The 56415-nt window shown below is 58.0% G+C and carries 58 protein-coding genes, 7 tRNA genes and 2 pseudogenes (1 of these 67 only partly in view); 28 read left to right on the top strand and 39 right to left on the bottom strand.

Going from position 1 to position 56415, the window contains the following annotated elements:
- The first annotated feature begins 333 nt into the window (after nt 1–333).
- From NH395_RS09950 to NH395_RS09990, 9 genes are all read left to right on the top strand, one after another.
- Nucleotides 334–576, top strand: coding sequence for a hypothetical protein (locus NH395_RS09950; protein ID WP_092825663.1), 243 nt, complete (start codon nt 334–336; stop codon nt 574–576).
- A 101-nt stretch (nt 577–677) separates the two neighbouring features.
- The gene (locus NH395_RS09955; protein ID WP_092825665.1) at nt 678–1118 is read left to right on the top strand and encodes a DUF411 domain-containing protein; all 441 of its coding nucleotides are present in this window, start codon (nt 678–680) and stop codon (nt 1116–1118) included.
- 14 nt (nt 1119–1132) lie between these two features.
- Nucleotides 1133–1681 carry a TlpA disulfide reductase family protein gene (locus tag NH395_RS09960; RefSeq protein WP_092825667.1) on the top strand — a complete coding sequence of 183 codons (549 nt, stop codon included), beginning with the start codon at nt 1133–1135 and terminating at the stop codon, nt 1679–1681.
- 12 nt (nt 1682–1693) lie between these two features.
- Nucleotides 1694–2077 carry a hypothetical protein gene (locus tag NH395_RS09965; protein WP_092825669.1) on the top strand — a complete coding sequence of 128 codons (384 nt, stop codon included), beginning with the start codon at nt 1694–1696 and terminating at the stop codon, nt 2075–2077.
- A 16-nt stretch (nt 2078–2093) separates the two neighbouring features.
- On the top strand, nt 2094–2837 hold the full coding sequence (locus NH395_RS09970; RefSeq protein ID WP_092825671.1) for a cytochrome c biogenesis protein CcdA: 744 nt from the start codon (nt 2094–2096) through the stop codon (nt 2835–2837).
- Nucleotides 2838–2860: 23 nt separating this feature from the next.
- Entirely contained in the window at nt 2861–3727 is an 867-nt protein-coding gene (locus NH395_RS09975) for a YCF48-related protein (protein WP_253024456.1), read from the top strand.
- Nucleotides 3693–4190, top strand: a complete 498-nt coding sequence (locus NH395_RS09980; protein WP_245748358.1) for a cytochrome c — start codon at nt 3693–3695, stop codon at nt 4188–4190. Before NH395_RS09975 ends, NH395_RS09980 begins: the two co-directional genes overlap by 35 nt.
- Before the next feature lie 190 nt (nt 4191–4380).
- Nucleotides 4381–4554, top strand: coding sequence for a hypothetical protein (locus NH395_RS09985; protein WP_139197144.1), 174 nt, complete (start codon nt 4381–4383; stop codon nt 4552–4554).
- A complete protein-coding gene (locus NH395_RS09990; protein WP_092825677.1) occupies nt 4499–4741 on the top strand; it encodes a GGDEF domain-containing protein in 243 nt (80 codons plus the stop codon). The genes NH395_RS09985 and NH395_RS09990 overlap by 56 nt, the downstream gene beginning before the upstream one ends.
- A 251-nt stretch (nt 4742–4992) precedes the next feature.
- On the opposite strand, the gene NH395_RS09995 is transcribed toward NH395_RS09990, so the two are convergent.
- Nucleotides 4993–5283: a hypothetical protein gene (locus tag NH395_RS09995; protein WP_139197145.1), complete on the bottom strand. Its 291-nt coding sequence runs from the start codon at nt 5281–5283 to the stop codon at nt 4993–4995.
- A gap of 195 nt (nt 5284–5478) precedes the next feature.
- Between NH395_RS09995 and NH395_RS10000 the strand changes: the two genes are divergently transcribed.
- The 3 genes and pseudogenes from NH395_RS10000 to NH395_RS10010 all read left to right on the top strand — a co-directional run bounded on the left by NH395_RS10000 (nt 5479) and on the right by NH395_RS10010 (nt 7857).
- Nucleotides 5479–5775, top strand: a complete 297-nt coding sequence (locus NH395_RS10000; RefSeq protein ID WP_092825681.1) for a metal-sensing transcriptional repressor — start codon at nt 5479–5481, stop codon at nt 5773–5775.
- Nucleotides 5776–5808: 33 nt separating this feature from the next.
- Entirely contained in the window at nt 5809–7194 is a 1386-nt protein-coding gene (locus NH395_RS10005; protein WP_199283599.1) for an MFS transporter, read from the top strand.
- Between the two features lie 27 nt (nt 7195–7221).
- A pseudogene (locus tag NH395_RS10010) lies at nt 7222–7857 on the top strand (tyrosine-type recombinase/integrase).
- 479 nt (nt 7858–8336) lie between these two features.
- Here the strand turns inward: NH395_RS10010 and NH395_RS10015 are convergent.
- From NH395_RS10015 to NH395_RS10055, 9 genes are all read right to left on the bottom strand, one after another.
- The gene (locus tag NH395_RS10015; protein WP_092825683.1) at nt 8337–9701 is read right to left on the bottom strand and encodes an NADH-quinone oxidoreductase subunit N; all 1365 of its coding nucleotides are present in this window, start codon (nt 9699–9701) and stop codon (nt 8337–8339) included.
- Nucleotides 9701–11170 carry an NADH-quinone oxidoreductase subunit M gene (locus NH395_RS10020; protein ID WP_092825685.1) on the bottom strand — a complete coding sequence of 490 codons (1470 nt, stop codon included), beginning with the start codon at nt 11168–11170 and terminating at the stop codon, nt 9701–9703. Before NH395_RS10020 ends, NH395_RS10015 begins: the two co-directional genes overlap by 1 nt.
- Before the next feature lie 15 nt (nt 11171–11185).
- Nucleotides 11186–13087 (bottom strand): proton-conducting transporter membrane subunit, encoded by a 1902-nt coding sequence (locus tag NH395_RS10025; protein WP_199283600.1) that lies wholly within the window; start codon nt 13085–13087, stop codon nt 11186–11188.
- Complete coding sequence (gene nuoK, locus NH395_RS10030; protein WP_092825689.1) at nt 13084–13395, bottom strand: NADH-quinone oxidoreductase subunit NuoK; 312 nt, start codon at nt 13393–13395, stop codon at nt 13084–13086. The genes NH395_RS10025 and nuoK overlap by 4 nt, the downstream gene beginning before the upstream one ends.
- Nucleotides 13392–13928: an NADH-quinone oxidoreductase subunit J gene (locus NH395_RS10035; RefSeq protein ID WP_092825691.1), complete on the bottom strand. Its 537-nt coding sequence runs from the start codon at nt 13926–13928 to the stop codon at nt 13392–13394. Before NH395_RS10035 ends, nuoK begins: the two co-directional genes overlap by 4 nt.
- Nucleotides 13928–14824 (bottom strand): complex I subunit 1 family protein, encoded by an 897-nt coding sequence (locus tag NH395_RS10040; protein ID WP_253024458.1) that lies wholly within the window; start codon nt 14822–14824, stop codon nt 13928–13930. The genes NH395_RS10035 and NH395_RS10040 overlap by 1 nt, the downstream gene beginning before the upstream one ends.
- Nucleotides 14821–16725, bottom strand: coding sequence for a heavy metal-binding domain-containing protein (locus NH395_RS10045; protein ID WP_253024460.1), 1905 nt, complete (start codon nt 16723–16725; stop codon nt 14821–14823). Before NH395_RS10045 ends, NH395_RS10040 begins: the two co-directional genes overlap by 4 nt.
- A gap of 50 nt (nt 16726–16775) precedes the next feature.
- A complete protein-coding gene (locus NH395_RS10050) occupies nt 16776–17141 on the bottom strand; it encodes an NADH-quinone oxidoreductase subunit A (RefSeq protein ID WP_253024462.1) in 366 nt (121 codons plus the stop codon).
- 330 nt (nt 17142–17471) lie between these two features.
- The gene (locus NH395_RS10055; RefSeq protein ID WP_253024464.1) at nt 17472–17987 is read right to left on the bottom strand and encodes a hypothetical protein; all 516 of its coding nucleotides are present in this window, start codon (nt 17985–17987) and stop codon (nt 17472–17474) included.
- A gap of 347 nt (nt 17988–18334) precedes the next feature.
- Here NH395_RS10055 and NH395_RS10060 point away from each other — a divergent pair, with 347 nt between their 5' ends.
- From NH395_RS10060 to NH395_RS10075, 4 genes and pseudogenes are all read left to right on the top strand, one after another.
- Nucleotides 18335–18538, top strand: a complete 204-nt coding sequence (locus NH395_RS10060) for a DUF2933 domain-containing protein (RefSeq protein ID WP_253024466.1) — start codon at nt 18335–18337, stop codon at nt 18536–18538.
- Nucleotides 18539–18569: 31 nt separating this feature from the next.
- A complete protein-coding gene (locus NH395_RS10065; RefSeq protein WP_253024468.1) occupies nt 18570–18914 on the top strand; it encodes a cation transporter in 345 nt (114 codons plus the stop codon).
- 137 nt (nt 18915–19051) lie between these two features.
- Complete coding sequence (locus tag NH395_RS10070; RefSeq protein WP_253024470.1) at nt 19052–19273, top strand: hypothetical protein; 222 nt, start codon at nt 19052–19054, stop codon at nt 19271–19273.
- Nucleotides 19267–19858 (top strand): annotated as a pseudogene (locus NH395_RS10075) (IS3 family transposase); the annotation flags it as partial. The gene NH395_RS10070 and the pseudogene NH395_RS10075, both read left to right, overlap by 7 nt.
- Before the next feature lie 146 nt (nt 19859–20004).
- Here NH395_RS10075 and NH395_RS10080 read toward each other — a convergent pair.
- The 12 genes from NH395_RS10080 to NH395_RS10135 all read right to left on the bottom strand — a co-directional run bounded on the left by NH395_RS10080 (nt 20005) and on the right by NH395_RS10135 (nt 24756).
- A tRNA-Ser gene (locus NH395_RS10080) sits at nt 20005–20092 on the bottom strand.
- Nucleotides 20093–20186: 94 nt separating this feature from the next.
- Nucleotides 20187–20693 carry a YiiD C-terminal domain-containing protein gene (locus tag NH395_RS10085; RefSeq protein ID WP_253024472.1) on the bottom strand — a complete coding sequence of 169 codons (507 nt, stop codon included), beginning with the start codon at nt 20691–20693 and terminating at the stop codon, nt 20187–20189.
- 2 nt (nt 20694–20695) lie between these two features.
- The gene (locus NH395_RS10090) at nt 20696–21256 is read right to left on the bottom strand and encodes a nitroreductase family protein (protein WP_253024473.1); all 561 of its coding nucleotides are present in this window, start codon (nt 21254–21256) and stop codon (nt 20696–20698) included.
- Nucleotides 21257–21304: 48 nt separating this feature from the next.
- Nucleotides 21305–22138: an NADPH-dependent 7-cyano-7-deazaguanine reductase QueF gene (gene queF, locus NH395_RS10095; RefSeq protein ID WP_253024474.1), complete on the bottom strand. Its 834-nt coding sequence runs from the start codon at nt 22136–22138 to the stop codon at nt 21305–21307.
- Nucleotides 22139–22141: 3 nt separating this feature from the next.
- The gene (locus NH395_RS10100; protein WP_066317928.1) at nt 22142–22915 is read right to left on the bottom strand and encodes an ABC transporter permease; all 774 of its coding nucleotides are present in this window, start codon (nt 22913–22915) and stop codon (nt 22142–22144) included.
- Complete coding sequence (locus tag NH395_RS10105; protein ID WP_253024475.1) at nt 22912–23886, bottom strand: ABC transporter ATP-binding protein; 975 nt, start codon at nt 23884–23886, stop codon at nt 22912–22914. Before NH395_RS10105 ends, NH395_RS10100 begins: the two co-directional genes overlap by 4 nt.
- Before the next feature lie 226 nt (nt 23887–24112).
- Nucleotides 24113–24187, bottom strand: a tRNA-Gly gene (locus tag NH395_RS10110).
- 22 nt (nt 24188–24209) lie between these two features.
- Nucleotides 24210–24285, bottom strand: a tRNA-Glu gene (locus NH395_RS10115).
- 104 nt (nt 24286–24389) lie between these two features.
- Nucleotides 24390–24464 (bottom strand) — tRNA-Gly (locus NH395_RS10120).
- Nucleotides 24465–24501: 37 nt separating this feature from the next.
- A tRNA-Glu gene (locus NH395_RS10125) sits at nt 24502–24577 on the bottom strand.
- Between the two features lie 4 nt (nt 24578–24581).
- Nucleotides 24582–24656: transfer RNA gene (locus NH395_RS10130), tRNA-Gly, on the bottom strand.
- Nucleotides 24657–24680: 24 nt separating this feature from the next.
- Nucleotides 24681–24756, bottom strand: a tRNA-Glu gene (locus tag NH395_RS10135).
- 311 nt (nt 24757–25067) lie between these two features.
- Here NH395_RS10135 and dctP point away from each other — a divergent pair.
- The 5 genes from dctP (at nt 25068) to msrB (ending at nt 30142) form a co-directional block, all read left to right on the top strand.
- Nucleotides 25068–26171 carry a TRAP transporter substrate-binding protein DctP gene (dctP, locus tag NH395_RS10140; protein WP_253024476.1) on the top strand — a complete coding sequence of 368 codons (1104 nt, stop codon included), beginning with the start codon at nt 25068–25070 and terminating at the stop codon, nt 26169–26171.
- A gap of 1 nt (nt 26172) precedes the next feature.
- Nucleotides 26173–26682: a TRAP transporter small permease subunit gene (locus tag NH395_RS10145; RefSeq protein ID WP_253024477.1), complete on the top strand. Its 510-nt coding sequence runs from the start codon at nt 26173–26175 to the stop codon at nt 26680–26682.
- 3 nt (nt 26683–26685) lie between these two features.
- Nucleotides 26686–28011, top strand: a complete 1326-nt coding sequence (locus NH395_RS10150; RefSeq protein ID WP_253024478.1) for a TRAP transporter large permease subunit — start codon at nt 26686–26688, stop codon at nt 28009–28011.
- A 30-nt stretch (nt 28012–28041) separates the two neighbouring features.
- Complete coding sequence (locus NH395_RS10155; protein WP_253024479.1) at nt 28042–29628, top strand: gamma-glutamyltransferase family protein; 1587 nt, start codon at nt 28042–28044, stop codon at nt 29626–29628.
- Between the two features lie 115 nt (nt 29629–29743).
- The gene (gene msrB, locus NH395_RS10160) at nt 29744–30142 is read left to right on the top strand and encodes a peptide-methionine (R)-S-oxide reductase MsrB (RefSeq protein WP_066317941.1); all 399 of its coding nucleotides are present in this window, start codon (nt 29744–29746) and stop codon (nt 30140–30142) included.
- A 57-nt stretch (nt 30143–30199) separates the two neighbouring features.
- Here the strand turns inward: msrB and NH395_RS10165 are convergent, their stop codons facing one another.
- From NH395_RS10165 to nrdR, 10 genes are all read right to left on the bottom strand, one after another.
- Nucleotides 30200–32365, bottom strand: coding sequence for a PAS domain-containing methyl-accepting chemotaxis protein (locus NH395_RS10165; RefSeq protein WP_253024480.1), 2166 nt, complete (start codon nt 32363–32365; stop codon nt 30200–30202).
- 225 nt (nt 32366–32590) lie between these two features.
- Complete coding sequence (lon, locus tag NH395_RS10170) at nt 32591–35035, bottom strand: endopeptidase La (RefSeq protein WP_253024481.1); 2445 nt, start codon at nt 35033–35035, stop codon at nt 32591–32593.
- A 91-nt stretch (nt 35036–35126) separates the two neighbouring features.
- On the bottom strand, nt 35127–36383 hold the full coding sequence (locus tag NH395_RS10175) for a DUF945 family protein (RefSeq protein WP_253024482.1): 1257 nt from the start codon (nt 36381–36383) through the stop codon (nt 35127–35129).
- Between the two features lie 48 nt (nt 36384–36431).
- Complete coding sequence (locus tag NH395_RS10180) at nt 36432–36905, bottom strand: phosphatidylglycerophosphatase A (RefSeq protein WP_066317950.1); 474 nt, start codon at nt 36903–36905, stop codon at nt 36432–36434.
- Nucleotides 36902–37879 carry a thiamine-phosphate kinase gene (thiL, locus tag NH395_RS10185; protein WP_253024483.1) on the bottom strand — a complete coding sequence of 326 codons (978 nt, stop codon included), beginning with the start codon at nt 37877–37879 and terminating at the stop codon, nt 36902–36904. Before thiL ends, NH395_RS10180 begins: the two co-directional genes overlap by 4 nt.
- A gap of 59 nt (nt 37880–37938) precedes the next feature.
- Complete coding sequence (nusB, locus tag NH395_RS10190) at nt 37939–38442, bottom strand: transcription antitermination factor NusB (protein WP_066317961.1); 504 nt, start codon at nt 38440–38442, stop codon at nt 37939–37941.
- Complete coding sequence (gene ribE, locus NH395_RS10195; protein WP_253024485.1) at nt 38435–38926, bottom strand: 6,7-dimethyl-8-ribityllumazine synthase; 492 nt, start codon at nt 38924–38926, stop codon at nt 38435–38437. The genes nusB and ribE overlap by 8 nt, the downstream gene beginning before the upstream one ends.
- Nucleotides 38927–38955: 29 nt before the next feature.
- Nucleotides 38956–40113, bottom strand: a complete 1158-nt coding sequence (gene ribBA, locus NH395_RS10200) for a bifunctional 3,4-dihydroxy-2-butanone-4-phosphate synthase/GTP cyclohydrolase II (protein WP_253024487.1) — start codon at nt 40111–40113, stop codon at nt 38956–38958.
- Nucleotides 40114–40157: 44 nt separating this feature from the next.
- Nucleotides 40158–41342, bottom strand: coding sequence for a bifunctional diaminohydroxyphosphoribosylaminopyrimidine deaminase/5-amino-6-(5-phosphoribosylamino)uracil reductase RibD (gene ribD / locus NH395_RS10205; protein ID WP_366065626.1), 1185 nt, complete (start codon nt 41340–41342; stop codon nt 40158–40160).
- Complete coding sequence (gene nrdR, locus NH395_RS10210; RefSeq protein ID WP_066317975.1) at nt 41339–41815, bottom strand: transcriptional regulator NrdR; 477 nt, start codon at nt 41813–41815, stop codon at nt 41339–41341. The genes ribD and nrdR overlap by 4 nt, the downstream gene beginning before the upstream one ends.
- Nucleotides 41816–41959: 144 nt before the next feature.
- Between nrdR and NH395_RS10215 the strand changes: the two genes are divergently transcribed.
- Together NH395_RS10215 and dsbG are read left to right on the top strand one after the other, a co-directional pair.
- Nucleotides 41960–43723, top strand: coding sequence for a sugar phosphorylase (locus NH395_RS10215; protein ID WP_253024489.1), 1764 nt, complete (start codon nt 41960–41962; stop codon nt 43721–43723).
- A 159-nt stretch (nt 43724–43882) separates the two neighbouring features.
- Nucleotides 43883–44626 (top strand): thiol:disulfide interchange protein DsbG, encoded by a 744-nt coding sequence (gene dsbG / locus NH395_RS10220; RefSeq protein WP_253024810.1) that lies wholly within the window; start codon nt 43883–43885, stop codon nt 44624–44626.
- Nucleotides 44627–44638: 12 nt separating this feature from the next.
- Here the strand turns inward: dsbG and NH395_RS10225 are convergent, their stop codons facing one another.
- On the bottom strand, nt 44639–45058 hold the full coding sequence (locus NH395_RS10225) for a DUF6691 family protein (RefSeq protein WP_253024491.1): 420 nt from the start codon (nt 45056–45058) through the stop codon (nt 44639–44641).
- Entirely contained in the window at nt 45055–45516 is a 462-nt protein-coding gene (locus tag NH395_RS10230) for a YeeE/YedE family protein (RefSeq protein ID WP_253024493.1), read from the bottom strand. The genes NH395_RS10225 and NH395_RS10230 overlap by 4 nt, the downstream gene beginning before the upstream one ends.
- A gap of 178 nt (nt 45517–45694) precedes the next feature.
- On the opposite strand from NH395_RS10230, the gene ylqF reads away from it, so the two are divergent.
- The 3 genes from ylqF to htpX all read left to right on the top strand — a co-directional run bounded on the left by ylqF (nt 45695) and on the right by htpX (nt 48998).
- Nucleotides 45695–46648 (top strand): ribosome biogenesis GTPase YlqF, encoded by a 954-nt coding sequence (ylqF, locus tag NH395_RS10235; protein ID WP_253024495.1) that lies wholly within the window; start codon nt 45695–45697, stop codon nt 46646–46648.
- Nucleotides 46649–46706: 58 nt separating this feature from the next.
- Nucleotides 46707–47954 (top strand): pyridoxal phosphate-dependent aminotransferase, encoded by a 1248-nt coding sequence (locus NH395_RS10240; protein ID WP_066317978.1) that lies wholly within the window; start codon nt 46707–46709, stop codon nt 47952–47954.
- A 138-nt stretch (nt 47955–48092) separates the two neighbouring features.
- Complete coding sequence (gene htpX / locus NH395_RS10245) at nt 48093–48998, top strand: protease HtpX (RefSeq protein WP_253024497.1); 906 nt, start codon at nt 48093–48095, stop codon at nt 48996–48998.
- Between the two features lie 78 nt (nt 48999–49076).
- Here the strand turns inward: htpX and pdxB are convergent, their stop codons facing one another.
- Complete coding sequence (gene pdxB, locus NH395_RS10250) at nt 49077–50222, bottom strand: 4-phosphoerythronate dehydrogenase PdxB (protein ID WP_253024499.1); 1146 nt, start codon at nt 50220–50222, stop codon at nt 49077–49079.
- 95 nt (nt 50223–50317) lie between these two features.
- Here pdxB and NH395_RS10255 point away from each other — a divergent pair, with 95 nt between their 5' ends.
- Entirely contained in the window at nt 50318–50599 is a 282-nt protein-coding gene (locus NH395_RS10255) for a hypothetical protein (RefSeq protein WP_066317989.1), read from the top strand.
- Between the two features lie 21 nt (nt 50600–50620).
- Here NH395_RS10255 and NH395_RS10260 read toward each other — a convergent pair whose 3' ends face one another.
- Together NH395_RS10260 and rlmKL are read right to left on the bottom strand one after the other, a co-directional pair.
- Nucleotides 50621–50956, bottom strand: coding sequence for a glutaredoxin family protein (locus NH395_RS10260; RefSeq protein ID WP_092825751.1), 336 nt, complete (start codon nt 50954–50956; stop codon nt 50621–50623).
- Nucleotides 50957–50975: 19 nt separating this feature from the next.
- On the bottom strand, nt 50976–53168 hold the full coding sequence (gene rlmKL, locus NH395_RS10265) for a bifunctional 23S rRNA (guanine(2069)-N(7))-methyltransferase RlmK/23S rRNA (guanine(2445)-N(2))-methyltransferase RlmL (protein ID WP_253024501.1): 2193 nt from the start codon (nt 53166–53168) through the stop codon (nt 50976–50978).
- Nucleotides 53169–53518: 350 nt separating this feature from the next.
- Here rlmKL and rmf point away from each other — a divergent pair, with 350 nt between their 5' ends.
- Nucleotides 53519–53728, top strand: coding sequence for a ribosome modulation factor (gene rmf / locus NH395_RS10270; protein ID WP_066317995.1), 210 nt, complete (start codon nt 53519–53521; stop codon nt 53726–53728).
- A gap of 71 nt (nt 53729–53799) precedes the next feature.
- Here rmf and NH395_RS10275 read toward each other — a convergent pair whose 3' ends face one another.
- On the bottom strand, nt 53800–54813 hold the full coding sequence (locus NH395_RS10275; protein ID WP_253024503.1) for a quinone-dependent dihydroorotate dehydrogenase: 1014 nt from the start codon (nt 54811–54813) through the stop codon (nt 53800–53802).
- A gap of 100 nt (nt 54814–54913) precedes the next feature.
- Nucleotides 54914–56415: the 3' end of an NAD-glutamate dehydrogenase gene (locus NH395_RS10280; RefSeq protein WP_253024505.1), read on the bottom strand. It continues 3322 nt past the right edge of the window; the window shows 1502 of its 4824 coding nt (coding positions 3323–4824); its start codon lies beyond the right edge, outside the window; its stop codon occupies nt 54914–54916.

The following is a 56415-nucleotide window of genomic DNA, read 5'->3' on the forward strand; positions in this document are numbered from 1 at the left end:
AGAGCGTGCAGGTTAGACTTGGACATGGCGTATCATTCCTCTGTTGGTTGTGATCTTGGCGGTGATCAACCAACAGGATACGCCACCCTTTCAGCCGGCTTCCATACACCAGAAATCACCATAGCTCGTAAGGTTGCCCATAGGTCAAGAAAGCAATTTCGCCGCTGAATGGGGCATATCAGCTTCAGATGCGCTGAAATTTAAAATAAGGGCTTGACCTTAAAGCCAACTTTAAAGCTATCGTCAAAGAGCAATTTTTCATTTGTTAAAAATTGCGTCCAACCTTGTCACTTACCGACGTGGCAGAGTGATTCACATTGATAGGAGAGTGTCATGCGTAAACGTAATACTGCGATCCTGTTTACCGCCGTTATCGTTGCCAGTAGCTTCGGAGCTGGCTCGCTTCTTGCCCAAGAAGATAATCAGCAGGAGGTGATGGAAGGCAATGACATGCATAGCAAAATGATGCAAGAAGGCGGCATGCACGACATGATGGGCGATATGAGCGCCATGATGGAAAAATGTAACGCCATGATGGAAAACATGCAGCAAGGACATGAGAAAGACGACGCTTAAAGCGACTCGCAAGGGTTGCTTGTTCGCAAGCAATCTTTTTTTCTTGTGCAGGTAGCGTCAACCAGACCTCCTACCCTGTTAACTAACCGGATACTCAAAATATGAAACTTTGGAAAGCGCTAGCCATTACGTCTTTACTGGCTTTTCCCGTATCGGGATTGGCGGCTGATATATCAGCGACCCTCTACAAAAATCCTAATTGCGGGTGTTGTGCCGAATATGCCAAGTATTTGGAACAAAATGGCTTCAACGTGGAGACGGTCGACACCCATGACCTTGTTGAAATGAAAGCCGAGTATAATGTCCCTGAAGAACTGCATGGTTGCCATACCACTGTCGTAGGAGACTATCTCTTCGAAGGACATGTACCTGTTGAGAGCGTGACCCAAGTGCTTGATGACCAGCCCTCTATCATTGGGTTGAGCGTGCCGGGGATGCCGCTTGGCTCACCGGGCATGTCGGGAGAAAAACGCGGCCCGCTGGAGGTCTATGCCATAGCCTCGCAACCGACCGATAGCCCCGACATTTACGCGACTCACTAAGGGATAGTGTGGCGATGAAACTACCCATCCTGGCAGGACATCTCGTAGCCGTATTTCTGACGACTGCCACACCCCTTGCCATGGCCGCCCCGTCAGAAAGCTCAGGGCCACAAGGGTTTCTTATTTGGGCCCAGCCCAAAGAGGTTTCAGAAATACATTTCGAGGATAGCGACGGCGCCCCTTTAACGTTGGCTGAGTTTGAAGGAAAACTGATTCTACTCAACATCTGGGCAACGTGGTGTGGGCCTTGTCGAGAGGAAATGCCTACGTTAGATGCCCTCCAGGCTGAGCTTGTCAGCGATAATTTTGAAGTGGTCGCCTTATCGATCGACCGTAAGGGGATCGAGATTGTTAATGAATTTTATCAAGAGATCGGCATTGAGCATCTGGCTCCCTATATAGATAAAACCGGGATGGCTAGTGCAGATCTTGGGGCTATCGGTATTCCTACAACGCTTCTACTTGACCGCCAAGGCAAAGAAATTGGGCGCCTCGTGGGGGAAGCCGAGTGGAACACTCAAGACATGATCAACTTTCTTACTGAAATGATTGCAACCAGATAATGAGGTAGCACCATGAGTTGTTGTGACGACAAAACCCAACAGAGCAAACAAAAATCGGGGTTACAAGGCCTGTTGACAGGTCCACGTGGCCTGATGTTGTTGGGTGGTGTGGCAGTGGCTGGCGGCCTTGCTTTTGGCTGGGATAACCTGGTCATGCTCGGCATCGCGCCTATTCTATTGAGCCTATTGCCATGTCTTATTATGTGCGGATTAGGCCTATGCATGATGAAGTGTAAAGACAAAAAAGGTGAAGCTACCGAACAAAGCGACGCTACCAATGTTCAGGCCCGGTTAGAAGACGCTTCTGAAGTGAATGCCGGCACAGCGCCCAACACTCGCCAGATAGTAGATCAAAGCGAGTCAATCAAGCAGTCCTCATCAAAACTCCAAGCCTAGCCATGGGTAAAGGATAATGCTTGAAGTAGCCAATATAGGACTGGTCACTGCCTTTCTGGCAGGCCTGATCTCGTTCATTTCGCCCTGTGTTTTGCCACTTGTGCCCGGCTATCTTTCTTTCATGACCGGCCGCTCGCTCGGGCAGTTACAGGAGGCGGATAGACGAGAGCGTCTCCGGGTGCTAACTCAGTCGATATGGTTCGTGCTCGGTTTTTCAACCGTTTTTTTGATGCTGGGAGCCAGTGCCACCGCCATTGGTCGTCTACTGTTGGTGTATCGCCAAGAGGCAAACCTGATCGGTGGCGTTATCGTTATCCTGTTTGGCGCCTTCATGACCGGGCTCATGCCATGGCGCTGGTTTCAGCAAGAATGTCGGTTTATGGGCCGACTGAAAGACGTCGGCGGGAGCCGCAGTGCGGCTTACCTACTTGGTTTAGCGTTTGCATTTGGCTGGACTCCCTGCATTGGCCCGATCCTGGGTGCCATTCTTACTGTCAGCGCGTCCACGGCCAACGTCTGGAGCGGCATGGTGTTGCTCGGTGTTTATTCTCTGGGTTTAGGCGTGCCCTTCATGCTGAGTGCTATTTCGCTTGATCGCTTCATAAAGCACCAGAAATTCCTGCGCCGCTGGGGGCGTTTTATACATATAGCGGCTGGGTTGATCATGATCCTAATGGGAAGCTTAATGATCACAGGCAAACTATCCGAGCTGTCATATTGGTTATTGCGCACCTTCCCTGCCCTAGGCGTTATCGGCTAATTATTCTTTAAGGAAATATTGAAATGCGCAACTTCGTAAGGCGTTTCTTGCATGTCTGTTTACGGGCAGGCTTGGCTGCAGTCAGCTTTGGCTTCGCCAGTACGGCCTTGGCAACCGAAGAAGGGTTACTTTCACTGCATTATGACGTAGCTGGCAAACGACTGCTTAAGATTGAGGCCAACCAGCTATTCCAGCGTACCGATGAAGGTATGGCTTGGAATGCGATTCCCCTGCCCGAAGACATGGACGAAGGCCAGTTGCTAGCGGTATCGGTACCCTCCACTGACCCGCAAACGCTCTATATTGCAGGCACCTCAATTGGGGTGCAGCGTAGCACCGATGATGGTGACACCTGGCAAGAGCTCAGCGCTAACCTACCTAACCGTGAGGTAACTGCGCTAACTGCGCATCGCCGCCAGGGCGAAACACTTTATGCGGTAGTCGCAAACGAAGGCATCTACCAAAGCGAAGATGCCGGCAGCGCCTGGAAGAAAATGGACAGCGGCCCTTCACAAAAGGTTAACCGACTCGTCCACTCCGACATGGACGGCAGCATGCAGACCGGCTGGCTCTACGCGGTATCGAGCGATGCGGTGCGTCTATCGATGGACTGCTTTTGCGGCTGGAGACCGACCGGAGAACTTGATGCGGGCAGCATCTATGATGTGGCTTATAAACTTGACGGCCCAGAGCGAGTCTATGTGTCTACGCAGCAGGGCCTATGGCGTAGCGAAAATGGGGGTCAAGAGTGGCAACAAGTAGATAGTGACGGCACCGTGTTGGTGACGCTTACTCTTTCACCCCAAGGCATTCTCTACGGCTTAAATCAGAAAGGGGAGCTTTTGCACAGTGAAGATGAAGGCCAATCCTGGACTGATCCTGGTGCATAAACACTGTTTTTTCATTGCCTCATTGCTGGCGTTAAATGTTCTAGGGCACGCCATGGCTGAGGACAGTCCTTCTTCAGGCGATACGCCTAAGTTGGAAGAAGGTAAAAGAGTTTACCGGCAATACTGTGCCAGTTGTCATGGTATACAAGGCGAAGGCATGTCCAATTGGGAAGAGCAAAATGCACTAGGGGAATTGCCAGCTCCACCACATGGTCCAGAGGGGCATACTTGGAAACATTCTGATGGCATGCTCTACCGAATTATTGCCGAGGGTTGGCGCGACCCCTGGAATAAGACCGATAGGCTAACGATGCCTGCATACCAAGATGTTTTGGCTCCCAGCGAGATACGCGATGTTGTGAATTATCTCAAGACATTATGGACGCAAGAGCAACGGCACCACCAAGCAGACGAAAGTGTTGATAACCCCTTTCCAATACAATCTGAGATAACCCTAGAATGATAGGCACTAGGCACTATAACGAGACTGAGTGGTTAAAAGTTGGTAAATTAGTTTGGTACATAAATATCCCAGATTCCAAAAGGGCCTCCTACGTCAACCCATTCCTGAATTCAACCAATAAGTGCAGCATCAGCAATGAAGTTCAAGGAAAACATTTTCGACGTTGCTGCAGCCCCAGGATGTCGAACGCATGCAGGCCATCTATGACGCGACTCTGGACGGCCAGTCAAACTGTGTGGAGCTACAGATAAAGCATCGAGAAGGGCATCTGAAGTCTCTGGAGTTGACGACCATGCCGATCATTGTTTATGGCGAAACGCTGGGTGTTTTTGGCATTGCAAAAGATATCACTCACCAACATTAGCAAGTTGACCTACCAGGCTTCACACGACCTTCTGACCGGGCTGCCTAACCATACCGCTTTTGATGACTGCCTGAATGAAGCCTTCTCGGATGCACAACAGAACGGTAAATTGCTGGTTGTCATGCATCTTGACCTGGATGGATTTAAAACGGTCAATGACGGGTTAGGATCGGACTCTAAAGTGTAGCGCTACTCAATCTGGGGGTGACGTCGTCTCCTGAATATATCCCTTGTCGCCTTCGGCGACCGCATGGGCCAGGACATCCCCACTGGTGCTCAACAGCACCAACAATAACGTTATGACAGGCAGGTAACATCGCCGTGCCTTTCCAGACACATCGAACGTCCCACCTTGTATAGATGGCAACATATAGCCTCCAAGTATTTTTTAATCCATCAGGGCTACCCGGCGGGCAACCGACGCTATACCGCGATGGATCAACGTGGAGGGCGTTCCAGGCGGAACATGCGGCGCAACGGGGAGCCACCCCGCTCGCCCAATCGAAGGGAGCTTGCCAGTATCGGCTCGGGCAAGGGGCTCATCGCCAGTCGATCAGCCGATTCGTGAAAGTGACTGCCGCCATCTACATGCAGCGGGCTGTATTCTGCTGCCTGCTCGCGCCCCTCTGCATGGTGGCTGCTGGGTTGGTGACTAACAGCACCATGCGAATGGCCTGTGTCAGCAGCGGTTTCCGGCCCGTGGACCAGGGCTTCTCCCACGCCAGACACAACCAGCCCCTGCATGACCAACAGCAGTAATATTAGGCAACCAAGGCGGTGTCGTACGTAAAGGAGCATAAAAACTACCCACATTTAATCGGTAACCGGCGTGCATTCTCAGCCATTGAACCGCTACTGCTGGCAATCACACGGCGAATAGCCTAACATCCCCTCCAGGGGGATGGGAACAAATAAGAGGAAAATATGACAACGTCTAACCACCAAACGACGCACCAGACGCACCAGACGCACCCAGATATCATCAAGCGCCTGAACCGCGCACGCGGACATCTGCAAAGCGTGACTCAGATGATAGAGGACAGCCGCGCCTGCCTGGACATTGCTCAGCAGCTGCACGCCGTCGAAAAGGCCATTCAACAGGCCAAAAAAACCTTGGTGCAAGACCATATCGACCACTGCATGGAGGAGGCGATAGGTCCCTTAACGGCGACTCAGCGTGAGCACGTCAGGGATTTTAAGGCCATCGCCCGCTACCTGTGAATGCATCTAAGCCCTCTCATTGAGGAGCGATCTATGATCGGTGTACTCGCCCATCGCGTCTATCGCCATCTCTTTTTCGCTCAGGTCATTGCACTGATTGGCACCGGTCTGAGCACCGTTGCCCTAGCGTTACTGGCTCATGATCTTGCTGGAGGGCAGGCGGGTGTCGTATTAGGCACAGCGCTGGCAATTAAGATGGTCGCCTACGTGGGCATTGCGCCACTGGTGGGTGCTTACGCCTCACGCCTGCCACGACGCATGTTGTTGGTTAGCCTCGACTTGCTGCGTGCAGCCGTGGTTTGCGCACTGCCTTTAGTTACAGAAGTATGGCAAATCTATTTGCTAATCTTTCTACTCAATGCTTGCTCTGCAACCTTCACGCCCGTTTTCCAGGCGACAATACCGGACATCCTAGAAGACGAAGATCAGTACACGCGAGCATCATCCCTGTCACGTCTTGCCTACGATTTAGAGAATCTGCTTAGCCCGATGGTGGCAGCCGCATTGCTGATGGTGATGAGTTTTGATGTCCTGTTTGTACTCAACGCCCTGGCGTTCGTGATCTCAGCTTCCTTGGCTATATCTGTGATGTTGCCTGAGTCACAACCACTAGAAGAAATTCCCGGCGTTTGGCGTCGCGTTTCTCACGGCTTACGGATTTATCTAAAAACACCTCGTCTGAGGGGGCTGTTGGCATTGAACTTGGCGGTCTCAGCCGCCGGAGCGATGCAGATCGTCAATACGGTCGTGCTTGTGCGCTCTATGTTGGGACTTGGCGAGAAAGAAGTAGCTTTGGCCTTTTCTGCCGCAGGCGGGGGCTCCATGCTGGTGGCCTTACTGCTACCCAAGATACTGGACCGAGTGACAGAAAGACCAGTCATGCTGCTAGGTGGCGTTATGATGGCACTCAGTCTCTACCTGGGCTGGCTGGGACCATCGTTTGCGGGGCTTGTCGGGCTATGGTTACTGCTGGGCGCAGGGGCCTCATTGGTCATGACGCCCACCGGTCGCTTGCTTAAGCGCTCATGCCAGCCGGAGGATCGTCCTGCGCTGTTTGCTGCCCAGTTTTCGTTGTCACACAGCTGTTGGCTGCTCACTTATCCGTTGGCTGGCTGGCTGGGGGTGAACCTGGGACTGACGGAAACGTTCGTTTTGCTCGGGACATTGGCTTTAACCGCGACAGGGCTTGCGATGCTTGCTTGGCCTCGTCGTGACCCAAGAGAGATTGCGCATGAGCACTCGCCTATAGGTCATAGCCATCTTCACTATCACGATGAACACCATAAACACGATCATGAAGGGTGGGAGGGGCCGGAACCTCATCGCCATTCCCACCATCATTCTCGAGGCTCTCATCGACACGTTTTTGTTATTGATGACCACCATGCACACTGGCCATCACAGCACAAGCTTAGGTGAAATGTTCCATTCTTCGATCTCCACCCGATGGAGGACCTTGCCATGAACGTTTCGACTCAACCCCCCTTTACTCCTGGGAATAAAGGCAAGTTGGTTGGGCAGAAGACACCTCTACGCCTCAGAGATATCTGGGCCATCCGTGTTCGGCTACAACTTGCGAAAAAGACGAGAGACCTTGCCCTCTTCAATTTAGCCATCGATAGCAAATTAAGGGGCTGCGACCTCGTCAATTTATGAGTACGCGATATAGCCCATGGTGCACGCATATCCCCACGAGCCATCGTGATGCAGCAAAAAACGCATCGACCTGTCCAGTTCGAAATAACCGAGCAAACCCGTATCGCTATTATGGACTGGATACAGCTTGCTCAACTCAGAAACGAAGACTTCTTGCTCCCTAGCCGAATCAATAGCGCAAAGCATCTCTCCACGCGCTAATATGCCCGTATCGTGAAAGTCTGGGTCACCGAAATAGGTTTAGATGCGTCAATCTATGGCACGCACACGATGCGCCGCACCAAAGCGTCGCTGATATACCGTCGCACGAAAAACTTAAGGGCAGTGCAGCTGCTCCTGGGTCACACGAAGCTGGAAAGCACTGTCAGGTATCTAGGGATAGAGGTAAATGACGCGTTGGAAATGGCTGAACAGACAGAAGTTTGATGAGGATCAACGACGGCCTATTTCGGGCCGTCGTTGTCCGGCCAAAAGCGGTCTTTTAGCGAAGGCTGGTATAATTTCAGAAGCAAATTCCATATAGAGCAACGAAGAATGCGACCACTTGCTCCAATTGGCTTCAGTCATCCATTTATTCCTAGGCCACATACAGGAAAGCTCACCAATCAAAAAATCCATCGGCTGCAATGACATATTGGCATGCTATATCGGTAATCCAGATGGACAAATGTGATCAAAAGCACGCGTTTACTGTTTTCTTATCCAGCTTTTTCTGCATGGTGACCTAGATGTCAATTTCCGTCAGCATCCCGAACCGTGATCGGTTAGCGCCTGACGCTGTCTTTTGTCCACGGCCTCAAGATCGGTATTTGCGATAGCGCGATTGATCCTACACGACGCTGTTATCTCCCGATATTCATAGTTTATTGGAAAGATAAGATACGTCCGCACGTAGCCCTGCGCCACTAAGCAAATGCCCTGACCAGGAAAAACTGAGCAGCGAAGCCGATGATAAGCGTAGCCGCAAGCGCCGTTATCACTGCGATTCCGTGCCATGGGTCCGTTGCCGCGGACGTCGACTCCCCAGCCCGGTACATCGGCACGATGACGCGGAGATATACCGCGAGAGACAGCACGCTGTTAATGATTGCCACCACAGCCAGCCAGGTAAACTGGACATCGATGGCTGCAGCAAAAAGCATAAACTTACCGACGAAGCCGGCCAGTGGCGGAATGCCGACCAGCGACAACAGGAAAATCACCATTGCGATTCCCATCAGCGGTCGCGTGCGCCCCAACCCGTCAAAATCACTCAGAGTGCGCCCGGTGGTGGCAGTAACTGAGAATGCGCCCAGGTTCATGGCCACATACGCGGCAGCGAACAGTATGATTGATGGTAAGGCAAGCTCACTGGAGCCCACCGCCAGGATGCCCAGAAGGAAATAGCCGGACTGGGCAATCGATGAATAGGCCAGCAGCCGGATAACGTTGTCCTGCACCAGCGCCGCAAGATAGCCATAGGTCATGCTCAGCACGGCCAGGCCCGCCATGACTACCGTCCAGCCAGTTTCCAGGGGCAGCTCACGAACCACCTGCGCCAGCGCAAACAGGGCACCAATTTTGGGCACTACCGACAGATAGGCGGCAATTGACAGGGGTGCACCTTCATAGGCGTCGGGTGCCCAGAAGTGGAACGGAACCAGTGATGCCTTATAGCCCAGACCCACAACCACAGCCACGAACCCAAGAATCACAGCCAGCGGCATCGTATCCATGCCCGGCAGATCGACGAGTAGCGTAGAGCCAGAGGCACCGAACCAGTAGCTCAGGCCGAAAATCATGATCGATGTGGTGACCGAAGCGAACACGAAGAATTTCATGGCGGCTTCGGTCGCCGGGTCGGTGTCCGGGTAGGCAACCAGGGCAAAAGTCGCCAGGCCGGTCAGCAGTGTGCCCAGCACCAGGAACATGGTGTCCCCTGCTCCCGCCAGCACCAGGGCACCCAGGGTGGAAAAAATCAGCAGGCTGTAGACCGTACCCTCGCGGGCGCTACCCCGGACATCAACTCTCGCCAGCAGCATCGAAAGCACTGTAGTTGGCAGCAGAATGAGCTTGGCCCAGATACTTAACGTATCGATACGGAAGCTGCCGCCAAATATCGTGGTGTCTGTGCCGAGTAGTCGCAGGGTCAGCCCCGTGGCGACGACCAGTCCAATGACGGCAACGACCAGTGAAATTCGTGGCCGGCGCAGCATCTCCGCGATCAGCGCACCGACAGCCGTCAACAGAACGGCAATTTCCGGAATTAATAGTGCGAGATCATGACCCATTACAGCACCAGTGCTGATGTGGTGCGGTGAATGACGTCCAGCACCCAGGATGGCGCCACGCCAGTGGCAACGGTGAGCACCAGCAAGGGCGCCACCGCGAGAATTTCGCGTGGGCTCAGGTCCGGCATTCTATTCCAGCGATCCCGGGGCTCACCCAGAAATATTTCACGCAGAGCCTTGAGAAAGGTTCCGGCGATAATGGCAATGCCCAAAATCACGATAACCGCAATGGGAGCAGTGCCGAGAGTCGCGAGGAATATCTGGAACTCGGCCGGGAAGTGCGCCAAGCCCGGAAGACCCAGCGACGCGAAGGCCGCCAGCACAAAGAACCAGCCAAGTAACGGTACCGTTTTGAGCAGGCCGCCAAACTCCCCCATTTCGCGGGTATGGGTGCGCTCCTGAATCATGCCCACCAGCAGGAACAAGGCACCGGTGACCAGGCCGTGACTGAACATCTGCAGCACGGCGCCATCCAGAGCGGTGGCGCGGATCGCTGGATCCAGCGTCAACGCGGCCGCAGCGACGCCGACAATGACGTAGCCCATGTGGTTGACTGAGGTATAGGCCACCAGGCGCTTGAGATCGGTCTGTGCCAGGGCGGCAAAGGCACCGTAAATTGCGCTAACTACGCCGAAGAATAGAACAACGATTCCGGCCTCGCGGAAAGCGTCAGGGGTCATTTGCAGGGCGAAGCGCACCAGCCCGTAAGTACCGAACTTCAGCATGATGCCCGCCAGGATGACACTGCCGACTGTCGGTGCCTGAACGTGGGCCGCAGGTAACCAGGTATGCAAAGGTATCGCAGGAATCTTGACCGCAAAGGTAATCAGCATGGCAATCAGTGCCCACATGGCCACCGCTCCCTCCAGGGGAGGATTGGCAATCCAGGCCCGCATATCGAAGGTAGGATCAGGGCTGCCGAGGTAAAGCCCCAGAATCGCGAGCAATAATGGCAAGCTGCCCAGCAGGGTGTAGATAAAGAACATCAGCGCGGCACGCTGCCTGTCCTCGTGCCCCCAGCCGGCAATCATGAAGTACATCGACACCAGGGAAACTTCGAAGAAGACATAGAAAAGAATGCCGTCCAGGGCGGTAAAGGTGCCGATTGCCGTGGTCTCAAGAAGCAGGATCAGAGCCACATAGGCACGCGGGCGATCGCGAAGCGACGACGCATAGATGAGAGAAACCAGGAAAAGCACGGCACTCAGCAGCACCAGCGGCAGGCTGATGCCATCCACCCCGACCCGGTAGGCGGCGCCGATGACCGGCATCCACTCCAGCTCTTCGACCTGGGAAAAGCCGTCACCACTTACCCCCTGCAGCCACATGGCCAGAGCGCCAACCAGCGTCAGGGCGGCACTGACGATCGCGATGCCATGCACCGTGCGCGCCGTCGGTTTCGGCAGACACAGAATCAGCACGGCGCCGACGAGAGGCAGAAAGAGGGTCAGGGATACGAGTGGTAACATGAGTACAGGGTTCCTTTAGAAACTCAGTGAAGCTGAAAACAGGATGACAACAAAAAGCACAGCGATGGCTACCGCGCTGATCGCCAGACTGTGGTGGATCATGCCGCTTTGCAGGGATCTTGCCCGGGCGCCCAGGGCCTGCACAGCGGCCACCAGCGCGAAGATCAGACCGTCGATTCCGCGCTCATCACCGCCCCGAACCCAGCGACCCACCGCCAGATTTGCTCGGCCGACGCCAAGCACGTCCTGATACAGGCGCTTTTCCAGGCGCTCGCCCCCACGGGCGATGCTGAGAGCAGCATCGCCAATGCCAAGTGCGGCCGCGTACAGATGGTTTTCCAGACGGTTACATCCCCCGGCAACCGCCATCGCGGGCCGACCTACCCAGGCAGTAAGCCCGCCTGCCACCACCAGCCCCGACTCTGCCCATTGATGGGCAGGGCCAAGCAGGCGTTGGGCCGGCACCAACCAACCCAAGGCCAGCCCACCCAACGCGGCGACCAGCCCAAGCACTATGACGACGATGCCCGCAGTTTCCGGAGCCGCCAGATCAAGCATTTTTTCGAGGGGACCAAAGGCCAGACCCAGGACAGCGGCAGGGATCGCCAGGCCCCAGATGCCAGCGCGCATCCAGCCAGTACCTTCGACCGGCCGGGTATCGCCCGAGCCCTGCCATAGCACCCGTAGAGCCCGGGCCATGTAGGCGCCGGTCAGCAGAGTGCCGACCAGGGCCAGAGCGCCGAGCAAGACGGCGCCCGGCGCAGACAGAGCGGCGGCGATCACCGCATCCTTGGAGAAGAACCCACTCAGTGGTGGGATGCCCGCCAGTGCCATCGCTGCCAGTGCAAAGCCGCCAAAGGACCAGGGCCTGGCGCGGCCAACGCCCTTCAACTGATCGAAACCGGTACCCTCGCGAGCATGTTGAAAGTCACCGGCGGCAAGAAACAGGGTGCTTTTAATAGCGGCATGGGCGAGCAGATGCAACAGCGCGGCCAGTGGAACCCCCGCGCCCACTGCGATGAGCATCAGGCCGTATTGGCTGGCCGTGGAAGCCGCCAGCACACGTTTGAGATCACGTTCAGCCAGCGCAATCACCCCGGCAGCCACCGTGGTGATACCACCGACAAGACCGACAGCGAACAGTGCCTCAGGCGTCAGCAGTGGCGCCGAGCGGATCAGCAGAATGGCGCCCGCCGCCACCAGTGTGGCCGAGTGCAGCAACGCCGAGACCGGTGTCGGGCCCGCCATGGCGCGCATAAGCCAGTCCTGCAGGGGAACCTGGGCCGACTTGCCCATGGCGGCCAGCAGCAACAGAAGCCCGGCAATGGTGGGCGCTCCAGCGTCAGCTTCCAGGGAAGCGGCAATCTCACTGGTACCTGCTGACCCTATGAGTATGAATATCGCAACGTAAAGCCCGAGATCCGCGCTGCGGGTATATAGGAAAGCGCGTGTGGCTGCGTTCGCGGCTTCGGGGCGTTGGAACCAGAAGCCGATCAGCAGGTAGCTGCACAGACTGATCAGTTCCCAGCTCGCCAGCAGCAGAATCCAGTCGCCCGCCAGCACCAGTGCCTGCATGGCCGCCAGGAACAGCGACATCACGGCATAGAAGCGCGCTTGGCCGGACTCCCGCTTCATATAACCGACGGCATAAATCAGAACGAATGTAGCCACCGTGGCCACTGCCACGGTCAATAGCGAGGTCATCGGCCCGGCGACCAGGCGCAGTGGCATGTCCGGCAGCCCAGGCAGAAGTAGGGTTTCGGTCTGAACGTCAACCACCCGGGCTATCAGCCAGAGACTGCCTGCCAGGTTGAGCGTCGCACCAGCCAGGGCCAACACAGCACTCCCACGGCGCAGTAACAACACAGCCAGGGCGGCGATCAGCGGCGGTAGTATTGGCAGGAGCACTGCATTCATCCTTTCAGGTCCTCCGCTTCTTCCATCTCAACCGAGCCCTTAACCCGGAAGCGCGCAATGGCGACGCCAAATCCGACCGCCATCTCCAGTGCCATAACCGTCATCACCACCAGCACGAACATCTGGCCGGAATAGGCTTCGGGATGTAGAAAGCGCCAGAAAGCCACCAGATTCACCATGGCCCCCGCCAGCATCAGCTCCACGCCCATCATGATCATCACCAGATTGGTCTGGGACAGTGCGCCATAGACGCCGATACCGAACAGGATGGCGCCGGTCACAAGCGCTACTATCAGAACTGCGGTCATTCCGATGCCTCCTTGGCTCTTTTACTCGCCAGGTTCTGCACCGGAATCGCCACCGCGGTGGCCGCAATCATTGCGGTCAGGATGGTGATACCAGCGGTTTCAAAGATCATCATCGAGCGCCCGAGCAGCTCCATGCCCAACGCCCGTGTCTGCGCTTCCGCATCCACCACCTGCTTTGCTGCGGGGCCCCAGTCGGACAGCAGCGCAACGGCGATAGCAACAACGGCCGCACTCACCCCAGCACCGATAGAGAAACGCTTCTGGTGACTCATGTCCATACCGCCAAGCCCACCGGGATCCATCATGAACATCACCATGAAGATGGCCATGATACTCATCTCCGTGGCCATCATCATGATTTGCAGTACGCCCAGAAATTCGGTCTGCATCGCCAGAAACATGCAGCCGACGGCGGTCTGCGAAAACAACAGAGCCAGCGCAGAACGGACCATGGACGATGTGCGAAACACCACCACGCCAAAGCCGATGGCAGCCAACCCGAAAACGGCAACGAAAAAAGCCTGTGCGTACATTAGGGAACCACCAGAATCAGTAAGCCGACGACAATGATATTCACCAGTGCAAGGGGGATGCCTAGAATCCAGCACCACCGCATCAGATCCGCCTCGCGAATGCGTGGCAGATAGTGACCGACCAGCAACATCGACACGGCCACGGCCAGGGTCTTCACCAGACTCCAGGCCCAAGGTGGCAGTAGCGGCCCATGCCAGCCGCCGAGGTAGAAGACCGTGGTTGCGGAAGCCAGGGTAACCACCAGGGTCAGTCGGGCCAGGCGAAGCACTGCCAGGCGCACCCCGGTGTATTCGGCGTCCACGCCCCCGCCAAGCTCTCCCTCTGCGGTTGGCAGATCAAACGGGGCCCGGAACGCCAGTGCCATGGCCGCAATGAAAAACAGCACGAAGCCCAGGGGCTGGTAGACGATGTTCCACAGCCCCGCCTGGGAGCCAACGATCGCGGTATTCAACAGGGATTCGGCGCGCATGGCCACGGCCGTGATCGGCATGACAATAAGCATGGAATAGGCAATAAGCTGGCCCAGAAAGCGCCAGCCACCGATCATCGCGTAGGCGCCGTCCGGTCCCCAGCCCGCCATGATCACCGCGACCAGCACATAGGCCAGGGCCGCGTTGATGAACAGCGCACCAGTACCAAGGTCCGCAATGATCAGGTCCGGCGCCAGCGGCAGGACCGCCATACCAAGTACCCCCACAACCAGGAGAAGCACCGGCGCTGCCTCGAAAAACACCCGGTCTGGCGAGCGCGGGAGAATGGATTCACGACCGAGGTGCGCCAGCCCGCTAAAAAGTGGCGCCGCCGGACTCAGGCGGCCAGTGGTCATCCAGCCCTCGATCACGGCCAGCAGCCAAGCGCTGCCAAGCAATGCGAGAAGAACGCTAGCGACGGTCACGAGATCACCTCCCAGGGCGAAAGATCCAGTGAGCCGACTGCCAGCAGCGCATCGCCCAGCTCCTGGCCCTCAACAAGCTTCGGGACCAGGTCGATATGGTGACTGCAGGGGGTGTCCAGCTTGTAGGATTTCACCTTTCCATGCTCCAGTTTCAGACTTAACCGGGCTTCGCCGCGGGGCGTATCAACGGTTACCTCACCGGTTCCTGATAAATCGCCAATGTCGCGCAGGGATGGCAGCGCCGGTTCGCTGCTCGCCTTTATAAGGTCGAGACTGGCGGTTATTTCGGCCAGACGTTGCCACAGGCGAGCCCAGGCGTCTCCGCCTTCGCTGGCAGCACGTGCTACGGGGCCGCGCAGATCAGAAAATTCTGATGAGAGTTCGCCGATATCCTTCAGCCGCGATTTGAGCAAAGGCGTCCGTCCAAGACGGGTTCCTAATGTGCGCAACGCTGGTTCCAGCTCAGCAAGCCTGTACCGGTTAGCCTCTCTGACTTGCAGTTGCAGAGTCGAAGCCCGCTGCGTCAGCCAAGCGAATCCGAGCTGGCGCCCCAGTTGCGCCAGCCAACCAAGATGACTGGCGATGCGCTCACGCTCAAGTCCGCCGTTCCGGGCCTGAGTGGTCGCCTGATCGTCATTCAGCCCAGCCGCTTGCTCGATCGCAAGACAGGCCAGCAGACGATAGCTCACCGGCGCCAGCGGCATTGCCGTGGCCAGATGGTCGATGAAGTTCTCGACATCTATCTCTTCGCTTTCTTCACCCTCTTCAACTTCGATGGTCATACCCGCCAGGGAGGTCGCCTGCCCTTCGGTCACCCCGTCACCATCAAGGGTCAACGTCAATTTCAGTCCGCCTGGTAAGCCCGGAAAGACTGGGCCGAACGGCACCTCAAGCCAATCCATCTGCAGGCCATCGGCGCTGCGTGGCAGATCTTTGGTGACTTCAATCATGGACATGAATCCCGAGGCGCCGTGATCGTGCCCTCCATGCTCATGCCCACCATGATCGTGTTCTCCATGATCATGGCCTGAATGTTCATGTTCTGAGTGGTGGTCAGATTCGCTATGTTGATGATCGTGGCCGTGCCCGGAGCCCTCTTCTGAGGCGCCCTCATCTTCCGCGTCCTCACGGGCTACCAGATCCATACCGCACTTGGGGCAGCTTCCAGGCTCGTCCCGAACGATTTCCGGGTGCATTGGGCAGGTATATTCGGCCGCTGCATTTTCGTGCGCGTGTTCCTGTTGGTGCTCGTTACTGTGCTCGTGATCATGGCCATGATGATGTTCATGGTGGCCCTTATGATCTTGATCATGGCAATGCTCGTGCTCGTGCTCATGGTCATGCTTGTGGCCATGGTGCTGGTGTTCGTGATCATGCTGGTGTTCATGATCGTGGTCGGGCGTGGACTCCCCTGCCTCTCGGGCTACCAGGTCCATGCCGCATTTGGGGCAGCTACCCGGCTCATCCTCGACAATTTCTGGATGCATGGGGCAGACATACTCAATCTTGGCGTGCAGGACATCGGCGTCGAACGCCTCCGGCGAGGCTACAAAGGCACCGTCAGCGAATGCACGTTGTAGTCGAACTACGGCTTCGGTCAGTCCCTTTTGCGAGAGACCTGCAGAAATATCGGCACCAGGTAAAGTTGACGGTGTCTGCCCGCCTACGATGAGAATGGCACGCGGCCGGGGCATCTGCGCGTAGAGCACGGCCACGGCGTCGCCCATTTTCTCCGACAGCTCTCCAACAATCATGAGCACGCTTGCATCGCGAGGCGTAGTACTGGTTCGCATGCCTGCCGCTGTCACGTCCAGACCATGCGCCAGGGCAATCTCAGGCCCGGGAACGATCAGACAGCCCAGATTACGCGCCAGGGCCCGAGAAACCAGCTTCTGCAGCACTGAGGGCCGTTTCTGTCGTGCGCCCGTTATGTTTATTGCTGAATCAAAACTCATTGCCGCCTGAAAGCCCCCTGGCTCCATCCGTAAAGCAGGCCAAGAAAGAGAATCGCCAGAAACACGCCCATATCAAGCAAGGCAACCAGCCCTACTTCCTTGTAAACCACTGCCCACGGGTACATGAACGCCATCTCCATATCAAAGGCCAGAAACAGCAACCCATATCCGTAGTAGCGGGCGTGATAGCGCCCCCATACCGGATCCCGCGACAGAGCTCCGGAACTCGCCGGCACATCCTTGCCCGGCTCCTGACGTGTCAGGCCTATCGCGCGGGCAAGCGAATACAGACAGAAAACGCTGCCTACGACGCCAATCGCCAGGGCCAGCAGTAAGCTGTATTGCTCCAAAAGAGTCATCATCTGACCTCCTGATTAATCAACCAAGCATGTCCCGCACCTAAGTCGATGACCACCGAGAGTCGAAAAATAGTAGAGCACCCGCAAGCTATGCGCCGTGCCTGGGAGAATAGCCCGACCCCACTGATAGCATTATAGAGGGTTTATGTCCCTGATCCGTAAACGCGAATACCTCGTAAGGCTCGTCTTGCGGCCTCGGTGTACACGGTGTATCAATCGCAATACCGGCTAAACCAGTACCGTCGATATCCGGTTTTTGGTCAAACAGTGCCATCACAGCTTCCATCGGCACATGGCATCACTCCTAATTCACAAAGTGGTACTCACCAAGGCTTATTGCTGGCCATGGTGGCTTGGCATGTTTCCCTTCATCTGTTGTCGCTGCTCGTCGGTCAACAGGTCCTGCATCTGATTATGCATGCTCACTTTATCGGCCATCATGTCGCCATGTAGGTTAGCCATTTGACCGTGCAGCGCTTTTACTTCCTCCGGATCAGGCCGCTCGGCCTGCATGATTATCATCATGTCATCACTCAGGTTCATCATTTCGCCCATCCGCTCCAATTGAGTAGAGCGATGTTCCTGGCGCATCTCGCGCATCGAGCTCATTTGTTCGTCGTCGAGTATGCCGGACATGCCGGACATCGGACCCATACCACCCATCATGGGGCAAGGCATCATGCCACCTTGGCCTCCCATCATCATGCCAGGACCCATGCCGCTTTGGCCGCCCATCATACCGCCCTGACCTTGGGCGCCTTGGTTCATGCCTTGAGCGAAGGTGGCGCTGCTTGTGGCACCAAGGCTTGCAGCCAACGCAATGGCAACGATCTTCTTATACTTAGCCATATCAATTTCCTCTCATCGTGTTGCGGGTCGAGAAGTCGCCTTACTCCAATAAAAATGGAAGAAGACAGAGTTAACTTCCGTTATAAGCCTACAACCTATAGGTAGCCCGCAGGTCAAAGAGAAACCAAACCCGATACCTCAATATTGTCACAAGTCAATTTTTGTCGACCGTTTTGAAATCTGTTTCAGGTTGATATGTTATAAAAAACTAGGCGACTTCAGATAACTACGGCGTGTAATTTCAGTTTAAATTCAGGTTAACGGGCTATTTTTGGGGTAACGAGGGCATATAACCATCGACAAACAACCGTTACCTCTTTACCCCCGGAAGTGCTATAGGAGTGCCTATGAGTCAAAAAACTAGCCGTCTGCTGATGATGTGGATACCGCTTGCCGGGTTTGTCATTTTGGTGGGTTACTTGATGGGAACAGATCACCACTTTCACCTCTTTCAGGCCTTACCTTTACTTTTTTTGGCAGCCTGTCCATTGATGCATTTTTTTATGCATCGACATCACGGTGGGCACGGCGATAAAGCAGATAAGGAGTGAAACACCCTTTAAATCATGCGGGGGGATCATTATGAAACCGAAACATCAAGAGCATCGCTTAGGCGTTTCCGAAAACACATTAGTGACTCGGAATTTAAAAATCCAACGCCATGAGCGTGAGCGCATCGACGACGCAATAGCGGATATCGATCAGCTTTACGGGATGGATAAGGTAGTCTACGACGAAAAACACAGGCATATCTGTCTCGCTTACGATGCGCTGCGGCTATGCATTGATGATGTCGAAAAGATCCTTATACGCCATGGGATCGAGGTCAGCGCTGACCGATGGAACCGCTTCAAGGAAGAGTATTACCGCTTCGTCGACCAGAACGTTAAAGACAACGCCAAGAAAGAGCCTTGGAGTTGTCATTAAAACGCAGTCTTTCGTTAATCGGTACTGTAAAAAAAGGGGCAACGTGGTAACCATCGCCGTCGGTGGTAAGGCTCTGTGTCAGGTGGCCGTGGCTGATACCCTCAAGCAGGAGTTGGTAGCAGCCATTCGCGTCATGCATGACCTCGGGCCTCCACGTCGTGATGATGATCACCGGCGCCAACGAACGCGCCGCCATCAGCCTGTTGCACCCGATAATTGGTGTTATCGACATGACCACCAGCTCGCTGTCGGTGATCAGCAACTCTTTGCTGTTGAAGCGACGCAATGCACGCGAGCAACCCGAACGACCCAGCTACAAACTCAATGTCATATCTCATGACATGATGCTCGTCGCGTGAAAGAGGCATTCGGCCAGAGCAAGCAGCTCAATGGGGCTCGACGCATTCAGGCTACACTGGCGACCGATGGTCACCCATATGATATCAAAACGATAGGTGCCAGTATGCGGCGCCAGTCGTAGGTGCCAAAGGCTGCCCGCAAGTTCGTCGTCACCACAGACAGCGACCATAGCTTGCCTGTGTCGCCCAACTTATTGGAGCAGAACTTTGTGGCAACCGCCCCGAACCAGAAGTGGGCCGGTGACATCACGTACCTGATGAGCTCTGAAGGTTGGCTGTATCTAGCCGTCATCATTGACCTGTATTCGCGCTCTGTCGTCGGCTGGTCCATGAATACCAGGATGACGGCAGACCTACCTGGTCTGCGATGCGCTGGAAATGGCGCTGTGGCGACGCAATTTCCGCATCGGGGTGATCTGTCACAGTGACCATGGAAGCCAGTACTGTTCACGCGCCTACCTGGATCGGCTGCGAACGCAGCAGTTGCGTCAAAGTATGAGCCTTAAAGGCAACTGCTGGGAAAACGCCTGCGTGGAAAGCTTCATCCATTCAATGAAAGTGGAAGCAATCCACTACGAGCCGATAAATTTGCGATGTCTAAAAAGGAGAATCGTCCAAAGGCGTTCACTGTGATTCTGTAGAAGCCAATACGAAAGTGTGGGCCAAGGTGTGGGTCAGTTATAAGCAGGAAACAAAAAAGCCGCTGAAATCAGCGGCTTAATCTATGTTTTTGGCGGAGGAGGAGGGATTCGAACCCTCGAAGCCTTTCGACTTACACACTTTCCAGGCGTGCTCCTTCGACCACTCGGACACTCCTCCGCGTTGTTTGCTCTTTTGAGACCAGCGGTGCTTTTCCCAACAGAACGGCGCGTATTCTATGGCCTAAGCTACCAAATAGCAAGCCGTTTTCGGATCAAGCCTCAGGAAGAACCACGTAGCGACCGGTCGCTTCCAGGCACAGCGTGTTACCGCAATAGAGCTTTTGGTCCAGCGTAATCCGCCCTCTACCGCGTTCATGGAGCCTGTCGGCGAGCTTTACAGGGCCTTGGGAGTCTTGCGGGCTGCATATCATATGGTAATCGCTCGTCACCGGCGCATGAAAGCGCTGGCTAGCCTCGGCGACGACCACATCTTGTGCCCTGCCCTGCGCGCGCAGCCATAGCGTTACCCAGCACCAGCCCAGCAGCGTTGCTTGAGCGGTGAGCGCACCGCCAAAGCCGGTACCTTTGTCATTCAGACTAGGCGCCAGCGCCAGCTGCCAGGTAAGCGTGTCACCCTGGCGATCCATCCGTGTAATGCCCAGTGCGCCCACCATGGGAATCGCCTCGCTTAACCACTGCTGAAAGGCATCGAGGTCATCAGGCCCTTCGGTTAACGCTAAGCGCGGATACGGTACGCCTACTTGGCGACTGGCAGGCATGGCTAACTCCAGCGTTCGACAAAGTCATCGGCTCGATGCTCAGGAAGCGGTTTGTGGCGACCTGCGGGCGTGCCCAGATAAACAAACGCAACGACCTCGTCGTCGTCTTCCAGGCCCAACCCCTTGCGCACCACAGGGTCGAAGGCATACTTGCCGCTGCGCCACATGGCACCCAACCCGAGCGCATGAGCCGCCAGCAGAATGCCGTGGGCCGCGCAGCCGGCAGAGATCACCTGCTCCATCTTGGGCACCTTGGCGATGTCCGGCGTCACCTTGGCGATCACGGCAATGATCATCGGCGCACGCAGCGGTTTTTTGCGCGCCGAGTCAAGCACGGAATCTCCGGCATGCGGGTCTTCCTGAAACTCGGCCTCGGCGAACAGCTCACCCAGGCGTTCGCGCCCTTCGCCGCTGAATTCGATAAACCGCCAGGGGCGCAGCTCTTTATGGTCAGGGGCACGCAGCGCAGCCTGGTAGATAGCGCCAAGCTGCTCGGCGTTGGGCGAAGGCTCGTTCAGCTTGCCCATGGAGCTACGTTCGTGCAGCAGCGTAAGTGCGTCCATGATGACTCCATCGGTTCAATGAGATGAGCGCTACTTTAGCGCAATCATTTATTGTCTTGCCAGACGCAACGGGCTGGGCGGCGCGAGTCCCGGTGTCGCACGCCAGGGGCTGATATCCAAGCCGCCGCGACGTACATAGCGCGCCAGCACCAATAATTCACTGGGTTTGGCGCGCCGCATCAGGTCGGTAAAAATATGCTCGACGCAATGCTCGTGAAAGTCCTGATGCTGGCGATAGCCGATCAAATAGCGCAATAGGCCCTCGCGCTCGATCTTCGGCCCTGTGTAGCGAATCATCACGCTGCCCCAATCCGGCTGACCGGTCACCGGGCAGTTGGATTTCAAGAGGTGCGAGTAAAGTGTTTCTTCCACCACCTGCCCCCCTGTCGTCAGATGGTCAGCGCTGGGTGTGTAATCGCTTACCTCGATATCCAGTGCATCCAGGCACTCTCCCGGCAATTGTTGAGGTGCCAGGGCGTCAGCGTCCACATCAAACAGCTCGACGCTGACCGGTGCTGTCGCGGCACCTGCTAAATCCTGAGTCAGCCTCGCGATCACATCGTCGCGGTGGGCAAAGCGGGTCTGGTTGAAGCTGTTGAGGTATAGCTTCCAGGATTTCGACTCGATCAGATTGGGTGAATCGGCGGGCAAACGAAAGCGTGCGACGGCCACTACCGGTTTGCCGCGCCCGTTCAGCCAGGAAACCTCAAACGCATGCCACTCGTCCTCGCCGACAAACGGCAGACTGCCTTCATCAATATCCAAGGCGGCTCGGTTCGCCGCCCGGGGAATCGGGTACAGAAGGTCTGGATCATACGCTTCCGGATAGACGGATTCGCGCCCCAATGGCGCCTCCATCAGCGTTTCGGGTCGATGCGACATGACTTAACTCCGGATTCCTTTGCCGCGCTCCAACATGCGAAGCGCGACGATAAACAGCACGACAATGAAGCCCAGCACGGCTGCCAAGGCCCAGCCAACCGGGATATCCGACACCCCCAGAAAGCCATAGCGGAAAACATTCACCATGTACAGAATCGGATTGAGCATCGACACGCCCTGCCAGAAGTCGGGCAGCATGGAAATCGAGTAAAACACCCCACCGAGGTAGGTCAGCGGCGTGAGGATAAAGGTCGGCACGATGGAAATGTCGTCAAATTTATTGGCCAACAGCGCGTTGATAAAACCACCGATGGAGAACAGCGCCGACGTCAGCACCACCACCAGCACGGTCAAAAACGGATGTTCGACGGTAAGACGAGTGAAAAACAGCGACACGATGGTCACGATCAGCCCGACACCAAGACCACGGGCCATACCGCCAAAGATGAAACCGGATAAGATGACCCAGTTAGGCATCGGCGAGACCATCATCTCCTCGATCGAACGCTGGAACTTGTTCGAGAAGAAGCTGGAGGCCACGTTGGAATAGCTGTTGGTGATCACCGACATCATGATCAGGCCGGGGACAATAAAATCCATGTAGGTGAAGCCGTCCATCGCCCCAATACGCGAGCCGATCAGATTGCCAAAGATAATGAAGTACATGGCCATGGTGATAGAGGGCGGCAACAGGGTTTGCGGCCATATCCGCGTGAAGCGCTTGATCTCCTTGAGCACCAGCGTCCACAAGGCGATGAGCGTTTGGCTGGCGTTCATACCTGCGCCTCCCGTGTTTGAGGCTGCTCTGCCCGTTGGTCGATCGCGCTCTGACTGCCTTCCACCATCGACACGAACATCTCCTCAAGGCGGTTGGCACGGTTGCGCATGGAGACGACCTGCAAGCCCTGCTCGGTTAATGCACCAAACACATCGTTAAGTCGCTGGCCGCGATGAATCACCAAGGATAGCTGCGAGGCTTCCACCCGCTGTATGTCAAAGCCCTCCACCACGGGGGGCTCGCTGACAGGACCAGCAAGGTCCAGAAGAAAGGTCTCCCGACTCAGTTCGGTGAGCAACTCCCGCACACTGGTATTACGGACGATTTCGCCGTGGTTAATGATCGCGATATTACGGCACAGGCTCTCGGCCTCTTCCAGGTAATGCGTCGTCAAAATGATCGTGGTGCCTTCGTCACGATTGATGCGGCGCATGTACTCCCACATGCTCCGGCGTAGCTCGATATCTACGCCCGCGGTAGGCTCGTCGAGGATCAGCAATTTAGGCCGGTGCATCAAGGCGCGCGCAATCATCAGGCGGCGCTTCATGCCGCCGGACAGCATGCGTGCGCTCCCATTACGCTTGTCCCACAACCCCAGGTCGGTCAACAACTGCTCAGCGCGAGGCAGCGCCTCGCGGCGCGTCATGCCGTAGTAGCCTGCTTGCGCCAGCACGATATCGAGCACTTTTTCGAACTGGTTAAAGTTAAACTCTTGAGGTACGACGCCAATCTGATATTTCGCCTTGGAGAAGTCTTTATCGATATCGATACCAAAAACCGACACCTGCCCCTGGGTCTTCTGCACCAGCGAACAGACCACGCCTAGCGTAGTGGATTTGCCTGCGCCATTGGGGCCCAGAAGCGCAAAAAAATCGCCCTGCTGGACGTCGAGATCAATACCTTTTAACGCTTGAAAGCCGTTACCGTACTCCTTGGTAAGGCCACGTATCGACAATGCCGGTTCGGCCATAAATATGTCCTGTCAGCAAAAAATAAGGAAGTCATCACATGCGTAGACGTTAGATATTAGGGCGCAAACTATTTTTTCAAACAGTTCTGTCCCGGAAGGCGGTAAACAAACAACGGGAGAAGAGAAAGATAGAGGCGGGTGCGCTTAGAGCGGGAATGACGATTTGACCGGGCTGGCGCACCAGCTCCCGACCCTCGGGCCTATCCACCACTGCAAATCACGCTATTGGAGCGGGAAAGGAGATTCGAACTCCCGACCCTCGCCTTGGCAAGGCGATGCTCTACCACTGAGCTATTCCCGCAACGCAAAAGACAAGTACGAGATGGCGTCCCATAGGGGGTTCGAACCCCTGTTACCGCCGTGAAAGGGCGGTGTCCTGGACCACTAGACGAATGGGACACAGATGTAAGCGTAATGTTGTTTGGAGCGGTAAAGGAGATTTGACCGGGCTGGCGCACCAGCTCCCGACCCTCGGGCCTATCCACCACTGCAAATCACGCTATTGGAGCGGGAAAGGAGATTCGAACTCCCGACCCTCGCCTTGGCAAGGCGATGCTCTACCACTGAGCTATTCCCGCTCTGTCACGCTACGCTTAACGCATTCTCGCTATCGGATGGCGTCCCATAGGGGGTTCGAACCCCTGTTACCGCCGTGAAAGGGCGGTGTCCTGGACCACTAGACGAATGGGACGTGCTGGAGCGGGAAAGGAGATTCGAACTCCCGACCCTCGCCTTGGCAAGGCGATGCTCTACCACTGAGCTATTCCCGCACTCCGATACCTTAACGATTCAGTTGGCGTCCCATAGGGGGTTCGAACCCCTGTTACCGCCGTGAAAGGGCGGTGTCCTGGACCACTAGACGAATGGGACGTCGCAATGCCTCGTCGAGGTGGCGCGTATGTTACTCAGCCCTTATTCAACTGTCAAGCATTCCCGGCCCAACCACCCTTCTCTAACCGGCAATGTCATTTCCATCAAAGGCGGCACATAACCGCCTCAAGGTGGTGCGCAAAGCATAACCGGCGCGCCATCCGAGTGCACTGACCGCCACTGCTAGGGTAAGCGACAGCCGATAAACGCTGTAAAAATCTTTTATTTAAAATAAAATCGATTTTATGGCATGGCGATTGCTAACACCTTGGTGGAACAAATTTTCTTTCTCGACCGCCAAGAGGTGACCCATGACCTTTACACGCCGCAAGTTTCTTACCACTGCCGCTGTCTCTTCCACTGCCGGGTTGGTATTGGGAGCACCCAGCATTGCGCGAGCACAGTCGTCCGAGACCTTCAACTGGCGCATGACCAATGCCTACGGGCCAGGTTCTCCGTTTTATGTCGAAGGCCCCGGCAGCCCCACCGATGTCATCGACAAAATCAACACCATGTCGGGCGGCCGCCTCAATATTCAACACTTTGCGGCGGGTGAGTTGATCCCGGCGCTCGAGGGGTTTGAAGCGGTACAGAGCGGCACTATCCAAATGAACGCGGCCAATAGCTATTTCTGGTCGGGCACGACCTTTGCCGCCCAGTATTTCACCACCGTGCCGTTCGGCATGAGCTTTATGGGCCATATGGCATGGCTTTACCACGGCGGCGGTCTCGAGCTTTGGCACGAGCTTTACGAGCCGTATGGCATGGTCGCCTTCCCGCTGAACAATACCGGCGTGCAAATGACCGGCTGGTTCCGCGAACCGATTGAAGACATCAGCCAGCTTGACGGCCTGCGCATGCGCGTTCCCGGCCTGGCCGGAAAGGTCTACTCATCCCTCGGCGTCGATGCCCGCGTGTTGCCGGGCGGTGAGATTTTCCCGGCACTGGAACGCGGCGTGATAGACGCCGCCGAATTCGTCGGCCCTTTCCAGGACCGCCGCATGGGACTTCAGGACGCTGCGAAATACTATTACACCACCGGCTGGCACGAACCCTCCACCACCGGTGAGCTGCTGATTTCCAAATCCCACTGGGACAGCCTGCCAGCAGACCTGCAAATGATTGTTCGTTCGGCATGCATGGCCGCCTGTCTGGAAAGCCTGACCTGGTCGGAAGCCGTCAACGGCGAAGCCATGACCGACCTGGTCGATAATCACGGTGTTATCGCCAACCAGCTGCCTGAATCGATCGTCAATGCGCTGCGCGAAGCCACGCTGGACACCCTCCAAACCGAGGCCAACGCCGACCCTGACGTGCGCAAAATCCACGACAGCTACATGGCCTTCAAGGCTCAGCACGATCGCTGGGCAGGTGCCAGCGAGCGTGCCTGGCTAAGCGATATCATCGGAGTGTGATATGCAAGCGGTAGAAAATTTCGTTAAGGGTATCGAAGCGCTGGTCCGGCTATTTGGCCGGATCGCCGCCTGGACCTGTGTGCTGCTGGTAGCGCTGGTAGCCGGTGACGTAATACTTCGCTACCTGTTCGACTTCGGTGCCCTGTGGCTGCAAGAGCTGCAGTGGCACTTGATATCGCCCATCGCCCTGTTCGGCATGGCGTATCTGCTGCTTAATGACGAACAGGTTCGTGTCGACGTCTTTTACGAGCACTTCCCGGTACCCGTAAAACGTACCATCGAGGTGTTTGGCGGGCTCGCCCTGCTGATCATGGGCGCATACATCGCCTGGCTGACGCTTCCCTGGGTGGCGCAATCCTTTGGCCGCGGCGAGGGGTCTCCCAACCCCGGCGGCCTACCCTACCGCTGGGTTTTGAAAGCGTTCCTTCCCTTCGGTTTCACCCTACTTGCGCTGCAAGGACTCGCTCATGCGTTGCGCAATGCGTTCGCACTCCCCGCACAAGGTGACTGACCTATGTCTTTAAATGAATGGCTGGCGATCGGCATGATCGGGGCCTTTTTCATCATGCTGCTGATCGGTATCCCAGTGGCAATCAGCATCGCGACAACCGCCTTTGTGTTCGGTTTTATCGGCTTTGGACCGATGCTGTTCAACCTGCTGCCGTCCCGCATCTACGGCGTGGTGACCAATTACACCTTCATGGCCATCCCGCTTTTCGTGTTCATGGGGGTCATGCTCGAAAAGTCGAAACTCGCCGCCGAACTGATCGACGTGGTCGGCCACCTATTCGGTAATGTATCGGGCGGCATGGGGGTGGCGATCATCTTCGTCGGCGTGCTGCTCGGTGCGGCCACGGGCATCGTCGGGGCCACTATCGTGACGCTTGGCCTGCTCACGCTTCCCACCCTGCTGCGCCGTGGCTATCCCAAAGCGCTTGCCAGCGGGATGATATGCGCCTCGGGCACGCTGGGGCAGATAATTCCGCCCAGCCTGGTACTCATTCTACTGGCAGAAATCCTGGGTGAGTCGGTGGGCACCATGTTCGCCGCCGCCATGATGCCGGGATTGACCCTGGCAGCGGTGTACATTATCGCCATTCTGGCGCTCGCCGCCTGGAAACCCCATCTAATGCCACCTATCCCTGCCGAAGAGCGGGCCCAAATGGGCAAGGCGCAATTGTTACGCAAGGTCATACTGGTAGTCGGTCCGCCGGTCGGCCTGGTCGTTGCCGTGCTTGGCTCGATCATCGGCGGCATTGCCGCACCCACTGAAGCCGCCGCCATGGGTGCCCTGGGCGCCCTGGTGTTTGTGGCCAGCTCCGGGCGGCTTACTATTAACCTTTTGACCGAAGTCGCCAAGGCAACGCTGATCATCTCATCCATGGTGTTCTTTATCCTGATCAGCGCGCAGGTATTCGGCCTCGCGTTTCGCGGTCTGGGCGGCGAGCATCTGGTGGGACGTATGTTCGAATGGGTACCTGGCGGTGAGATAGGTGCGCTGCTGTTCATGCTGCTGCTGATGTTTGTGCTCGGCTTCTTTCTCGAGTGGATCGAAATCAGCTATATCGCCCTGCCGTTGTTCTTGCCATTTTTTATCCAGATGGGCGTCGACATGGTGTGGCTGGGCATTCTTGTGGGGCTGGTACTGCAAACCTCGTTTCTGACGCCGCCCTTCGGCTGGTCACTGTTTTTCCTTAAAGGGGTCGCCCCGGAGGGCGTTACAACGCTGGATATCTACCTCGGCGTGCTACCCTTTATCGCTTTGCAGTTTCTCGCCATTGCCATGGTGATACTATTTCCAGGCATCGCCACCTGGCTACCCGCCGCCATTGGCTGGTAAGCCCCAGGCTCAATAACAAAAGGACAGCTTATGCTCCATACCCAACGTAGCTTCAGCGGTAGCTGTGTCGCGCCGCACCACCTCGCCGCCAGCGCCGGGCGGGATATACTCAAGCAGGGCGGCAACGCCATAGAAGCCATGGTCGCGGCCGCTGCCACTATCGCCGTGGTCTATCCGCACATGAACGCCCTTGGCGGTGATGGCTTCTGGTTAATCCATGAGCCTGGCAAAGCGCCGGTGGCCATTGATGCCTGCGGCCCAGCCGCGGGTCTGGCCAACGCGGATTTCTATGCCGGTGACACACAGATTCCCGAACGCGGCCCCAAAGCAGCCCTCACCATGGGCGGGACGGTAAGTGGCTGGCAGGAAGCGCTCACGGTTGCCGCCGGCTGGGGCAAGCCTCTGCCGCTGACAACCCTGCTGGCCGATGCCATTGGTCATGCACAAAAAGGCGTCGCGGTTTCCAAGAGCCAGGAAACGCTGACCGCCAAGCACCTTGAGCGCTTATCGCAAAGCCCCGGGTTCAGCGAGGCGCTTCTGGTCGATGGCCAAGTGCCCCGTGAAGGCGACCGGCTGCGCCAGCCGCGTTTAGCCGCGACGCTGGAACGATTGGCCACGGCAGGTCTGGATGATTTTTATCGCGGCGAGTTGGCCCAGAGTATGGCCGCCGACCTGGAAACATTGGGCAGCCCCCTGAGATTGAAAGACTTTCAGGACTATCGTGCCCAACGCGTGACGCCTCTGGAAGTCAGCCTCGCCGATGCCACCCTGTATAATTTGCCCGCTCCCACTCAAGGGGTGGCATCGCTGATGATCCTTGCCATTTACGAGCGTATTCAAGCCGCCGAGCCCAATGGTTTTGATCACCTGCATGGCCTAGTTGAAGCCACCAAGCGCGCGTTCATGCTGCGTGACCAATACGTGACCGACCCGGCGCGAGTTCCCAGCTCGCTTCAAGGGTTACTCAGCGACGAACGCATTGCCGCTGAGACTGCCCAGATCGACGCATCCAAAGCGCTCCCCTGGCCCCACGAACCGGCACCAGGCGATACCATCTGGATGGGCACGGTGGATAGCGAAGGTCGCGCGGTCAGCTTCATCCAAAGCATCTATTGGGAGTTCGGCAGTGGCGTGGTGCTGCCGGAAAGCGGCGTGCTGTGGCAGAACCGCGGTATCAGCTTCTCGCTTGACCCTGAAGCGCTGCGCGGATTGGCCCCGGGGCGCAAGCCTTTCCATACGCTTAACCCGGCGCTGGCCCGATTTAACGACGGCCGCACCATGGTCTACGGCACCATGGGCGGTGAGGGTCAGCCGCAAACACAAGCCGCGGTATTCTCGCGCTACGCGTTTCATCACATGCCGTTGCAGCAGGCGGTTACCGCACCCCGCTGGCTCCTGGGCCGCACCTGGGGCGAATCGAGCATGAATTTAAAACTCGAGGATCGTTTTGACGCCAAACTGGTGGCAGCGCTCAAGGCGGCTGGGCACGACGTCGAAGTGCTCGACGAACCGTTCAGCGACACCATGGGCCATGCGGGGGGTATCGTTCATCACCCAGGCGGGCTGATTGAAAGCGCTCACGACCCGCGTAGTAACGGAGGGGCAGCCAGCGTTTGATGGTATGGCTGGCGATTTTGCGGGATATTGCGCATCCTGAACTCAGGCAGGCAACGTACTGTCAGTGAAGTAGTGATACGCTAGCCTGAGTCAGGAAGCGGGAGAGGAGACCCCCATGGCAAAAATCGAAAAATCCCCGGATCAATGGCAAGAACAACTCACGCCGGAGCAGTACCGTGTTACCCGCGAAAAAGGCACCGAGCGACCGTTTACCGGGGACTACCAGGTCAGAGAAGTGCAGGGTATCTACCACTGTGTTTGCTGCCATGCCCCTCTGTTCGAGAACGAACACAAGTTTGATGCGGGCTGCGGCTGGCCAAGCTTTGACCGCCCGCTTGGCAACCGCTGCGTGGAAGAGCATCAGGACGCGTCACATGGCATGGTGCGCACCGAAGTGGTGTGTTCCCACTGCGATGCCCACCTGGGTCATGTTTTCCCTGACGGCCCTCCCCAAAGCACCGGGTTGCGTTACTGCATCAACTCGGTAGCACTTGAGTTCCACCCCGACGAATGAGCTCTACCCATTGCGCCCGCCAAGTGGCGGGCGCAATTATCTGGGCGAATCCCAGCGTTAAAACTCATCCCACTGATCAGCAGTTTCACTTTCCACTTCGCGACCTTTTGACGTGGCAGAGTGGTTGGGCAGTGACTTGGTGGTTTTTGCAGTCGCTTGATTCACCCTTTCCAGGTGCGCGCGCGCTATTTTGATGCTCTCTTCCTGAGCCCCTTCCAGGCGGAACGCATCCACCACGTTAGCCAATTCGAAAGCTTCCAGAGACAGGTTATCCGCCGACGCGGCGATCGACTGCACCTTGGTGGCATTTTGTTGAGTCACATCGTCCATCTCGGCAATCGCCGAGTTGATCTGGCCGATGCCACTACTCTGCTCACTGGACGCCGTGCTGATCGACTCCATCAGTTCGCTTACTTTGCTGGCCTGGCGCATGACCGAGTCAATGGCCTTCTCCGCCACCTCGACAGCACTGCGACCGCCGGTGACTTCCTGGGTGGTGCTGTCGATCATACGGCGAATTTCCTGAGCCGCCTCGGCACTGCGGCCGGCCAGATTGCGCACTTCGCTGGCCACCACCGCGAATCCGCGGCCGTGCTCCCCTGCCCGGGCTGCCTCAACCGAGGCGTTCAGGGCAAGGATATTGGTCTGGAAGGCAATGCCGTCGATCACGCTGATCATCTCGGTCATTTTTTCAGCGCTTTGGGCGATCCGCTGCATGCGCTCCACCAGCTGCTGCATCTGCTCGCCGGTTTCCTGGGTGCTCTTCGCGTTCTGAACCGCCAGCTCGCTCGCCTGACGGGCGTTATCGGTATTCTGCTGCACTGTCGAGGTCATCTCTTCCATGCTGGAAGCCGTCTCCTGCAGCGACGATGCCTGCTGCTCGGTACGCGAGGCCAGCTCCTCGTTTTCGGCGGCGATCTGCTGAATGGCCGGGGTAACCACCGAGACACGGTTTTCAACGTCGCCCACGATACCCGACAGGCTGAAACGCATTGTGTCGAGGGAGTACAGTAGCTCGCCCAGCTCATCACCGGTTTGGCGACGCTCCCGGGCCGCCAGGTTACCGGCAGCAATTTGGAAGGTCACATAACGTGCACCGGCCAGACTGCGCATTACCGATTTCAGAATCAGTACGCTCAACCCGATCATGATCAGCGCGCCCAGGCCCACTAGCACCAGTTGGGCAACCAGCATCTGTTGGCGGCCTTGCTCCGCTTCTGCCAACATTTCCTCGGCTGCGCTGCGCTCATTTTCTACCAGCTGGCTGGCCTGATCGCGCAGGGTGCTCGTGCTAGGAAGTACGACGTCGTTCAACGCTTCAAAAGCGCCGAAACCGTTGCCATCGACTAGCGCCGTTGTTGCCTGCTCCACACCGCCGCTCCAGTTGTCCAGCGTAGTGCCAAAGGATGCTAGCGCCTGGCTGTCGGCGTCTTCATTCGCCTCATAGGCTTCCCAGCGGGCCTGCAAATTATTCAGTTGAACCGCCAGGGCCTCGGACAGCTCGTCGGCCTCCACGCTGCGCGGATTGCGTACGGCAGGTTCCAACTGATCCAGCACCTGGCCCACGGTTTGTTCGATATGCTGCAAACTGGCCACGTTGTCCAATCCAGAGCGGCTCAGCGTCGTCAGACGCTCACCGGACGCCACCAATCCGTAGATACCCAAAGCGCCCGCCATTCCAAGCAGCAATACTGACGCCAACACCATGCCGATCAATTTGGCGCGCAGGCTCGTAAGCTTGAAACGCGAGATGATGCCCGTCAGCCCTTTTCGTCGAATCGCGCCGCGAACCAGGGTGTAATGCCTGGATTTGCCCTTCTCACGCATTTCGGCGTAGACCTTTTCCGCCTTGGCCACGGCCTTGGGACTGGCTTTTCGGCGTACCGAGGTATAGCCCACGATCCGGTCACCGTCGCGCAGCGGGGCAAGCGTGGCATGCACCCAGTAATGATCACCATTTTTACGGCGGTTCTTGACCAGCCCCTGCCAGGTAGTGCCTGACTTCAGGGTTTTCCATAAATCCGCAAAGGCCGCTTCGGGCATATCCGGGTGTCGAATTAAATTATGCGGCGCGCCAATCAACTCGTCGCGGGAGTAACCGCTCACTTCAACAAACGTCGGGTTCGCGTAGGTCACGTTGCCTTTCAAATCCGAGCGCGATATCAGTACGGTCTCTTCGGTTAATGGGTATTCTTGCTGCGTGACGGGTTGGTTGTTGCGCATAGTGATCCCTGTGGAGAATGTATTTTTTTGAGAAGCTTTTATCGATATCGACCTTGAGCGTAAAAACTAAATAGTTATCTACAAAGAAAAAAACGCTACCCAAAGGGGTAGCGTTTAAAAGGTTATACAGGGCTAAACGTTAATTGCCAGAGCGCCTAATTTAACGATGATAATCGATAGCCGTATCATCAATTAAGCAAGTCAATTAGGCATTCGCTTAATTAGCTATTTGAATACGACCTTAGCCACGTCACGATACCGATTGGCAAAGTGCACCGTCATGCCCTCTCTGAGGTAATCGGGCAGCTCTTCATAATCACGCCGGTTCGCTTCTGGCAGGATGACTTCAAAGATGTCACTGCGGCGCGCCGCAATCACTTTTTCGCGAATCCCGCCCACGGGCAGCACCTGGCCGGTGAGTGTCAATTCCCCCGTCATGGCCAGTGGCCGGTCTATGGCCTGATGCCTCGCCAGTGACAGCAGCGCCGTCGTCATGCTGACCCCCGCCGAAGGGCCATCCTTGGGCGTGGCGCCCTCCGGCACATGCAAGTGCACAAAGGCGGAGTCGAAAAAGTCACTATCGGCCCCGTATTCCTGCAGATGGCCAAGCGTATAGCTGTAGGCTATATTGGCCGACTCCTGCATGACATCGCCAAGTTTGCCGGTAAGCTTGAAGCCGCGATCCAGTGAATGAACCTTGCCCGCCTCAATGGGCAAGGTAGCGCCGCCCATCGCTGTCCAGGCAAGCCCGGTCACCACACCTTCGCCTTTGAGGACTTTTTCCTTGCGGAAGATGGGCGCGCCCAGGAATTCTTCAAGGTTCTTCACCGACACCTTGACGGTCTCAACGTCGTCTTCCAGCAGCTTGACGGCCGCCTTGCGCACGATGCGGTGCAGCTGTTTCTCCAACTGACGCACCCCTGCTTCCCGGGCGTAGCCCTCAATCACTTGCTTGAGCGCGGCGTCACTGAGCTGAATACGCTTCTTGGGCAGGTTGTCGCGCTTAAGCAGCTTGGGCCATAGATGGTGCTTGGCAATAGCCAGCTTTTCCTCGGCGATGTAGCCCGACAGGCGAATTTGCTCCATGCGGTCCAAAAGCGCACTGGGTATGGAATCCAGGGTGTTAGCCGTACACACAAACAACACCTTGGAGAGGTCCATGCGGACATCCAGATAGTGGTCGAGGAAATCGACGTTCTGCTCCGGGTCGAGCACCTCAAGCAGTGCCGATGCCGGATCCCCCTGGAAGGACTGGCCCAGCTTGTCGATTTCATCCAGCATGATCACCGGGTTTTCGACTTCGACTTCCTTGAACGCCTGAATCAGCTTGCCGGGCATCGCGCCAACATAGGTACGCCGGTGCCCCTTGATCTCGGCTTCATCGCGCATGCCGCCGACGGAAAAGCGATAGAACTGACGCCCCAGTGCCTCGGCAATCGAACGGCCGACAGAGGTTTTACCCACGCCGGGCGGGCCTACCAGCAGCAGGATTGAGCCGCCAACATCACCCTTGAAGGACCCTTCGGCGAGAAATTCGACAATCCGCTCCTTGACGTCTTTCAAGCCATCATGATCACGGTCCAGGACTTGCCGGGCATGATTCAGATCCAATTGGTCCGGGCTGGTCACGCCCCATGGCAGCGACGTCAGCCAGTCCAGATAATTGCGCGTGGTGCCGTACTCCGGCGAACCGGTTTCCAGTACGCTGAGCTTGTCCAGCTCATCGTCAATCCGCGACTGGACCCGCTCGGGCACCACCAGTGACTCCAGGCGGGCGCGGAAGGTATCCACATCGTTTTCGCGGTCGTCCTTGGAAATGCCCAGCTCGCGCTGAATGACCTTCAACTGCTCGCGCAGGAAGAACTCACGCTGGCGCTCCTGCATCTGCGCGTTGACCTGCTCGCTGATTTCGCTTTGCAGCTGGGCAACGTCGATTTCCTTGCGCAGCAGCGGCAGTACCTTCTGCATCCGCTCGGCAACATCCAGCGTCGACAGCACATCCTGAAGCTCTGGTCCCTTGGCCGACGTGATCGCCGCGGCAAAATCAGTCAGCGGGCCTGGCTGGTGCGGACTGAAGCGGTTCAGGTAGTGTTTGAGCTCTTCACCGTAGAGTGGATTAATGGGCAGTAATTCCTTGATCCCATTAATAATCGCCATCGCATAGGCGCGGGTTTCTTCGTTTTCTGCATCCACCGGCTCTTTCGGGTAGCTCACCTCAACCAGGTAAGGCGGCGTGCTGGAAAGCCACCGCTGGATCTTGAAGCGCTGCACCCCTCGGGCAATAAACTGGATCTGCTGATCCTCACCCTTCATCTTGTGGACTTTGACCGCCGTGCCAATGGTCGGAAAGCCTTCGCTATCCAGATCGTCGATCCCCTGCTCGCCCACATAGGCAACCCCCACGGTCTGGTGCGGGGTATTGCCCACCCGGCGCATGGTTTCTTCCCAGCGCTCACGGTTGATGACCAACGGCTGCACCTGGGCGGGAAAGAAGGGCCGATTATGGATCGGTAACAGGTAGATACGTTCGGGTAGCATGTCACTGGCGGGCACCATTGAGCTGACACGCTCACCATCTGATCGGAATTGGTCTTCCTCACCCTGCGAAATCGGGTCGCTGTCGTCCTGCACGTAAAATTGGTCGTCTCGGTCGAATTCCTGGTCGCTCATGCACCCTCCAATCAACACCTGCCGGTGGCGATTGCCGCTCGGCTTTGTGAAGGAAATGCGGGCACATCAGACAAACTTCAACCGTTGACGGTCAGGGCCATAGCTCAGGCATGGGACGACCATTGACGCGCCACTGGCCACGCACCACGTCGAAGGCCAGCTCCTGGGTACCCAACGGCAGCCCCAGCCACAGAGCCGCGACGGTCGGCGCATCGTGCCAGGTAAAGTCCCCGTCGATACGTTCCCGCCAGCGCGCCTGCTCTTCAGGCTCATCCAGCTTGGTAATGTCCAGTTCATCGAGTTGGCGGTTATCAAAGAACAGGGCGCCATCGGCATCCAGCCGAATTCCCAGCAGCGGGCTGTCGGCAGCGATGGTCGCGACATCCAACCGCGGTGAATCGCTTAACAGCTGACGCAAATCGGGCTGCAGGCGTGTCAGGGTTCCCTCCGCCAAGGGTAAACGGGCATCTCCCCAGGCGGCCTCCTGGCGCAGCTGGCGAATGGTATCGCGCACCGCATCGGCATTGATCCGCGAAAGCTCCATCACCGTATGGGCGTTTTGGAGTAACGGCGTGTCCGGCGCTTCGGAAGGCACACTGACCTCACCGATACGCAGTTCGCCTTTCAGGCGCAACTCCTGCTCGTCGAGCATCATCCGGCTGCTGAGATCAATCGGCGCCATATGTACATCAAAGGCGGGGTAAGTCAGCGCCACGTTATCGATATGCAGGGAATCGGACTGGGTAAAGTGATAGGCATCCTCGGTGTAAGTGTAACGGCTCTCCAACGCTGAAGGCCCAATACGCAGCTCCGCCGGACCATCGGTAATCGTCAGTTGATCCATCATCGCCTGCAGTCGCCAATCGCCGTAAACCCCCTCTAAGCGCAGCCGGCCACCGCGCACCGTTAACTCTCTGCCGTTTTGCTGGATAACGAAGGGAGCAAGCGCCAGACGCAGCTCGCTGTGCCCACTCAAAGTGTGGTAAGTGCCCTGCCAACGTGGCACGGAAGGCGCAGAGACTTCGCCCAGCGCTTGCTGGAGGACGGTATCGAGGCGGGGTAAAAGCGTGCCTTCCACGTCGGTGCTTAAAATACCGTGGCGGGCGGTATAGTTAAGCTCCAGACGCCAGGGCCGCCCGAGCAAAGGCGAAAGAATCAACCGACCTTGCGAACTTAACCACCCCTGATCGCTTTCGGTACGCGTCACCCGCCACTCGCCCCGGGCGGCCAGGTCATCCAGCGCCTGACGCAGGCTGCGCTCGAACAACACGCTGGAAAGCAGCTGTGCCGCTACCCACAGCACGGCTATGATCGCCAGAACGGGGACAATCAAACGTTCCTTGCGCATGGCATCTCCCTTGAGCCAAACGCGCCAAAGCGCAGCGCTATTAAACGGTCAATGCAACCAAAACCACAGATGCATTATGCTCCAGGCGTAGATCCCTGCCATCACATCATCGATCATGATGCCAAATCCGCCGGCCACCCGTCGGTCCGCCCAGCGGATGGGCCAAGGTTTGAACACATCGAAAATGCGGAACACCACAAAGCCCCACAGTGCGGACTCCCATGAAAACGGCACCGCCGCCATGGTGATCCAGTAGCCGACAAATTCATCCCAAACGATCCCGGAGTGATCATGCACCCCCAAATCGTGGGACGTTCTATCACATAGCCACACGCCAACCACGAAGGCGACAAAAACAATACTTGCGTACCAGCCTAGCGATAAATCGGCCATTAACCAATAAAAAGGAATCGCCGCCAGCGTGCCAAACGTACCCGGCGCAAAGGGTACGGCACCGCTGCCAAGCCCGAAGGCAAAAAAATGCGTGGGCCGACGCCAAACGCTCCCAGGGGCATGATTCATGGCGTCTCTCCCTTGAAATGCTGCCAGCCGTGATAGCGCTGAACGGGAAGTCCATGCACGCCTGGGATATCGCTGCACTCACCAATCACGTGGAGCGGAACGCCTGACACTGCCAGTTGCTGGCGCGCTTTTTCGACATGAGCCGGGGGCAACGTCACCAATAGTTCATAGTCGTCGCCGCCGGTCAATGCGGCCTGGCGAGCCGCTTCTAGACCCAGGGCCTGTTCCAGGCCTTCAGCCAGGGGCAATGCCTCCAGTGATAACCTTACCCCTACGCCAGACGCCTCGCGCAGATGGCCCAGGTCAGCTAACAGTCCGTCTGAAATATCGATCGCCGCAGTCGCCCACTCGCGCAGCGCTTCGCCTGCAGCCAAGCGGGGCGTGGGCCGTAAATAGCGCTCAAGCAGCGGGTGTGCGCTGTTGCGTTCACCCTGTTGCCACAGCGCCAAACCGCCAGCTCCCCCACCCAGGGCGCCGGTCACCGCAATCACATCGCCAGGTCGGGCACCGCTACGCGTCAGCGCCGTGGCATTGGGCACGTCCCCCATGACGGTCACGGCGATGGAAAGCAGGCCCGACGTGACGTCGCCACCCACCAGCGTTGTGGCGTGCCGACCGGCCAGTGTGGCAAACCCCCGCGCATAGCCCGAGAGCCAGGCATCGGCAGCGTTATCGTCAGCAAATTGCGACTGATCAAGTGTCAGCGCCATCACGCACCAGCGTGACGTCGCCCCCATGGCGGCCAGGTCACTCAGGGCCACGGCCAACGCACGGTGCCCAATGGCCTCAGCGGGCGCGCCGCCGGGGAAGTGAACGTCCACCACCGACGTATCCACGCTCACCACAAGCTGGCGGCCTGGTTGCGGGTTAAGCAAGGCAGCGTCATCGCCGATCCCCAGCGCCACACCCTGCTGGTGGACGTCATGGGTCGGCAACGTGAAATAACGTCGAATCAGATCAAATTCGGCAAGCACAAAGGCCCCTTGAACGCAGCGTCAGCAAGAACGCGCCGTTACCCGGTCCATGGGGCCGGTTAGCGACGACGCGCACTGACTTCAGCACTCCGCAAGCGAATCGCTAACTTGTCGAGAATACCGTTCACGTATTTATGGCCGTCGGTGGCACCAAACGACTTGGCCAACTCAACGCCTTCATTAATGACCACGCGATAAGGCACTTCCATACGCCGCGACAATTCGTAGGCCCCCAGGCGAAGGATGGCCAGCTCGACGGCATCCAGGTCTTCCAGACGACGGTCAAGCAACGGTGCTATCTCACGGTCCAACTCTGCCTTGAAACGGGACGTATTGATCAGCAGCTCGTGAAACAGCGCCTTATCGGCAATTTCCATCACCTTGGCCCAATTCTCATAATCTTCCATGTCGGCATCGGGCAGATGGCTGCGGAACTCGGCTTCAATGGTGTTGATCGGTTTACCGGTCATGTGCCACTGATACAGCCCCTGCACCGCCAGCTCACGCGCCGCCTGTCGGCCTTGCTGGGCAGCCGAGGGTTTGCGCTCGCGACGTTCACTCATGAGCATCACCCGAGGCAATAGCGCGCAACAGCGACACCATTTCCATGGCCGCCATGGCCGCTTCGGTCCCTTTGTTACCGGCTTTGGTACCGGCACGCTCGATGGCCTGCTCGATCGACTCCACTGTCAGCACGCCGTTGGCGATGGGCGTATCGAAATCAAGCTGTAGCTGGTTGAGAGCGGTATTGCAGCCGCCCGCCACATACTCAAAGTGCGGCGTACCACCCCGAATCACCGCCCCCAGAGCGATGACCGCGTCAGGTTTCACCACCTTGAGGACACGCTTGACGGCCAGCGGCAGTTCCCAGGCGCCGGGGACATGCACAATGTCGATGTGCTCCATATCAACGCCATGGCGAACCAGGCTGTCGACGGCGCCCTCCACCAGACTATCGACGACGTGGTGATTGAAACGGCCAACCACGATGACATAACGGCCATCAACGTCGACAAAGGTACCTTCAACTTGAGAAAGGGATTGCATCAATTTATACCTGCTAAAGTGTATACCGGCTAAGAGGTGGACTCATCGGACATATCGTTCGGACCCAGCCGCTCGACGACTTCCAGGTCAAAGCCGGAAAGTGCCGAGAACTTCCAGGGCGAACTGAGCAAACGCATTTTACCCACACCAAGATGGCGCAGTATTTGCGAGCCGGTGCCGATCGTTAAGTAATTACCTGCGCCGTCAGAATCGCTGGTGCGGGGCTGGCGCACGCGCTCCAGGAAGATATCCAACTGGTCTTTAAGGTCTTGATTCGGGCGCCCGTCATCAATCAGCACCAGTACGCCCGCGGGGGCCTCGGCTATTTCGACAAGCGCTCGCTGGGCATCCCAGCGACATTGCTCGCCTTTGGTCAGCCCCAGCACATCGCGCAACGTGTCGGCCAGGTGGACCCGCACCGTCGTAGGCTGTGCGGGTGTTGGCTGGCCGTTGACCAGGGCCAAGTGATGCGCGCCCTGAATACGGTCGCGAAACACATGCAGCATCATCTCGCCCTGGGTGGTCATGATCGGCGAGGCTTCGATAGGGTCGACTGTCTGCTCATTGACGATTCGGTAGTGGATCAAATCGGCAATGGTGCCCATCTTGATGCCGTGCTCTTCAGCAAATGCTTCAAGCTCGGGACGGCGCGCCATGCTGCCATCGTCATTCATGACCTCGCAAATTACACCACTCGGATCACAGCCCGCCAGGGCCGCCAGGTCGCAGGCGGCCTCGGTATGGCCGGCACGACGCAACACACCGCCGGGTTCGGCCATCAGCGGAAAGATATGCCCCGGCTGGACGATATCCGTGGGCTTGGCATGCGGGGCGACAGCGGCCTGGACGGTCCGCGCCCGGTCGGCGGCGGAAATCCCGGTGGTCACGCCTTCGGTCGCTTCGATCGACAGGGTGAACTTGGTGCCAAACCCCGAACCGTTGTCACGGACCATCAGCGGTAGATTCAGCTGCTCGCAGCGCGCCCGTGTCATCGGCAAACAGATCAGGCCACGGGCAAAACGCGCCATGAAGTTGATATGCTCCGCCTGGACTTTTTCGGCGGCCATGATGATATCGCCTTCATTTTCGCGATCCTCGTCGTCCATGAGGATCACCATTTTGCCCTGGCGAATATCGTCGACAAGTTCAGCAATGGGGGCTAATCCCCCAGAGGAAGCGTGCGCCATGGAATCTCCAATAAAAATTGTCGCAATGGGTGCGATTTCGCGCGTCAGGGTACCTTGGTATCGTCGCTCGTGCCAGTCACCAACGGCGAAGCGATAATCCGCCAATCCTGTCCAACGGCCCGCATATCGTGAATAGTGAGGCGCTGCTGGTCGGCCATCTGGGTGAGCCCTGACAGGGTAAACAAGGGTCTGGCATCGCCACCCAGCAGCGTCGGCGCAACAAACAGCTGCATTTCATCGATCAATCCCGCGCTGAGCATGGCACCGGCGAGCGTGGCGCCGGTCTCGACCAGCAGTTCATTGACATCTTCATTGGCCGCCAGCCACTCAAGCAGAACAGACAGATCCACCCGGCCCTGGGCATCAGCGGATAACACCTGTACCTCTGCCCCTGCGTCAATCAGTCGCTCGTGCTTTTCAGCCTCCCGGGAAGTGGTAACGACCAGGGTGCGTCCGGGGGCTCGTAAACAGGCGGCGGCCAGCGGCAGCCGCAACCGGCTGTCGACAATCACCCGCAGCGGCTGGTGGCTGGCGATATCAGCGGCATTATCCAAACCAAGCTGCTCGGCACGAACCGTCAGTCGTGAATCATCCATGATGACGGACTCCACGCCACTCAGGATCGCACTGGAACGAGCGCGCAACCGTTGGACCTGGGCGCGCGCTTCGGGGCCGGTAATCCATTGGGATTCCCCCGACCCCATTGCGGTGCGACCATCGAGGCTCATCGCCATCTTCATGCGCACAAAAGGACGTTGGTTTGCCATGCGGGCGATAAAGCCTGGGTTGAGCGCGCGGGCGTCCGCCTCCAGCAACCCAACTGACACCTCGATCCCCGCTTCTTCCAACAGGCGAATCCCCCGGCCGCTGACCTGGGGATTGGGGTCGACCATGGCGACCACCACTCGCGCTACCTGGGCTTCTTGCAGCGCCAACGCACATGGCCCGGTGCGCCCCGTATGCGAACACGGCTCCAAGGTGACATAGGCGGTCGCCCCACGGGCACTGCCGCCCGCGGCAGTCAAGGCGTTGATTTCCGCATGCGCCTCACCCGCATGGCGGTGATAGCCCTCGCCCACCACCTCACCGTCGCGAACCAGCACGCAGCCGACACGGGGGTTGGGGTCGGTGGTATACAGACCGTGCGCGGCCAGCACCAGCGCGCGGGCCATATAACGATGGTCATCGGCACTGAACTGATTATCGACGCTAGACAAGGTGGCACTCACGATGAGGGCCTGCCGTCGGCAGGCTCCTGGGACAGGCGATCAATCTCAGCCCGGAATTCATCCAGATCCTGAAATTTGCGATACACCGAAGCAAAGCGAATGTAAGCCACCTGATCGAGGGTTTTCAACGCCTGCATGACCGCCTCACCAATGTCGCGGGCATCAATTTCCCGGTCTCCCCGTGCGCGTAATGTCTGGCGTATCCGCTCGACGGACGCTTCAATATCTTCTGCGCTGACCGGCCGCTTTTCGAGTGCCCGGAGCATGCCAGCACGCAGCTTGGTTTCGTTGAAACTTTCGCGTGAACCGTCAGACTTGATGACGCGGGGCATGATCAGCTCGGCGGTTTCGTAAGTGGTAAAACGCTCCTGGCAGCTTGCACACTGACGACGGCGACGCACCTGGTCACCGTCGGCTACCAACCGCGAATCGGTCACGCGAGTATCGTTAGCACCACAAAAAGGGCAATGCATGGCGTTCAACCTGTTGTCGGCCCGTGCAAAGGCGCTGCACGAGAAAGCAAAATACGACCTGTTAATGCGCTATTAACCGATCATTGTAACGTTTTGGCACACAAGCTGCACCGTTTGTAGAAGCCTGTTGACTGGGACACCCTCATGACCGCCTTCGACGATACCGTTCACGCTTATCTGGAGCACCTGTATGGGCCCCGCGCCGCGGAGGTTCAGCGCCGCCTCAACCAACGCCTGGCGCATTTTCGCGCCGCAGCAGGCCCACAGGCCTTCACCGAGCAGCAGGGACAGCCTGCACCATCGTGGAGCGAGAAAGACCAGTGGTTGATCACCTATGGTGATTCTATCGTCGATGACGAGACGCCTCCCCTGGCTGTGCTTGACGACTTTTTGCAGGCGCGTCTCGGTGAACGTATCAGCGGCGTCCACGTACTGCCCTTTTTCCCGTGGAGCAGCGACGACGGCTTTTCAGTGATCCACTATCGGGAAGTGAACCCCGATCTGGGTGACTGGCAACATATTCAAACCCTTGCCCGCCACTACGACCTGATGGCGGACCTGGTGCTCAACCATGTGTCCCGGGAGTCGCTATGGTTTGTCGATTACCTGAGCGGCAGCCTGCCGGGGCGCGATTATTTTATCGAAGTCGATCCCGACACCGATGTGTCAGCGGTGGTTCGCCCGCGCAGCAGCCCGCTGCTGGTGCCAATATCCACCCGCCGGGGGACACGCTATCTGTGGGCGACGTTCTCCGAGGATCAGCTTGACCTCAACTTCGAAAACCCCGATGTGCTGCTGGAATTTGTCGGCATCCTGCTGTTTTACCTCGAGCAGGGCACCCGTATCGTGCGCCTGGATGCCGTTGCCTTTCTGTGGAAACGACTGGGAACCAACTGTATCCACCTGCCGGAAACCCACACCGTGGTTCGGCTGCTGCGTGCCATTGTTGACCACGTTGCCCCCGGCACCCTGCTGATCACCGAAACCAACGTACCGCACCACGAAAACATCAGCTACTTCGGGCTTGACCGCCTGGCGGAAGGCCCGCCCGACGAAGCCCACATGATCTACCAATTCACCTTGCCACCGCTGCTGCTACACACCCTGACGCGGGGCGAAACGCATACCCTGCAAGCCTGGCTGGCCAGCCTGCCGCCGCTGCCCGACCAGTGTACCTATCTAAACTTCACCGCCAGTCACGACGGTATCGGCGTACGCCCCCTGGAAGGCCTGCTACCCGATCACGAACGCGATGCGCTGCTCGAACTGATGCACCGATTCGGCGGCTTTGTCAGCATGCGCAGTAACCCAGACGGCAGCGACACGCCCTACGAAATCAACATCACCTGGTTTGAAGCCATGCAAGGCACGCGCAAAGGCCCCGACCCGTGGCAAATTGCGCGCTTCCTGTGCAGCCAGGCGATCATGCTCAGCCTGCAGGGCATTCCGGCCCTGTATATCCATACCCTGACCGGTACCCTCAACGACGTGGAAGGCGTTGAGCGCAGCGGTCGCTTACGCTCGATCAATCGCCGCCGCTGGCAGCGTCGTGAACTCGATTTACTCCTCGACAGCACTGCCACGCCCACCCACGACGTTTTCAATGCGCTGAGCCGATTGTTGGACTGCCGACGCCAAGAGCCCTGTTTTCACCCCAACGCCGCCCAGCGCGTGCTTGCCTCGGACCCATCGCTGCTGGCCATCGAACGTGGCCCGCTCGCCGACGGTCGCCGCCTGTTGGCGCTTTATAATGTCACCGAGGTGCCACTGTCGTTCGATCAGCTCGGTGATGACGTCCAGCACGCATTATCATCGGTGTCATGGCAGGACCTGAATACCCCATCCTCTGGACAACCCAGCGACCCGCTGCCCCCCTACGCCGTGCGCTGGCTGGTGCATAGCCCCTGATAATCCATCAATAGCATGGAATAGCCGGAAAAAGATGCCGATTCAGGCACTGCGCGTTACGCTATCCCCTCGATTCTGCAACCACCGAGGAAGATTATGCGCGACAGGCTCTCCCTGCCTCAAACGGTATCACGCCATCTTGCCGGACTGGGCGGCACCATGCTCGGTATGCTCATGATGCCAATCGCCCAGGCCGACTCACTCCCCGCCCCCATCCAGGCACTGGCGGACCAAGGTTTGCAGATTCACGGCGAATTTGACGCCCCTGGCGGCATGCGCGGTTTTGGTGCCAGCCGTCAGGGCCAGGAAGTGACCATCTACCTGACCCCTGACGGCGAGCACGCCATCACCGGCTCGCTGACCGACCAGGATGGCGACAACCAGCTCGAGGAAGCAGCGCTGGATAAGCACGTGCGGGCACCGCTCGAAGCACAAACCTGGCAACTCCTCGAAGACAGCTATTGGATTCAGGACGGCCAGCGAGACGCGCCACGGGTGGTGTACACCTTTACCGACCCCAACTGCCCCTACTGTCAGGCTTTTTGGGAGGCCGCACGGCCCTGGGTCGAAGCAGGCGAGGTGCAACTGCGCCATATCGTCGTCGGCATTCTGGACGCCGACAGCCCCGCCAAAGCGGCCACGCTACTCGCTGCCGACGACCCCGCCGCTGCTCTTGCCCGCCATAAGCAGGGCGACCGCATCAGCGCCAGCGCCCAACCCCGAGAAATCGAAGAACAGGTATACAGCAACAATCAGCTGTTCGACGGCCTGGGCCTCTACGCCACCCCCACCAGCGCCTTCAAACGCCAAACCGATGACGGCGTCACCCGTCTGGACCGCGTCGAAGGCATGCCGGATGAAGAGCGCCTGGAGGAAATGATGGGCGGCCCGGCGCCTGATTAAGCGATAGCGTCGTCAGGCGATGCGCCTGGCGATCACCCAGCCCAGCACCATGGTCGCCAGCATCGCCACTAACGGTACCGAAGCACCGCCCAGCGACGCGATGGCGGGGCCCGGACAGTAGCCTGAAAGTCCCCACCCAACGCCGAACAACGCCGCCCCAGTCAACAGCCTGGCATCCAGCCCCTGCTTGCCGGGCAGCTGAAAGCGCTTGGCCAGCAGAGGGGTGGGCTGCTTAAGCACGAAGCGGTAGCCAACAAAGGTAGTAATGACCGCCCCGCCGAGTACGAACATGAGCGTCGGATCCCATTTGCCGGCAACGTCCAGGAACCCTACGACCCTGGCCGGATCGGTCATGCCCGAGACCGTCAGTCCCAGACTGAACAGCAGACCGGCGACATAGCTCGCCGCCATCGTCAGATGTTGCTTGTTCATGCCCCACCTCCCAGGACGTGACGCACGACATAGACGGTCACCAGGGCAGTGCCCAAAAACATGACTGTCGCCGCCAAAGACCGCTTGGAGAGACGCGCCAGCCCGCACACCCCATGACCGCTGGTACAGCCGCTACCCAGACCGGTGCCCAGACCGACCAGCAAGCCTGCCACCAGCATTAGCGGTACGCCGCCCAGCGGCTGGCCGATGACCTCGCCAGGATAATTGACGACGTTGCCCCATCCGGGGCCAAGCCCCATCAATAGCAATGGCCCGCTGATCAGGCCGACTAGAAACGCCGCCCGCCAGGCGCTATCACCCTTAGGCCGCTGGGCGATCAAGTGACCGACAATACCGCTGATACCGGCGATTCGCCCCAGGCTTGCCATCAACCAAACCGCTGATATGCCAATTAAAACGCCACCTATCAGCCCCTGCAGGCTTGATGTCAATTCCACGTACCCTCCTGTTCGTCTATGGCTCTGTTCGTCTATAACGGTCAGTTGCCTATTGATTTCAATAAAATTATATATTTATATCATAATAGCATATAAGGCCAGCTAACGTTGACGACAACCCTTTTGCTCAACACCTTCTGTTAAGATGCACCGCATTAGCAATTTGCAGGAGAAACCCATGCTCGGCTGGTTCCCCGGACATATGAACAAGGCCCGCCGCCAGATCCAGGAGGCGTTGCCGGAAATCGACGTGGTCATCGAAGTGCTCGATGCGCGGCTACCCTACTCCAGCGCCAACCCTATGCTTGCCGAGCTGACTCGCCACAAGCCGGTGCTCAAGATTCTCTCCCGTGCGGACCTGGCCGACCCGGAACGCACCGCCGAATGGGTCGCGTTTTTTGACGCCCAGGACGACACGCGCGCGCTGGCAGTCACCACCACCCATACCCGTGAGCTGAAAAAAATTCCCAAGCTCTGCCACGAACTGGCCGGGGCAGTGCGCGCTGACCGCGATGTCCGCGTTATGGTGATGGGCATTCCCAACGTGGGTAAGTCGACCCTGATCAACGGCCTGGCAAGGCGCAAGATCGCCAAAACCGGCAACGAGCCAGCGGTGACCAAACGGCAGCAGAAGGTCCGCATCGACGGCCGCGTGGCGCTCGTCGACACCCCCGGGGTGCTATGGCCCAAGATTGAAGACCAGGCCAGCGCCTATCGACTGGCGGCAAGCGGTGCCATTCGCGATACCGCGATTGAATACACCGACGTGGCGATCATCACCAGCGCGGAACTGGCCAGACGCTACCCGGATGCGCTGATCGCCCGCTACAAGCTCAAGGCACTACCTCCCTATGCGCCATCCAGCACCCATGAGGTCGACGCTGACGGTCCGCAAAAGCCTGATTTCTTGGCAATCGCAGGCTTTGACGGCCAGGCCATCCTCAAGGAAATAGCGGGCAAGCGCGGCGGGTTACGCCCCGGCGGCGCGGTTGACCTGCATCGTGGCGCTGAAGTCTTGCTGCACGAACTGCGTGACGGCAAGCTGGGAAGGCTGACATTGGAAACCCCCGACGATATTCCACCGCCACCGGTGCACGAGGACGAAGACAGCACCTCCCATTCCGACGCATAATGACGCATCGACCGGCAATGCCGCGCGGCCACTGGACACTTTTTGGAAATAACGGCTCATGGACACCCCCCAACCTCACGAATCTCCCACGCTTAAAAAATCGCACAAGCTGAGTAACGTCTGTTACGACATTCGCGGCCCGGTGCTCGACCACGCCAAACGCCTGGAAGAAGAAGGCCAGCGAATCCTCAAGCTCAATATTGGCAATCCTGCGCCCTTTGGCTTTGAGGCTCCCGAAGAAATTCTTCAGGACGTGATGCGCAACCTGCCCACCGCCCAGGGTTACTGCGACTCCAAGGGGCTCTACTCGGCGCGCAAGGCGATCATGCAGGAATGCCAACGCAAACAGATTCCCGGCGTCGGCATCGAGGATATCTATATTGGTAATGGCGTTTCCGAGTTGATCGTCATGGCCATGCAGGCACTCCTCAACGACGGCGACGAACTGCTGATCCCCGCCCCTGATTACCCGCTGTGGACCGCCGCGGCGCACCTTTCCGGTGGCCACGGAGTGCATTACATGTGCGATGAGCAGGCGGACTGGGCACCGGACATGGCCGATATTCGTGCCAAGATCACCAGCCGCACCCGCGCGATTGTGCTGATCAACCCCAACAACCCCACCGGCGCGGTCTACCCGCCCGCCGTGGTACGCGAGGTACTGGACATCGCCAAACAGCACAACCTGGTGGTGTTCTCCGATGAGATCTACGACAAGATTCTCTACGACGGTGTGGAACACACCGCCACCGGCGCGTTGGCGGATGACGATCAACTGGTCATCACCATGAACGGGCTCTCGAAAAGCTACCGCTGCGCCGGGTTTCGCTCGGGCTGGATGACCATTTCAGGCACCCTGGCCAAGCTCCACGCCCAGGACTTCATTCAGGGACTGACCATGCTGGCCTCAATGCGCCTGTGTGCCAACGTGCCCGCCCAGCACGCCATTCAAACGGCTCTAGGCGGCTACCAGTCGATCAATGATCTCATCCTGCCTGGCGGACGCTTGCTGGCCCAGCGCGATATCACCGTGGAAAAACTCAATGCCATCCCAGGGGTATCCTGCGTTACGCCCAAGGGCGCGCTGTATGCGTTCCCGCGCCTCGATCCCAAGGTGTTCAACATCAAGGACGACCAGCAGATGGTGCTTGATCTGCTGTTACAAGAGAAAATCCTGCTGGTGCAGGGCACAGCGTTCAACTGGCCAGAGCCCGACCACGTCCGCATTGTCACACTGCCATGGGCTGACCAGTTGGGCGATGCGCTGGACCGCTTTGCGAACTTTCTCGCCCGCTATCGGCAGTAAAAGACACGATATTTGGGGCGAGCACTTGAAACCCGGGCACACTGAACGTATCTAATCAAATCAGCACGGCTCGTCGGCAATCGCTCTGTTCAACGCCGCCACACTCAAGACGGTTATATCCTAAGGAGAATCCGCCACATGATGCGCATTTTGCTGTTTTTAGGCACCAATATAGCGGTGTTGTTGGTCGCCAGCCTGACATTAAGACTGCTTGGGGTGGAAAGCTACCTCAACGCCCAAGGCATCAACTTCACTGGCTTGCTGATTTTCTGTTTTATCTTCGGCATGGCGGGGTCAATGATCTCGCTGTTCATCTCAAAGTGGATGGCCAAACGCAGTACCGGCACGGTGATCATTGAAAACCCGTCGAACGACACCGAAAGGTGGCTGGTCGACACCGTCGCCGAACTGGCCCGCGAGGCCGGCATCAAGACGCCCGAAGTGGGTATCTTCCCGGCACAACAATCTAATGCCTTTGCGACGGGCTGGAACAAAGACGATGCCCTGGTAGCGGTTTCCGCAGGACTTTTAAACCGCATGCGTCCGGATGAAGTCCGTGCCGTGCTGGCCCACGAGATCGGCCACGTGGCCAACGGCGACATGGTCACCCTGGCCCTGATTCAGGGGGTCGTGAATACCTTTGTGATGTTCTTTGCTCGTGTCGTGGCCCACCTGATCGACGGCTTCCTGAAAAGCCGCAGCGATGGTGAGGGCGGCCTGGGCTTTATGGGCTATTTCGCTGTCGTGATGGTCGCTGAAATCGTCTTCGGTATCGCTGCCTCGGCCATCGTGGCGTGGTTCTCCCGCTTTCGCGAATACCGCGCCGACGAAGCAGGGGCACGCCTCGCGGGGACCAACGCCATGGTCAATGCCCTGGCCCGCCTGAAAGGCGAAACCGAAATGCCCGACCAGATGCCAGATACCCTGCGCGCCATGGCCATTACCAAAGGCCAGACGCGCTCGCTGGTCGAGAAACTGTTTGCCAGCCACCCGCCGCTGGATGACCGTATTCGCGCGCTGAAAGAGGCCGCTTATCGTCAGTAAACAGCCAAGGTAGACACCTAAGAGGCCCGCTTTGAGCGGGCCTCTTTACGTTGCAGATAGCATTTCTGATGATGCTTTTTATTCAACGCTTACCTGAAACCCCGCCGCGCTGAGTGGCTCAATCAGCACGCTGGCAGCGCCCTTCAACTGCACTTCGAGGGTGGCAAACTCACGGCGCAGCGGGTAGTTGGCGCGGCAATGGTCAAAGCCTTTTGCCATCCCCGACTGGCGCACCTGGCGATGAAGAGTGTCGTGGTCACGGCGCACGTCATACACTGCCCGGGCGCAGAGTCTGAGCGCATCCTCCACCGGCAGCGCCTGCTCGAGCGTAAGGCGCTTAAGCGCAGGCGGCGGGCAGAGTTCGTCAAACCCCAACGAGCTCGGCTGACCCAGATGGGCCGCCAACGCCTGGTGGATCATCCAACTGCCACGCAGCTTGCCGTCCAGGCTATGGCCCGCAATGTGGGGCGTCGCCAGAGTCGCCAGATCGTGCAGATTAGCGTCGATGGCAGGTTCCTGTTCCCATACGTCGAGCACGGCGGTGATATCACCCTGGCCCGCCAGCCGACTGCGCAGTGCCAGGCCGTCCAAGCAGTCACCCCGCCCGGCGTTCAACAGCACGCTGCCCGGCGTCAGCTCGTTGATTCGCTGTGCGTTGAGCAGATGCTGGGTGGCATGAGCACCGGACGCCACCAACGGCGTATGCAGACACAGCACATCGCAACGGGCGATGAGTTCATCGAGGTCAGTAAAGCCATGAGTGCCTTCCTGCTCGGCCCTAGGTGGATCACAGGCCAGCACCGATATGCCCAATGCTTTCAACCGTAAAAACAGTCGACTGCCCACATTGCCCACCCCTACCACGCCAACGCTGCGCTCACTCAGTGCCCACCCCTCGCGCTCGGCGAGCGTCAGCAAGCTGCTTAGCACGTAATCGACGACCGCCTCGGCATTGCAGCCCGGGGCGCTGGCAAAGCCGATACCCTGCTCCTCAAGGCAGGTCTGGTCGACGTGGTCGGTGCCAATGGTACAGGTACCGACAAAGCCCACGCGGCTATTGGCAAGTAACGCCTGATTCACCTGGGTCACCGAGCGGACAATCAACGCATCTGCATCGGCCACCTCAGCGGCGCCAATCTCGCGACCGGGTACGCGCTCAAGCGTGCCGAAGGCTCCAAAGCAGGCGTCGGCGGCTGGAATATGGGCGTCGATAACAACTTTCATAGGCGTTTGCTTATCCGGGCTTTACAATACGCCCGCAACGCTTTTGCTGCAGGCAGGTTTAAGGAGGCGTTACAGAGAATGCCAAGGAGACTGTTTTGATCGTACGCTGGGAAACCGACCATGACTACGTGCTGGTGCATATTCACCAGGACATGCTGGGTGACTGGATCTTCAGCCGCGCCTGGGGACAGATCGGCACTCAGTTTGGCGGCCTGAAACACCAACTGGCCGACACCCTGGCCCAGGCCCATATGTGGCTGGAAGATGAAACCACCATTCAGGCTTCACGCGGCTTTCGCAAGGTGCTCGAAGTGGCTGACAACACGCCCGAAGGCCAGGAAGCCATGCGCCAGCTTTCGCTGCTGGATACGGTCTAAAACCGATCAACTTGACGCCTCTTACCCCAGAAAACGCCGCCCGTTGCGCTGATATCCCCCTTTCGGCGCAGTGACCTCGGCGGGTGACATTAAATCGCTGAGAGCCGCTTCATCCAGCCAGCCCCGCGCTCGCAGCCAGTCGCACAGGGACTCGAGCGCGTATCCACCTTCCAGTTCGTTTCCTGCGTCGTCCGCCAACACGGGAATGCGCTCGCCGTAGCGGGCCAGCAGCGTTTCATCGTCGGCCACCTCAACCCGTTGCCACGCAATAGGCTGCCGGGTTAACGCCGCCACCCGCGCCTCCAGTTCAGCGCAAAGATGGCAGCCTTGGGTGGTGTAGAGCGTTAGCCGAATCATGTTGCAGACCTAAATAATATTACCCGCGGTGGTGTAACAGAAACACCTGGTGTGCATTGCTGCGCCGCTGAAAATCCGGGTCAAAGCTGCGCGCAGTCATATCCTCGACCACGAAGCGCTCGCCAAGCGACTCATCCAGCTTGAAGCGCCGCTGGTTATTGGAAAATACCAGCGTGCCGCCCGGTGCCAGCCGCGCCATGGCCAATTCCACCAAGCGCGGATGATCGCGCTGAACATCCAGCGTATCGCGCATTTTCTTGGAATTGGAGAACGTCGGCGGGTCCATGAAAATCAGATCGAACTCGGCGTTGGCGGTTTCCAGCCAGCGGAAGCAGTCGTCGCGCACCACCCGATGCAGCCTGGGGTCGAGCTTGTTGAGCGTGAAGTTATCCCGCGCCCACTCCAGGTAGGTATTGGACATATCCACGCTCACGCTGTCGCTGGCACCGCCCAGGGCGGCCTGTACCGTGGCGGTGGCGGTATAGCAGAACAGGTTCAGGAAGCGCTTGCCGCTGGCCATCTCGCCCAGCATGCGCCGCACGGGCCGGTGGTCAAGAAACAACCCGGTGTCCAGATAATCACGCAGATTGACCCATAGCCGGGCATCGCCCTCGCGCACCTCGAAGCGTTCGCCGCTGGCATCGCGTTTTTGATACTGGGCGTTGCCGGTTTGCCGCTCACGGCGTTTAACATGGATCCTGCTGGGGTCGACACCCAGTGCGTCGGGCATGACCTCCAGCGCATCGAAGAGGCGCTTTTGTGCCTGGGAGGGGTCCACCGAACGCGGTGCGGCATACTCCTGGACGTGCACATGGTCGCCGTAGCGATCGACCGCCAGGGCGTACTCGGGCATATCCGCATCGTATAGCCGGTAGCAGCTTTCGCCGCTTTGCTTGAGCCACTTTTTCAGGCGCTTCTGGTTCTTTGCCAGCCGGTTGGCGAACATCTGCGCGTTCTCGGATCCTTTGGGTGCGGCCTGCACGGTCGTCGAGGGTACGCTGTCGTCCTCTTCCCCCCGACTGGCCCGGTGCTCAATGGTCATCAATAACAGCTTGGCGTCCAGGGCGCCGTTTTTCAGCGCGTACTGCTTGTGGGCGCGCAATCCAAGCCGATGCCCCAGGTCCGGATTGCCGGTAAATACAGCAAGGGTCCAACCCGGAAACAGCGCCTTGGCTTTTTCACCCAATTGAGCATACAGCTGAACCAGCTCGGGCAGCTCGCCCAAACGTTCGCCATAGGGCGGGTTGGTAATCATTAGCCCCTGCTCGGCGGTCAGCTCGGCAGGCCGCGTCAGCTGTGAAAGGCGTTGGCCGTGCAGATGAATCAGCGCGGGAATACCCGCGCGCATGGCGTTGGCCTTGGCGGCCGACAGCGCTGCCGGGCTTTCATCAAAGCCGGTCAGTGACGTTTTACAACGCTTGCGACCAATCGACGCCCGTGCGTCAGCTTCTCGCTTGAGCTCTCGCCACTCGGCCTCATCATGACCCGCCCAGCCGTGAAATCCGAAACGTTCGCGGTGCAGGTTGGGTGCCTGGTCGGCCGCCATCAGGCCAGCCTCAATCAACAGCGTCCCCGCGCCGCACAGGGGGTCAATCAGCGGCTCACCCGCTTTAGCGCGCTCAGGCCAGCCCGCGCGCACCAGCAGGGCGGCGGCCAGGTTTTCTTTCAAGGGCGCGTGGCCCACATCGCGGCGATAACCACGCCGGTGCAGGCTTTCCCCGGACAGGTCGATACCCAGGGTCGCATTGGCCCGGTGCAGGTGGGCGTATAAGCGCAGGTGCGGCGTCTTGGTATCCACGGTGGGGCGCGCCTGCCCTGCCAACTGCAAGGCGTCAACCACACCATCCTTGACCGTCTGCGCGCCAAAGCGGGTGTGGCGAATGTGGTCGCTGCGGCCGTGGAAGTCCACCGCCATCGTCCGCCCCGGGGCCAAGTGCCGCGTCCAGTCGATGCCCGCCACCACAGTGCGTAACTGGTCAGCGGTTTCGATCATCGGCTCGCGGGCCAGGATCAGGATGATACGGTTGGCAAGCCGCGACCACAGGCAAACCCGATAGGCCGTGGCCAGATCGGCAGCGAAATACACGCCTGCCACGGTGGTTTTACCTGGGGAAGCGCCCAAGGCGGTCAGTTCGTCGGCAAGCAGGCTTTCGATACCCTTGGGGCACGTTGCCAGCAGCTCTAGGGGGGCAATTTGGCTCGACTCGGTCATGGTAATGGCTGCGCGTAACCGCGCGATATTCCTATATATTGCAAATGAGTTTACGTCTTATGACAATTTGATGGTCGACAAGTGACCCCATCATGGTCTAACAATAAGAGAGTAGCTACTGAAAACGCATGCGTTGCCTGCCAGGGTCTTGAAGAACGTCTCAACGACCTGTGGCGTCTACGAGCGAGCCGCCCGGTGGGTTCAGCACGTGAGTGCTAGACCACGGTGCCGGAATGGCAGTTCACTCTTGAAGTTAGCTCTCGGAATGACGGAGCGGGTCATAGAGCGGTGTCGACTATCTCGCAACCCGTCATTTCATCTCAAAGGCTTTCATAAAAAGAGGTTAGCCAATGAAACGACAAAAACGTGATCGCTTCCAGCGGGCTTATGTACATGGCTACAAAGCGGGCGTTACGGGTCGCTCCCGTGATGATTGCCCCAGTCAAGAGGTTAATTTACGCGAATACTGGATGAGCGGTTGGCGTGAAGGTCGCGGCGACCAGTGGGATGGCATGACCGGTGTCTCCGGCATCCATAAGAACCCCACGGTAATGACCTAACCTTTTCGATCCTAATCACCAAACATCGTTTTACTGAACATCCCATAAGCCCGCTCCATCAAGCGGGCTTTTTAGCGCTTCCTTAACGCCTCGGCACACTCGCTGACAAGCGTTGGCCCACGATAAATCAGTCCGGAATACAGTTGCACCAGATTCGCGCCAGCATCGCACTTAGCCCTGGCGGCGTCGCCGCTGTCGATACCACCCACGCCGATAATCGGCAAATCCGGCAAGCGGGCCCGCAGCAGACGAATGATACGGTTCGACGCTTCAAACACCGGCTTGCCCGAGAGTCCCCCCGCTTCGTCGGCCTGAGGGTCACCCGCCACCGCTTCCCGTGAGATGGTGGTATTGGTGGCGATCACCCCGTCAAGGGCGTTGCGCTCAATGCTGCTCGCCACTAACGCCACTTCTTCATCAGTCATATCCGGGGCGATTTTCACCAGCAAGGGGACACGGCGGCCGGTTTGCTCATCCAGTGCCAGGCTGCGAGACCGGATGGGACCCAGTAGGTCATCTAACTGAGCGCCGAACTGCAGCGTGCGCAGCCCAGGGGTATTGGGTGACGAAATATTCACGGTCACATAATCGGCGACCCCATGAACCGCTTCCAGGCAGGCCAGGTAATCGCCCAACGCATCGTCAACCGACGTGGTCAGGTTTTTGCCGATATTAATGCCCACGACACCGCTATAGTGACGTTGCTTTACCTGCGCGACCAGATGCGCCACACCCTGGTTATTAAACCCGAAACGGTTAATGATGGCCTCGTGTCCGGCAAGACGAAACAGGCGTGGCTTCTGATTACCCGGCTGGGCCACTGGCGTGACGGTGCCCACCTCAATAAACCCGAAGCCAAGCTCACCCAGGGCGTCGAGATGATCGGCATCCTTGTCCAAGCCTGCCGCCAGCCCCACCCGGTTGGGAAAGCAAAGCCCCATCAGCTCGACCGGGTCATCAACGGGTTTGCCCACCATGCGCTTAACACCGCCAACCCGATGCAGCGCGTCCAGAGCCCGAAGCGCCATGCCGTGGGAAGCTTCAGGGTCGATACGGAATAACAGCGAGCGGGCAAGGGTGTACATGGCGAGTCTCTTGAAGCAGGAAGGCAAAAATCGGGCGCCAGTATAACCTAAAAAGCGCGCCCGAGTGGGCGCGCTTGATACATCCGTGAAAGCGTCAGGACTAGCTTTCGCTATCACTTTCCGCCAGGTCAACCAGTTCACGGATAGCCACCGCAAACAGCGCAAAACCGCCTTCGCTGCCGCCGCGCACCTCGTCGATCAGGCGGCACCAGCGGCGATGCAGGTCCGCATGTTGATCCAGCCACTGGGCAACCCGCTCCTGGGTATCGCGACTGCCCGCTTCCAGCTTGAGTACGCTGGTGGTCAGCGCCAGCTGCTGGCGGTCGATATCGTCGCGGAAGGTTTCCCGCGCCTGGGCCTGCCAGGCGTCACGCACCTCTAGCTGGGTGACCTGCTGAATCATCCAGGGAAGCTCCAGACGGCTGCCAATCTCGTAGAACACCTCGGCGACTCGCTGGGGTTTCTCGTTGGTGGCCCGGGCCGCCTGGATAATGCCCAGTCCCGCATACAGGCTGGGAGCCGCTGCGACGGTCGAGGCCAGCGTATCCGGCACGCCCGCCGACTGCAGCTCTGCATAGCGTTGCTGCCATGCCGCCTGCTCCTCACCGCTCAACAGCTCGCCAATGCCTTCCTGAAGCTGCGCCAGGCGCGGCCGGAAGTACTCGATGGTGTCCTGGGTCGAAAGCCCCATGTGCTGACGCAGGAACCAGCGCGTCGCGCGGCGGACCATGCGCATCACGTCCAGCATCATCGCGTACTGGACGTGGTTGGGCACCTGATTATCCAGCGCTTCCAGCTGGGCCCATAGGGAATGCAGGTTGAAGCTATCCCGGGCGACCACATAAGCCCGCGCGATGTCCGCCCGACCAGCGCCGGTCGAGTCCATCAGCCGACGTACGAACACAATGCCCATGTGATCGACAAGGTCGTTGGCCACCTGGGTGGCGACGATTTCACGCTTCAGACGGTGATCATACATTTCCGTCCGGTAGCGCTCGGTCAGCACCGTCGGGAACAGCCGCTCGAGGTGTTGATGGATATAGGGGTCATCGGGCACCTCAGAGGCAATCAGATCGCCTTTCAGCGTGCTCTTGGCGTAAGAAATCAACACCGAGAGCTCTGGCAGGCGCATTCCCTGCTGCTGACTTGAACGCTCTTTCAGTACCTCGTCGGTGGGCAGGAATTCAAGTTCCCGATCAATCTGCCCCGCCGACTCCAGTTCGCTGATAAAGCGCCGGTAAGGCCCCATTCCCTGCTGGGAAAGAATCGCCGAGAGGTCCAGCGCCTGGGTCTGACGGTAGTTATCCAGAATAACCAGGTCAGACACCTCATCGGTCATCTCGGCCAGCAACTGGTTGCGCTGCTTGTCGGTCATGTCACCGCGTTTGACCACTTCATCGACCAGTATCTTGATATTCACTTCGTGGTCGGAGCAGTTAACGCCCCCGGCATTGTCGATAAAGTCGGTGTAAACCCGCACACCTTTGGCGGCGGCTTCCATGCGGCCCAGTTGCGTCAGGCCCAGGTTACCGCCCTCGCCGACCACACGACAGTTGAGGTCGTTGCCGTTGATGCGCAGTGAATCGTTGGCTTTATCACCCA

The organism is Halomonas sp. Mc5H-6, from assembly GCF_024124705.1.
Classification (GTDB): domain Bacteria; phylum Pseudomonadota; class Gammaproteobacteria; order Pseudomonadales; family Halomonadaceae; genus Vreelandella; species Vreelandella subterranea.

Coding starts and splice junctions, on each gene's coding strand:
- NH395_RS10025 (WP_199283600.1), bottom strand. CDS start 13,087: ATGAATGCAGTGCTCCTGCCAATACTACCGCCGCTGATCGCCGCCCTG.
- pdxB (WP_253024499.1), bottom strand. CDS start 50,222: ATGAAAGTTGTTATCGACGCCCATATTCCAGCCGCCGACGCCTGCTTT.
- NH395_RS10060 (WP_253024466.1), top strand. CDS start 18,335: ATGAGTCAAAAAACTAGCCGTCTGCTGATGATGTGGATACCGCTTGCC.
- NH395_RS10005 (WP_199283599.1), top strand. CDS start 5,809: ATGATCGGTGTACTCGCCCATCGCGTCTATCGCCATCTCTTTTTCGCT.
- NH395_RS10150 (WP_253024478.1), top strand. CDS start 26,686: ATGTCTTTAAATGAATGGCTGGCGATCGGCATGATCGGGGCCTTTTTC.
- NH395_RS10065 (WP_253024468.1), top strand. CDS start 18,570: ATGAAACCGAAACATCAAGAGCATCGCTTAGGCGTTTCCGAAAACACA.
- NH395_RS10175 (WP_253024482.1), bottom strand. CDS start 36,383: ATGCGCAAGGAACGTTTGATTGTCCCCGTTCTGGCGATCATAGCCGTG.
- ribE (WP_253024485.1), bottom strand. CDS start 38,926: ATGCAATCCCTTTCTCAAGTTGAAGGTACCTTTGTCGACGTTGATGGC.
- NH395_RS09980 (WP_245748358.1), top strand. CDS start 3,693: ATGAAGGCCAATCCTGGACTGATCCTGGTGCATAAACACTGTTTTTTC.
- NH395_RS10055 (WP_253024464.1), bottom strand. CDS start 17,987: ATGGCTAAGTATAAGAAGATCGTTGCCATTGCGTTGGCTGCAAGCCTT.
- NH395_RS09955 (WP_092825665.1), top strand. CDS start 678: ATGAAACTTTGGAAAGCGCTAGCCATTACGTCTTTACTGGCTTTTCCC.
- ribBA (WP_253024487.1), bottom strand. CDS start 40,113: ATGGCGCACGCTTCCTCTGGGGGATTAGCCCCCATTGCTGAACTTGTC.
- NH395_RS10165 (WP_253024480.1), bottom strand. CDS start 32,365: ATGCGCAACAACCAACCCGTCACGCAGCAAGAATACCCATTAACCGAA.
- NH395_RS09960 (WP_092825667.1), top strand. CDS start 1,133: ATGAAACTACCCATCCTGGCAGGACATCTCGTAGCCGTATTTCTGACG.
- NH395_RS09965 (WP_092825669.1), top strand. CDS start 1,694: ATGAGTTGTTGTGACGACAAAACCCAACAGAGCAAACAAAAATCGGGG.
- rlmKL (WP_253024501.1), bottom strand. CDS start 53,168: ATGACCGAGTCGAGCCAAATTGCCCCCCTAGAGCTGCTGGCAACGTGC.
- NH395_RS10225 (WP_253024491.1), bottom strand. CDS start 45,058: ATGAACAAGCAACATCTGACGATGGCGGCGAGCTATGTCGCCGGTCTG.
- NH395_RS10105 (WP_253024475.1), bottom strand. CDS start 23,886: ATGGCCGAACCGGCATTGTCGATACGTGGCCTTACCAAGGAGTACGGT.
- NH395_RS09970 (WP_092825671.1), top strand. CDS start 2,094: ATGCTTGAAGTAGCCAATATAGGACTGGTCACTGCCTTTCTGGCAGGC.
- NH395_RS10015 (WP_092825683.1), bottom strand. CDS start 9,701: ATGGGTCATGATCTCGCACTATTAATTCCGGAAATTGCCGTTCTGTTG.
- NH395_RS10000 (WP_092825681.1), top strand. CDS start 5,479: ATGACAACGTCTAACCACCAAACGACGCACCAGACGCACCAGACGCAC.
- msrB (WP_066317941.1), top strand. CDS start 29,744: ATGGCAAAAATCGAAAAATCCCCGGATCAATGGCAAGAACAACTCACG.
- NH395_RS10240 (WP_066317978.1), top strand. CDS start 46,707: ATGGACACCCCCCAACCTCACGAATCTCCCACGCTTAAAAAATCGCAC.
- NH395_RS10180 (WP_066317950.1), bottom strand. CDS start 36,905: ATGAATCATGCCCCTGGGAGCGTTTGGCGTCGGCCCACGCATTTTTTT.
- htpX (WP_253024497.1), top strand. CDS start 48,093: ATGATGCGCATTTTGCTGTTTTTAGGCACCAATATAGCGGTGTTGTTG.
- NH395_RS10020 (WP_092825685.1), bottom strand. CDS start 11,170: ATGTTACCACTCGTATCCCTGACCCTCTTTCTGCCTCTCGTCGGCGCC.
- nuoK (WP_092825689.1), bottom strand. CDS start 13,395: ATGACCGCAGTTCTGATAGTAGCGCTTGTGACCGGCGCCATCCTGTTC.
- NH395_RS10145 (WP_253024477.1), top strand. CDS start 26,173: ATGCAAGCGGTAGAAAATTTCGTTAAGGGTATCGAAGCGCTGGTCCGG.
- dctP (WP_253024476.1), top strand. CDS start 25,068: ATGACCTTTACACGCCGCAAGTTTCTTACCACTGCCGCTGTCTCTTCC.
- rmf (WP_066317995.1), top strand. CDS start 53,519: ATGAAACGACAAAAACGTGATCGCTTCCAGCGGGCTTATGTACATGGC.
- NH395_RS10035 (WP_092825691.1), bottom strand. CDS start 13,928: ATGTACGCACAGGCTTTTTTCGTTGCCGTTTTCGGGTTGGCTGCCATC.
- NH395_RS10155 (WP_253024479.1), top strand. CDS start 28,042: ATGCTCCATACCCAACGTAGCTTCAGCGGTAGCTGTGTCGCGCCGCAC.
- NH395_RS10215 (WP_253024489.1), top strand. CDS start 41,960: ATGACCGCCTTCGACGATACCGTTCACGCTTATCTGGAGCACCTGTAT.
- NH395_RS10085 (WP_253024472.1), bottom strand. CDS start 20,693: ATGCCTGCCAGTCGCCAAGTAGGCGTACCGTATCCGCGCTTAGCGTTA.
- nusB (WP_066317961.1), bottom strand. CDS start 38,442: ATGAGTGAACGTCGCGAGCGCAAACCCTCGGCTGCCCAGCAAGGCCGA.
- queF (WP_253024474.1), bottom strand. CDS start 22,138: ATGTCGCATCGACCCGAAACGCTGATGGAGGCGCCATTGGGGCGCGAA.
- lon (WP_253024481.1), bottom strand. CDS start 35,035: ATGAGCGACCAGGAATTCGACCGAGACGACCAATTTTACGTGCAGGAC.
- NH395_RS09975 (WP_253024456.1), top strand. CDS start 2,861: ATGCGCAACTTCGTAAGGCGTTTCTTGCATGTCTGTTTACGGGCAGGC.
- NH395_RS10050 (WP_253024462.1), bottom strand. CDS start 17,141: ATGATGACTCTTTTGGAGCAATACAGCTTACTGCTGGCCCTGGCGATT.
- NH395_RS10070 (WP_253024470.1), top strand. CDS start 19,052: ATGACCTCGGGCCTCCACGTCGTGATGATGATCACCGGCGCCAACGAA.
- NH395_RS10090 (WP_253024473.1), bottom strand. CDS start 21,256: ATGGACGCACTTACGCTGCTGCACGAACGTAGCTCCATGGGCAAGCTG.
- nrdR (WP_066317975.1), bottom strand. CDS start 41,815: ATGCATTGCCCTTTTTGTGGTGCTAACGATACTCGCGTGACCGATTCG.
- NH395_RS10100 (WP_066317928.1), bottom strand. CDS start 22,915: ATGAACGCCAGCCAAACGCTCATCGCCTTGTGGACGCTGGTGCTCAAG.
- NH395_RS10260 (WP_092825751.1), bottom strand. CDS start 50,956: ATGATTCGGCTAACGCTCTACACCACCCAAGGCTGCCATCTTTGCGCT.
- dsbG (WP_253024810.1), top strand. CDS start 43,883: ATGCTCGGTATGCTCATGATGCCAATCGCCCAGGCCGACTCACTCCCC.
- NH395_RS09990 (WP_092825677.1), top strand. CDS start 4,499: ATGGCGAAACGCTGGGTGTTTTTGGCATTGCAAAAGATATCACTCACC.
- NH395_RS10275 (WP_253024503.1), bottom strand. CDS start 54,813: ATGTACACCCTTGCCCGCTCGCTGTTATTCCGTATCGACCCTGAAGCT.
- NH395_RS09985 (WP_139197144.1), top strand. CDS start 4,381: ATGCAGGCCATCTATGACGCGACTCTGGACGGCCAGTCAAACTGTGTG.
- ylqF (WP_253024495.1), top strand. CDS start 45,695: ATGCTCGGCTGGTTCCCCGGACATATGAACAAGGCCCGCCGCCAGATC.
- NH395_RS09950 (WP_092825663.1), top strand. CDS start 334: ATGCGTAAACGTAATACTGCGATCCTGTTTACCGCCGTTATCGTTGCC.